The 42,371-nt window shown below is 40.3% G+C and carries 42 protein-coding genes; 11 read left to right on the top strand and 31 right to left on the bottom strand.

Annotated features, from left to right (window positions below):
• Nucleotides 1-153: 153 nt before the first annotated feature.
• Together DTW91_RS10735 and DTW91_RS10730 are read left to right on the top strand one after the other, a co-directional pair.
• Nucleotides 154-441 (top strand): hypothetical protein, encoded by a 288-nt coding sequence (locus DTW91_RS10735; protein ID WP_125203379.1) that lies wholly within the window; start codon nt 154-156, stop codon nt 439-441.
• A gap of 1 nt (nt 442) precedes the next feature.
• The gene (locus DTW91_RS10730) at nt 443-889 is read left to right on the top strand and encodes a phosphohydrolase (protein ID WP_125203378.1); all 447 of its coding nucleotides are present in this window, start codon (nt 443-445) and stop codon (nt 887-889) included.
• 22 nt (nt 890-911) lie between these two features.
• Here the strand turns inward: DTW91_RS10730 and DTW91_RS10725 are convergent, their stop codons facing one another.
• The 3 genes from DTW91_RS10725 to pdhA form a co-directional block, all read right to left on the bottom strand.
• A complete protein-coding gene (locus DTW91_RS10725) occupies nt 912-1,619 on the bottom strand; it encodes a DUF2490 domain-containing protein (RefSeq protein ID WP_228412709.1) in 708 nt (235 codons plus the stop codon).
• Nucleotides 1,620-1,900: 281 nt separating this feature from the next.
• On the bottom strand, nt 1,901-3,565 hold the full coding sequence (locus tag DTW91_RS10720; protein WP_125203377.1) for a pyruvate dehydrogenase complex dihydrolipoamide acetyltransferase: 1,665 nt from the start codon (nt 3,563-3,565) through the stop codon (nt 1,901-1,903).
• Between the two features lie 15 nt (nt 3,566-3,580).
• Nucleotides 3,581-4,585, bottom strand: coding sequence for a pyruvate dehydrogenase (acetyl-transferring) E1 component subunit alpha (pdhA, locus tag DTW91_RS10715; protein WP_125203376.1), 1,005 nt, complete (start codon nt 4,583-4,585; stop codon nt 3,581-3,583).
• A 359-nt stretch (nt 4,586-4,944) separates the two neighbouring features.
• Here pdhA and DTW91_RS10710 point away from each other — a divergent pair, with 359 nt between their 5' ends.
• Both DTW91_RS10710 and DTW91_RS10705 read left to right on the top strand, forming a co-directional pair.
• On the top strand, nt 4,945-5,388 hold the full coding sequence (locus tag DTW91_RS10710) for a phosphatase PAP2 family protein (RefSeq protein WP_228412708.1): 444 nt from the start codon (nt 4,945-4,947) through the stop codon (nt 5,386-5,388).
• A gap of 11 nt (nt 5,389-5,399) precedes the next feature.
• Nucleotides 5,400-5,867 carry a BlaI/MecI/CopY family transcriptional regulator gene (locus tag DTW91_RS10705; RefSeq protein WP_125203375.1) on the top strand — a complete coding sequence of 156 codons (468 nt, stop codon included), beginning with the start codon at nt 5,400-5,402 and terminating at the stop codon, nt 5,865-5,867.
• 61 nt (nt 5,868-5,928) lie between these two features.
• Here DTW91_RS10705 and DTW91_RS10700 read toward each other — a convergent pair whose 3' ends face one another.
• A complete protein-coding gene (locus DTW91_RS10700; RefSeq protein ID WP_125203374.1) occupies nt 5,929-6,285 on the bottom strand; it encodes an RNA recognition motif domain-containing protein in 357 nt (118 codons plus the stop codon).
• 153 nt (nt 6,286-6,438) lie between these two features.
• Nucleotides 6,439-7,299 (bottom strand): aldo/keto reductase family oxidoreductase, encoded by an 861-nt coding sequence (locus DTW91_RS10695; RefSeq protein WP_125203373.1) that lies wholly within the window; start codon nt 7,297-7,299, stop codon nt 6,439-6,441.
• An 81-nt stretch (nt 7,300-7,380) separates the two neighbouring features.
• Between DTW91_RS10695 and DTW91_RS10690 the strand changes: the two genes are divergently transcribed.
• Nucleotides 7,381-8,841: a T9SS type A sorting domain-containing protein gene (locus tag DTW91_RS10690; protein ID WP_185144774.1), complete on the top strand. Its 1,461-nt coding sequence runs from the start codon at nt 7,381-7,383 to the stop codon at nt 8,839-8,841.
• A gap of 52 nt (nt 8,842-8,893) precedes the next feature.
• Here DTW91_RS10690 and DTW91_RS10685 read toward each other — a convergent pair whose 3' ends face one another.
• From DTW91_RS10685 to rsmG, 3 genes are all read right to left on the bottom strand, one after another.
• Nucleotides 8,894-11,587 (bottom strand): PD-(D/E)XK nuclease family protein, encoded by a 2,694-nt coding sequence (locus tag DTW91_RS10685; RefSeq protein ID WP_125203371.1) that lies wholly within the window; start codon nt 11,585-11,587, stop codon nt 8,894-8,896.
• A 348-nt stretch (nt 11,588-11,935) separates the two neighbouring features.
• Nucleotides 11,936-12,355, bottom strand: coding sequence for a hypothetical protein (locus tag DTW91_RS10680; RefSeq protein WP_125203370.1), 420 nt, complete (start codon nt 12,353-12,355; stop codon nt 11,936-11,938).
• Between the two features lie 33 nt (nt 12,356-12,388).
• Nucleotides 12,389-13,024, bottom strand: a complete 636-nt coding sequence (gene rsmG / locus DTW91_RS10675; RefSeq protein WP_125203369.1) for a 16S rRNA (guanine(527)-N(7))-methyltransferase RsmG — start codon at nt 13,022-13,024, stop codon at nt 12,389-12,391.
• A gap of 145 nt (nt 13,025-13,169) precedes the next feature.
• On the opposite strand from rsmG, the gene DTW91_RS10670 reads away from it, so the two are divergent.
• The 5 genes from DTW91_RS10670 (at nt 13,170) to DTW91_RS10650 (ending at nt 16,666) form a co-directional block, all read left to right on the top strand.
• Entirely contained in the window at nt 13,170-14,360 is a 1,191-nt protein-coding gene (locus DTW91_RS10670) for a pyridoxal phosphate-dependent aminotransferase (protein WP_125203368.1), read from the top strand.
• A gap of 235 nt (nt 14,361-14,595) precedes the next feature.
• On the top strand, nt 14,596-15,228 hold the full coding sequence (locus DTW91_RS10665) for a peroxiredoxin (protein ID WP_125203367.1): 633 nt from the start codon (nt 14,596-14,598) through the stop codon (nt 15,226-15,228).
• A gap of 86 nt (nt 15,229-15,314) precedes the next feature.
• The gene (locus DTW91_RS10660; RefSeq protein WP_125203366.1) at nt 15,315-15,623 is read left to right on the top strand and encodes a thioredoxin family protein; all 309 of its coding nucleotides are present in this window, start codon (nt 15,315-15,317) and stop codon (nt 15,621-15,623) included.
• A gap of 11 nt (nt 15,624-15,634) precedes the next feature.
• On the top strand, nt 15,635-15,883 hold the full coding sequence (locus DTW91_RS10655) for a DUF6952 family protein (protein WP_125203365.1): 249 nt from the start codon (nt 15,635-15,637) through the stop codon (nt 15,881-15,883).
• A 177-nt stretch (nt 15,884-16,060) separates the two neighbouring features.
• Complete coding sequence (locus tag DTW91_RS10650) at nt 16,061-16,666, top strand: HAD family hydrolase (RefSeq protein WP_125203364.1); 606 nt, start codon at nt 16,061-16,063, stop codon at nt 16,664-16,666.
• Here DTW91_RS10650 and DTW91_RS10645 read toward each other — a convergent pair.
• From DTW91_RS10645 to DTW91_RS10625, 5 genes are read right to left on the bottom strand one after another with little or no spacing between them, the layout of a single operon-like run.
• Complete coding sequence (locus DTW91_RS10645) at nt 16,656-17,102, bottom strand: GNAT family N-acetyltransferase (RefSeq protein ID WP_125203363.1); 447 nt, start codon at nt 17,100-17,102, stop codon at nt 16,656-16,658. The two genes, DTW91_RS10650 and DTW91_RS10645, sit on opposite strands and share 11 nt — an antisense overlap.
• A complete protein-coding gene (locus DTW91_RS10640) occupies nt 17,102-17,695 on the bottom strand; it encodes a Crp/Fnr family transcriptional regulator (RefSeq protein ID WP_125203362.1) in 594 nt (197 codons plus the stop codon). Before DTW91_RS10640 ends, DTW91_RS10645 begins: the two co-directional genes overlap by 1 nt.
• Before the next feature lie 34 nt (nt 17,696-17,729).
• On the bottom strand, nt 17,730-18,104 hold the full coding sequence (gene ytxJ / locus DTW91_RS10635; RefSeq protein WP_125203361.1) for a bacillithiol system redox-active protein YtxJ: 375 nt from the start codon (nt 18,102-18,104) through the stop codon (nt 17,730-17,732).
• Between the two features lie 55 nt (nt 18,105-18,159).
• Complete coding sequence (locus DTW91_RS10630) at nt 18,160-18,852, bottom strand: ZIP family metal transporter (RefSeq protein WP_125203360.1); 693 nt, start codon at nt 18,850-18,852, stop codon at nt 18,160-18,162.
• Nucleotides 18,853-18,868: 16 nt separating this feature from the next.
• Complete coding sequence (locus DTW91_RS10625; protein ID WP_125203359.1) at nt 18,869-19,594, bottom strand: SAM-dependent methyltransferase; 726 nt, start codon at nt 19,592-19,594, stop codon at nt 18,869-18,871.
• A 122-nt stretch (nt 19,595-19,716) separates the two neighbouring features.
• Here DTW91_RS10625 and DTW91_RS10620 point away from each other — a divergent pair, with 122 nt between their 5' ends.
• The gene (locus DTW91_RS10620) at nt 19,717-20,886 is read left to right on the top strand and encodes a class I SAM-dependent RNA methyltransferase (protein WP_125203358.1); all 1,170 of its coding nucleotides are present in this window, start codon (nt 19,717-19,719) and stop codon (nt 20,884-20,886) included.
• Nucleotides 20,887-20,951: 65 nt separating this feature from the next.
• On the opposite strand, the gene DTW91_RS10615 is transcribed toward DTW91_RS10620, so the two are convergent.
• From DTW91_RS10615 to DTW91_RS10530, 18 genes are all read right to left on the bottom strand, one after another.
• The gene (locus DTW91_RS10615) at nt 20,952-22,127 is read right to left on the bottom strand and encodes a hypothetical protein (RefSeq protein ID WP_125203357.1); all 1,176 of its coding nucleotides are present in this window, start codon (nt 22,125-22,127) and stop codon (nt 20,952-20,954) included.
• Nucleotides 22,128-22,132: 5 nt separating this feature from the next.
• Entirely contained in the window at nt 22,133-22,678 is a 546-nt protein-coding gene (gene rfbC / locus DTW91_RS10610) for a dTDP-4-dehydrorhamnose 3,5-epimerase (RefSeq protein WP_125203356.1), read from the bottom strand.
• A gap of 132 nt (nt 22,679-22,810) precedes the next feature.
• Nucleotides 22,811-23,650 (bottom strand): sugar transferase, encoded by an 840-nt coding sequence (locus DTW91_RS10605; protein WP_228412707.1) that lies wholly within the window; start codon nt 23,648-23,650, stop codon nt 22,811-22,813.
• A 260-nt stretch (nt 23,651-23,910) separates the two neighbouring features.
• Entirely contained in the window at nt 23,911-24,939 is a 1,029-nt protein-coding gene (locus tag DTW91_RS10600) for a glycosyltransferase (protein ID WP_125203354.1), read from the bottom strand.
• 13 nt (nt 24,940-24,952) lie between these two features.
• Complete coding sequence (locus tag DTW91_RS10595) at nt 24,953-25,717, bottom strand: glycosyltransferase family 2 protein (RefSeq protein ID WP_125203353.1); 765 nt, start codon at nt 25,715-25,717, stop codon at nt 24,953-24,955.
• Complete coding sequence (locus tag DTW91_RS10590; protein ID WP_125203352.1) at nt 25,714-26,541, bottom strand: glycosyltransferase family 2 protein; 828 nt, start codon at nt 26,539-26,541, stop codon at nt 25,714-25,716. Before DTW91_RS10590 ends, DTW91_RS10595 begins: the two co-directional genes overlap by 4 nt.
• The gene (locus tag DTW91_RS13075) at nt 26,538-27,581 is read right to left on the bottom strand and encodes an EpsG family protein (protein WP_125203351.1); all 1,044 of its coding nucleotides are present in this window, start codon (nt 27,579-27,581) and stop codon (nt 26,538-26,540) included. The genes DTW91_RS10590 and DTW91_RS13075 overlap by 4 nt, the downstream gene beginning before the upstream one ends.
• A gap of 94 nt (nt 27,582-27,675) precedes the next feature.
• Complete coding sequence (locus tag DTW91_RS10580; protein ID WP_125203350.1) at nt 27,676-28,635, bottom strand: glycosyltransferase family 2 protein; 960 nt, start codon at nt 28,633-28,635, stop codon at nt 27,676-27,678.
• Nucleotides 28,636-28,640: 5 nt separating this feature from the next.
• Nucleotides 28,641-30,068 (bottom strand): lipopolysaccharide biosynthesis protein, encoded by a 1,428-nt coding sequence (locus DTW91_RS10575; protein ID WP_125203349.1) that lies wholly within the window; start codon nt 30,066-30,068, stop codon nt 28,641-28,643.
• Nucleotides 30,010-32,370 carry a GumC family protein gene (locus DTW91_RS10570; RefSeq protein WP_125203348.1) on the bottom strand — a complete coding sequence of 787 codons (2,361 nt, stop codon included), beginning with the start codon at nt 32,368-32,370 and terminating at the stop codon, nt 30,010-30,012. The genes DTW91_RS10575 and DTW91_RS10570 overlap by 59 nt, the downstream gene beginning before the upstream one ends.
• A 113-nt stretch (nt 32,371-32,483) precedes the next feature.
• On the bottom strand, nt 32,484-33,266 hold the full coding sequence (locus DTW91_RS10565; RefSeq protein ID WP_125203347.1) for a polysaccharide biosynthesis/export family protein: 783 nt from the start codon (nt 33,264-33,266) through the stop codon (nt 32,484-32,486).
• 48 nt (nt 33,267-33,314) lie between these two features.
• Nucleotides 33,315-35,246 (bottom strand): polysaccharide biosynthesis protein, encoded by a 1,932-nt coding sequence (locus tag DTW91_RS10560; RefSeq protein WP_125203346.1) that lies wholly within the window; start codon nt 35,244-35,246, stop codon nt 33,315-33,317.
• 14 nt (nt 35,247-35,260) lie between these two features.
• Nucleotides 35,261-36,394, bottom strand: coding sequence for a DegT/DnrJ/EryC1/StrS family aminotransferase (locus tag DTW91_RS10555; protein ID WP_125203345.1), 1,134 nt, complete (start codon nt 36,392-36,394; stop codon nt 35,261-35,263).
• Nucleotides 36,395-36,455: 61 nt separating this feature from the next.
• Nucleotides 36,456-37,094 (bottom strand): HAD family hydrolase, encoded by a 639-nt coding sequence (locus DTW91_RS10550; RefSeq protein ID WP_125203344.1) that lies wholly within the window; start codon nt 37,092-37,094, stop codon nt 36,456-36,458.
• A complete protein-coding gene (locus DTW91_RS10545; protein ID WP_125203343.1) occupies nt 37,087-38,055 on the bottom strand; it encodes an ATP-grasp domain-containing protein in 969 nt (322 codons plus the stop codon). The genes DTW91_RS10550 and DTW91_RS10545 overlap by 8 nt, the downstream gene beginning before the upstream one ends.
• Before the next feature lie 3 nt (nt 38,056-38,058).
• Nucleotides 38,059-38,661 carry a sugar transferase gene (locus DTW91_RS10540; RefSeq protein WP_125203342.1) on the bottom strand — a complete coding sequence of 201 codons (603 nt, stop codon included), beginning with the start codon at nt 38,659-38,661 and terminating at the stop codon, nt 38,059-38,061.
• A gap of 46 nt (nt 38,662-38,707) precedes the next feature.
• Nucleotides 38,708-39,043: a hypothetical protein gene (locus tag DTW91_RS10535; protein WP_125203341.1), complete on the bottom strand. Its 336-nt coding sequence runs from the start codon at nt 39,041-39,043 to the stop codon at nt 38,708-38,710.
• 105 nt (nt 39,044-39,148) lie between these two features.
• On the bottom strand, nt 39,149-42,220 hold the full coding sequence (locus DTW91_RS10530; RefSeq protein ID WP_125203340.1) for a T9SS type A sorting domain-containing protein: 3,072 nt from the start codon (nt 42,218-42,220) through the stop codon (nt 39,149-39,151).
• Nucleotides 42,221-42,371 lie beyond the last annotated feature (151 nt).

Here is a 42,371-nt window from a genome sequence, read left to right as displayed (position 1 = left end):
TTTGAGTAAGATTGTTCATTTATTTAATTATTTGATAATCAATTAAATATACGGATTTTTATCCAATTGAACAATCTTTTTTTTATTTAATTCCTAAATGCACAACAGGTAAGTAGATAAGTTTTTTTATAATTTCATTTAAAAATTAAACCGATGAAAAAAGTGATTTTAATAATCGCAACCTTATCATTTGGGTTAGCGTTTTCTCAACAAAAAGAATCTGAAAAACAAAATACGATTCCTACAAATCCTTATCACAGATTAGATTCAACAAATTCTAGTGAGATTAAGACAGAAAACGACAATGCTGCTTTCTACAAAAATATAGACTCGGCAAAAGCTTCAAAATATAAAATGCTGAACAAAAAGCCCAACCAACAATATTCGGAATTGCCTCAAAATAAAGATTCAGCTGAATCCAATCCTAAAGTAAACAAATAAAATGTCAACCCACGAACTCCTCAACCAAGCCATAAAAATAGCTACCAAAGCACACAGAAAACAGATCGACAAATACGGCGCACCATACTTGGGTCACGTTTTCCGAGTGATGAATGCCGGAAAAACCATCGATGAAAAAATCGTCGGCGTTCTGCACGATGTCGTAGAAGATTATCCCGATTTTCCTCTCGAATATCTCCGCGAAAAAGGCTTTCCCAGCCATATTTTGGAAGCCGTGGATTGCCTCACCAAGCGCCAAGAAGAGGAGCAAAATTACGACGCTTTCATCGCAAGAATCGAAAAAAATCCGCTGGCCATTGCCGTCAAACTCAACGATCTCCGAGACAATATGGACCTCACAAGATGTACAACTTTATTGGAAGAAAAAGACTTGAAGCGCCTCAACAAATATCTCAAAGCTTATCTGTATTTGACACAGAAATATTAGTATAATTTTTTCGAAATTTTGGCTAATCCACCATCGGGATGGCGATATCCTTCTCGTCATCCGTGGCATCAAGCGTAAAATTAAGAGCAAAGTACAGAAAATGAAAATTCTCGTTCCCCTTCGTTGCGAAATCGCGCTGGAACATATAGCCCGACGTCACTGATATGCTGTTGTTCAGCTGATAGCCCACACCTCCGAAGGTCCGGTTGCGCTTGAAAGTCGGCGCTTTTGGACCGACAAAAAGTTCCTGAAAAGCATTCACGAAAACTGTGTTTTGCTGCACTTTGTCTTTATTAATGGGCAATGTAGCGCTCAGGCGGTATCGGAAACGGTTAGCCTGCGTATGTTCACCGGTTTGGTTCGCATAGAAATAGCGCTGCTCGGCTCTCGCCCGGTGATCCAACTTCAGTTTACCCAGTCGTTGCGATAGGGTATATTGCAACCACATTCTGAACTCTTCCTGCGCGATTCTCATTTTTTCATAAGTGCCATATCGTCCCAGCCCAATGAAAATTTGATTGTTTTTATTGAGATTGTAGCCCACCCCTCCTTTCGTTTCATAATAGTCTATCACCGTATAATCCCGCCGCGCTCTGGTTTGAACCTCCAAATATGCCATCCATTTCGGAGTCATTCTGTAGGTGAAAGACACCATATTAAACCCCGACAGATGATCTTGACCCGGCACAAAACCGCCTAAGAATAAAAACAAAAAACCCAATTTTTTCACGGCGCAAATATAATTAAATCCCCTGTTCAAAATATTAATTATTTGGGCGTACCCCTTTGTTTTTGCTCAGACGTTTTGGGTTACCAATAGAAGATTTCCCTTCAGCAAAAACAAGCGGGTCGGGCTGTCCGCTACTATCTTTTTGTCAAGTCCGTTTCTCCATCAAATCAAGAGAAGTCAAAGACAAAAAGGATATCCGCTACCATCCCTTACGCGGGCGTGGTCAACAAAAAAAGCCCTTCAACAGAATTGAAAGGCTCATTATAATCAATTTAAAAAATTTATCCTAATAAAAGCGTTAACGGACTTTCCAGATAAGTTCTCAAAGTTTGCAAGAACTGGGCGCCCGTTGCACCGTCCACAACTCTGTGGTCGCAAGCCAGTGATAATTTCATGGTGTTTCCAACTACGATTTGTCCATCTTTCACAATCGGTTTCTCAATAATGGCACCTACCGATAAGATGGCAGCATTCGGTTGATTGATGATCGAAGTAAATGTCTCGATTCCGAACATTCCCAGATTCGACACCGAGAAAGTAGAGCCTTCCATTTCGTTCGCTTTCAGTGCTTTGGTTTTCGCTCTGGCTGCCATATCTTTAACGGCTGCCGAGATGTCGCCGTAGCTCATGAAATCTGCATTCTTCAACACCGGCACCACTAATCCGTCTGGCACCGCCACTGCCACGCCCACATTGATGTTTCCGTGGTGGATGATCTTGTCGCCTGCCCACGAAGAATTGACCTGCGGATGTTTTCTAAGTGCTACTGCAACGGCTTTGATCACCATATCGTTGAACGACACTTTGGTGTCTGGCAAGGCGTTCATTTCTTTTCTCGCTTCGATAGCTTTGTCCATATTGATCTCTACCGTGAGATAATAATGGGGCGCTGTGAATTTGCTCTCCGCCAATCTTTTCGCGATGATATTCCGCATTTGCGAGTTCACCGTTTCGGAATCTTGCCCCGGCGTGAAAGCTACGCTTGGCTGGGCAGAAACCGCTTTAGGAGCAGAACTTGCAGCTTCGGGCTGAGCCGCCGGCTGATAATTTTCAACATCCTTCTTCACGATTCGTCCATTTTCGCCGGAACCTTTGATGGCAGAGACATCCACACCTTTTTCTTCCGCAATTTTCTTAGCGAGTGGAGAAATTGCAATTCTGTCGCCTGAAGAAGTTGCAGCAGGTGCTTCTTCTTTTAGATCTTCCGTTTTGGCTTCTGATTTTGCTTCGGCTTTAGGTTCGGACTTTTCATTGGTTTTGGCTTCAGCTTTTGGAGCATCGGCTTTTTTTCCACCGCCGGAAACGAGACCAGATACGTCTGTTCCTTCAGGGCCTATGATGGCTAAGATCTTGTCCACTTCTGCTGCACTGCCTTCTGCCACGCCTTGGTACAACAAGGTTCCGTTCACTTCCGATTCGAAATCCTGAACGGCTTTGTCGGTTTCTATTTCTGCAAGTATGTCGCCCTCTTTTACCGCATCTCCCACGTTCTTATGCCATTTGGCGACTTTGCCTTCGGTCATCGTATCGGAAAGACGTGGCATCGTAATCACCTCTACGCCTTCAGGAATATCAGCAGAAGATGAACCTTCGTAAGCATTTTCTACTGGTGTAGATTCGCCTTGCGTTTTGGATTCTTCTTCGGACTTGCTTTCAGTCGCAGCATCTGCTTTTGCGCCGCCGCCGGTCAAAGATGAAATATCTTCGCCTTCTTCGCCGATGATGGCCAAGACAGAGTCTACCGGCGCAGCAGCTCCTTCTTCTACTCCTATGAATAGGAGCGTTCCGTTGATTTCGGATTCGAAATCTTGGACTGCTTTATCGGTTTCGATTTCTGCAAGAATATCACCTTCTTTCACAGGGTCACCAACTTTTTTGTGCCATTTGGAAACTTTGCCTTCCGTCATCGTATCCGATAAACGGGGCATCGTAATTACTTCTGCCATAATTTTTTTTCTGGATTAATTATTTTCTAATTTGTTGATGAACGGATAGTCCGGAGTGGAATAGACAAAATCATAAACCTGAGAAAGCTCGGGAAATGGCGAGTTTTCCATAAACTCTACACACTCTTCCACGAAAGCTCGAGATTTTTCATCGATAGCTTCCAAATCTTGCTCGCTTGCCCAATTGTTTTCAAGAATACGGTGTTTCACGATTTCAATCGGATCTTCCAGTTTGTGTTGCGCCACTTCTTCCTTAGTTCTGTACGGCTCTGCGTCGGACATTGAGTGGCCTCTGTATCTGTAAGTTCTGGCTTCGATAAACGTTGGCCCTTCTCCTCTTCTCGCTCTCTCGATGGCTTCGTAGGCGGCTTCGGCCACTTTTTCAGGATCCATTGCGTCTATTGGAAGACAAGGCATTTCGTAACCTAAGCCGAGTTTATAAATATCCTCGTGATTGGCAGTCCTCTTAACAGATGTTCCCATCGCGTATCCGTTGTTTTCGCAAACGAATACGACCGGGAGTTTCCAGTTCATCGCCATATTGAAGGTTTCGTGAAAGGAACCTTGGCGCACAGCGCCATCGCCCATAAAGCAAATATTGACTGCTTTTCTGTCAAAATATTTGTCGGCGAAGGCAATGCCTGCGCCCAATGGAATCTGCCCACCTACAATCCCGTGACCGCCGTAAAATCTGTGTTCTTTGCTGAAAATATGCATCGAGCCGCCCATTCCTTTGGACGTTCCCGTGGCTTTGCCGCAAAGTTCTGCCAAAATTCTTTTAGGATCTACGCCCATCGCCATCGGAAGGATATGGCATCGGTACGCCGTGATCATACTGTCCTTGGACATATCCATCGCGTGGGTAAAACCTGCGGGAATCGCCTCCTGACCGTTATAAAGATGTAAAAAACCTCGGATTTTTTGTTTAAGATAGAGGGAGCGGCATTTGTCTTCAAACCTTCTCCACATCGTCATTTCTTCATACCATTTTAGGTAAACTTCTTTAGAAAATTCTTTCATTGTAATTTCGAAATATGTAGCAAAAATAAGAAAAAAATCTTTCCTTATTGTAAGCATACAATCATATTTTTGGAATTAAAAAAGCATAACAGCAATTCATTTAAAAATAGACCCAGACAATCGCTCTTGCTTTATTTTGAATAGCATCTCAAAAACTTTCTAAAAATGATAAATTTTGTATCTTGAACTCCGAAACTATTGTGAGGGAACTCAAAAACCCTTTAATTTTAAAGATCTCGAAAGTAATTTCAAATTTCTTCAACCCGCTGGTTTCTTTGGTGATTTATTTTTTCTATTATAGTTACAAGAATTATACTTGGCAGCAAGCTTCCTCAAAATTTTTGCCCATTCTTCTTCTTTTGATTCTTCCTATTATACTTTGGATTTACCGAAATGTCAGACTGGGAAATTACACCAATATGGATGTTTCGAACCGCAAGCAACGGCATTCGCTTTACATTTTCATCATCATTGCGACCGTCGTATTTCTGTGCGTAGATTTTTATCTTCATCGGGTAATCGATTGGGCGATTTTTTTGCTTTGTCTATTGTTGATTTTGATGCAGCTCAGCAATTTCTTTGTCAAAAGTTCGATGCACACTGGTCTGAATGTCTATGTTGCCGCATTGTTTTGGGCCATCGAACCGGTAATGGGCATTTTCTGGTTTATTTTATCAATCCTCATAGGAATTACAAGAATCGTTCTGAAAAGACATACGCCTTTGGAAGTCCTCGCAGGCGCATTAATTGCTATTTTTGTATCTTTACTCTATCTGGTAACGGCCAAATCTACTATTTTCTAAGCTTATAATTTATGATTTTACAACCGCTAACGCATTCCGAGGAAGAAATAATGCAACTCATCTGGAGCAAGGGAAATATCTATTTTCGAGACTTGATGGCTGCATTTCCTGATCCCAAACCGCATCAAAACACCGTTTCGACATTCCTGAAAATCCTGGTGAACAAGAATTATTTGACGACAGAAAAGCAAGGCCGAATCTATCTTTACTCGCCATCCATCGGTCTTGAGGATTATAAAAAATTTGTTCTGAAACGATTTTTGGAAAATTATTTTGAAAATTCGGGGACGGAATTGCTAAAAATTCTGATCGAGGAGAAGCTGATCGATTCAAAAGTTATGGAGCAATTTTCGGATGGAAAGATTACTATCGCGATTAAAGAAAATACGGAAGCAAATCACATCAAGGATTTCGTAAAGGAAATTACCGCCGACAAAAAACCGAAAAAGAAAGATAAACGCAAAAAGAAAAAGAAATAGCCCAAATTTTGCACAAAAAAAACGATCTGAAATAGATCGTTTTGTAGTTCTGTAAAAGATTTTACCAACGGTCGCTTCCACCACCTCGGTTTTCTCCGCCGCCGTAGCCACCGCCGCGGTTGCTTCCGCCGCCGTAGCCACCGCCACGGTTGTTGTCAAAAGACCTTCTCGGTTTGTCCTCTCTCGGTCTGGCCTCGGTTACGTTTAGTATTTTGCCGTTGAATTCTTTTTGATTTAAAGCTTCTAATGCTTGTTTTCCTTCTTCGTCTCCCATTTCTACGAAACCAAATCCTTTTGATCTCCCAGTGTCACGGTCGGTAATGATTTTTGCAGAAGTGACTTCTCCAAATTCTTCGAATAATTCTTGCAACTGATAATCTTTGGTTGCGTAATTGATGTTTGAAACAAAAATGTTCATTTTAAAAAAAATTAAGTTAACTGTTGTTTAATATTATATCAGGAAAAACAACAAAAAAACTTATTGATTTCAAATATAATTTGGTGCAATTTACAATTATTTTTCAAAAATCAGAAACTTTGAGATTATTTTTAAAAAAAAATCAGATTTCCCTTAATCTACTTCTTTTCCGCGGCTTGCCTCCAAAATCCGGAACCAGTCGATTTCTTCCAAATCGATTTTTAATGCGGCTTTTAATTGCCTGATAGTTTCTCCTTTTGAAGAACCGATGACGGGGATTATTTTCGCAGGATGTTTCAGAATAAAAGCCACTAAGATTTGATTTTCTTCTGCATTGTATTTTTGACAAAGCAGATGAATTACTTTTTGGAGTCGCCGGTTTTGTTCGGAGTTTTCCGAGAAGTAATTGCCCATTACTGACCACGCCATCGGTCGACGTTTTTCTCGGAACAATTGATCCAAAGTCCCATCATAAAAGGAATCTAAATGATTCGCAGAGACTTCGATTTGATTGGTAATTAATGGAAAATATTGATCGAGCAATGCAAACTGAGAAACCGAAAAATTGCTGACCCCAAATTCTCTAACTTTTCCCTGATATTTCAAATGTTGAAAAACCTGCGCAATTTCTTCCGGATTCATCAGCGGAGAAGGCCGGTGCAAGAGCAAAAGATCCAAATAATCGGTTTTCAGATTCATCAGACTTTCATCAACGCATTGGAGGATATAATCTGCATTATAATTGTAATACTTGATTGGCGAAGGCTTCTTGGCAGAGTTCATCACAATGCCACATTTGGAAATAAGTTGTATTTTTTCCCTATCGATATTCATTTCTTGCCACGCATTCCCGAAAAGAGCTTCGGTAGTATGACCGCCATAAATATCGGCATGATCGAAGGTTGTAATACCTTCTTCCAAGCAAACTTGTATCAATTCCTGAACTTTTCTTTCCGAAAGATTGGCGCCCCAAACGCCCCAACGCATCGTTCCCGCAACGATATCTGAAAACATATTTGGATATTTTCTACAAAGATATTATGTTAATAAGGAATTCTATTAATAAATTTGACAACTTAAAAAAAATTGATGTTTATGAAGAAAATCACTTTTCTATTTATGATGAGCTGCACATTTTTGCAAGCACAGTTCACCACGCCCAACAACGGAACCACCTACACTTTAACGAGTCTCTCTGCAGCAGCGCCAACAGTTTTGGTAAAAAATTCTACCGATTATACACTCACAGCAGATCTTACGATCTCAGCAACCGACAAACTCTTAATCGATGAAAACACAACTTTAAAAGTTGATTCCGGGGTCGGTATTTTTGTCTATGGCGAATACAAAACGACTGCTTCCAACTTCACGATTACCGCAAGTACCGTCGGAAGTCCGTACAGAGGCATCCGTTTCGAAGATGGCTCGGTCGCAGAAATGAAAAATACCCGCATCGAATACGGTGGCGGCGTACGCGTGCTCACAGGAAATGGTTTTCTGATGGACAATTGTATCCTTTACAAAAACAACAATTCCGGAACTACCAATCTTGCCAGCAGCGCAGCATTGGCGATGTATAAAGGAACCGGACACGTGGTAAAAAATTCTCAGTTTTTAGAAAATTCAAGAGCCGCAATTAATTCCGGAGCCACAGGAACGGTTTCCATCGACATTCTGAACAATTATTTTTATGGCAACGATACCGACAACGGCAACTATCCGCAGATCAATATGGGACCGGGCGGCGTAGATTCTACAAGGGTAATCGGCAACACCATTACAGGAAACCGGGCGATTTTAAGAGCCGGCGGCGTTTCGGTTTCGGGATTGTTGGGAGGAACAAACAGATTCCGGATAGAAGGCAACACCATCCGCGACAATCGGTACGGCATCACCAACCAAGGTGGCGGGACAACGGGAATCATCAGAAATAACATCATCGAAAACAACAATACCGAGAACAATCCCAGCCTTGGCGGAAGCGGCATTTCCCTCACCGGAACTCAAAATGTAATCGTAAGAAACAATCAGATCCGTGGCAATCTTTGGGGAATTACCATCTTGAGCAATGCATTGATCGATCTGGGTACAGATAGTGATCACGGCAATAATATTTTCAAAAACAATGGCAATGGCGGCACGACCACGGCGTTCTACAACAACACCCCAAATCCTGTGAATGCCGTCGGGAATTGCTGGCGAGAAGGTGAACTTTCTAACGACGCTATGGTAGAAGAGGTTATCGGGCATAAGGTGGACGATCCCACCTTGGGATTGGTCAATTTCAAACCTTATAATTGTGCAGAAATTTTGGCTGTGCCTGAGACCGCAAAAATGGCGAGCAAAATCTATCCGAATCCGAGCAAAAATCATTTCTTCTTCGAGACCGAAAATGCGGGAAACATAGTCATACAAGACCTTAGCGGAAAAGTGGTACATTCTTCTATCGTGATCAAGGGAAAAAATGAAATCAGCACCCATTTGCAACCGGGCGTTTACATCGTTACCCAACAATCGGATGGCAAAAAATCGAACACAAAACTGATTATCAACTAAATAACGAAAGTTTATTTTTCCAAAAGCATCGCCAAGTGGTGGTGCTTTTTTTCTACAAAAACACTGTTTCTTTTTCCTCAAAAGGAACTTCAGGATTCAGGATTTCTGCAATCAGATTTCGGATAGAATCCTCCACTTCAGAATCATTAATGTCCACAAAATTAAGATATTGCGGACCATTCTTGACTTCTGCAAAAGACCAAATGGCGGTCTGCACATTTTCCGGATCGATGTCCAAAGAATGGGTGATGCAGTATTTATAAATCGATAGCTGCAAGGCTTGTTTGTAATCATCCCGAAAAAACAAGTCCGGTAATTTTTCTTCTTTATTGTTCTTAAGATCAATCGTCAGTTTTTTCGGTTTTGCCGTTTTGTAATCGATGACGCGCGTGATGCCGTCCAGCTGGTCAATCCGGTCGATAAAGCCGTAGAAACTTATTTTATCCGTTTGATTTTCGTCCAGATAGAAATCGCAATTGATTTCTCTTTCGAGATCGACGATTTCCAAAGCAGCGCCCGATTTTACAAGCTCCAAATCATATTCCACGATATTTTTTACGACTCGTTTGGCAATTTCTTTATGGACGAAATTCATTCCTCTGTCGTAGAATTCCGGTTGATGTTTTAGTTTTTCAATCGCAAAATCGATGGCCAAATCCGTTTGTTGGAGCAAATTTTCTAAGTCACTCACCCTTAATATTTTATGTTTGATAGGCTCGTGCAAAAACTGCAAAGCGTAATGCACCAGATTGCCATAATTCCGTTGCGAAAGTTCTTCTTCTATCTCGCCGGTTTCCCGCACTTTGAGAATATGACTGAGATAAAAATCAATCGGATTGTAAAGATAAGTTACCAAATGTGAAGCAGATACGCGGTTTTTCCATTCCACCAAAAGCCGCATCACTTCTTCGTTCTTCTCGATTTTCATCAGCTCCTGAACGATGGGTTCCGAGGTATTTTCGATGATGATATTTTCGAGTTGGTGCGGACTTTCCAGATCCAATTGGGTGATGAAGCGGCTTTTTTCGCCCGTGTTGAGGCCGGAACTCAAAGCGTTGAACAGCAAATGAATATTCTCGGAACTCTGAATCAAGCGGTAAAAATGATAAGCATAAATGCTGTCGTTTTCCAAAAAAGTGTTGAGCCCAAAATTTTTCCGGACATCAAACGGAATGTAGGTATTTTGCGTATTTCCGAGCGGCAGTTTGCCTTCGTTCACGGAAAGCATAATGACGTTTTTGAAGTTGAGAAGACGCGTTTCCAGCAATCCCATCACCTGAAATCCCGAAAGCGGCTCGCCCACAAAATCAATGGTTTCCGTGTTGACCAATTGGTTAATAAGAATTTCCAAAGTCTCGATTTTGATCTCGATTTTATAAAGTTGCAATTGGTTTTTGATGATTTTGAAAACTTTCTCGAAATGCGACACATTCTCGTACTGAATGTCGTCCAATTCTTTAAACTTCAATTCATAACAAAATTTAATTAATAAATCGAGAAAATCCGGAACGGATTCCGGTTTCTGCAAAAGCTGGAAATAGCTGAGCTTGCCCAACAATTCTTGCAACAGATTTTTGGAAATATAAACCATATTGCGTTCTTCGATTTTTGAGACAAATTCTCGCACGATAGCACCGTCAATTTCGTCATTCGGCAACTCTTCCAAAATCTGTAAAACATCGGCGTAATAATAGCTGGAAGGTTTTTTTTCCTGTTGTTTTTGAAGATAAAATAGTTTTTTTATGGCATTGCTAAACGAGAGATTCCTGAGCGGAAAACCCATCGTGATGTTCACGCTTTCAACGGAAGTCAAACTGTCCAAAACGGCCGGCAAAAGATTCTCATCGAGCAAAACCAAGGCGGTTTCTGATAATTCTGCCGTCGGAATCTGCGCCAAAATCTCCGGCAAAACCTTGGCCTGAACAATGTTTCCGGAAACTTCGTAGGTTTTTATTTGTTTTGGTTGCGAAAATTGATCATCGATCCATTTGAATTGTCGGTTGTCATCAAATTCTTTCCATTTGATGGTTTCTCTCAGGAATTTGCCCGCTTCTTGTCTCTCATCCTCGATGTAATATCGGTCGGCTTGGAAATAAGTTTCGGCTTTGTTCCATTGCAGAAGCTGCCGGACAAGCTGTTCCTCGACTCTCGACAAGGCATTGAAACCACAAAAGACAAAATACCTGGCGGTGAGTTGTGCGAAATTTTCCAACTGGGAAAACGCTTCCTGATAGATCATTCCGGCGGTGGCGAGGTTTTCTTTTCTCAAATCAGATTTCAGAATTGGAAGAAATTCGTTCATTTTTCGCCAGAAATTGAGGTTTCTTTTTCTGGGATTGTCGTCTTCGCCCAGATCTTCGCCCCAGTTTTTGATGCGTTCTTCGTCCAGCATCCACTCGAGGATTTTTTGGTCATCATCCGAAAATTTCATCATATCGTCCCAATCTTTTTGGAGCGTGGGAAACCATTTGAGAAAGCCTGAAAAATCTTCTGCAGGATCAACTTTTTGATAGGTTCGGAAAGCGAAAAGCCAAAGCGCGATGCCCTTGATTTCTATACTATCTGATAGTTCTGCGATGAGTTCGTCTATCGTGACGAAGTTGGGTAAAAGTCCTTCGTACTGCTTTTCCTGCAAGATTCTTTTGATGAAAACCATCGGTCTTTTTCCGGGTAAAACGATATCCAAGCCGGAAAGATCGCTGTGATTTTCCAGTAATTCTGAAATGATTCTTTGGAGAAACTGCATAAAAAAAGCCTTTAGAAGTAAAGGCTCAAGTTAATTATTTTCGTTGACTTTTAGAATAAATTTGAAGCAAAAATCGCAAAAATTTTTGGAGGAAATTGTGAAAAACTTATTAAAATCGAATCATCGAACTGACTGTGTTTTGGGCAAAAATTCTCAGCTCAGTTTTGGGAAACAACATTTATATTTTCTTTTGGATTTGGCAAATCTCACTAATTTCCAACACACTTTATTTGGGATGACCAAACCCATAGCCCCGATTGCAGTGGAAATCCTTTTTCTTTTTTTTGGAAAAAAAAGAAAAAGATTGCAACGGAAAGCGGGATTAAGCTCCTAAAAATTTCGGAACTTCTACTCCACAACCACTTTCTTCTCCAGAAACGTATTGGCGCCGGCGCCATCTTTTCCTGCAAAGAATTTGAAGGTGTAGGTTCCTGTAGTTAAGGGTTTGAAATGGATGCGGCTGCCGTCCACGTAGGTTCCGTCGGCGCAGGGAGCGTTGGTCTTGAAGGCATAATTGATGACCGTGCGCACGGAATCGTTGGTGTACTGATAGTCGTAGCTGTAGATGCCTTCGCAGGATTTTGCAAAGGTGGAATAGACTTTCATTTCCTGCGTCATGCCAAGAAACATCGTGTCGGTAGGAATCTGCACACTGTCGATTTTGGTGGCATAGACAGCGGTAATTTCTTCGTAATCGTCATCGTCATCACAGGATATAATGGTGGAGAAAATCAGTACAATCATCGGTAAAATAAATACTTTCTTCATGATCTTTTCTTTTATTTTAGTTATTAAAATGTTTCAGTTATTAAAATTACCTTTTGAAAGATAGACGACTTTTTTGGTGTCGAAAAATTCTTCGTCGAAATAATTTTTGAGCTGGAAGATTTCGCATCTCAATCCTGCTAGTTCCACGCCCAGATCGCCGCCTTTGAGGTAGAGAACGCCGTTGTGCTTTGGGTTGAACTGTTCTTTTTCGAACTTTCCCCGCAGCCAAGTCAGGAAAACAGGCATCTGAGTGACGGCTCTGCTGACGACGAAATGAAATTTCTCTTTCAGCTGTTCGGCTCTGATGTGCTGCGCCGTCACATTTCGGAGTTCCAGACTTTCTGCAACGCCTTTTACAACGTTGATTTTTTTTCCGATGCTGTCCACCAGAGTGAACTGAACATTTGGAAAAAGAATCGCTAAGGGAATTCCCGGAAAACCGCCTCCGGTACCAACGTCCAAAACCTTGGTATGATCTGCAAATTCCATCACTTTGGCGATGCCCAAAGAATGGAGAACGTGCTTTTCATAAAGACTGCCGGTATCTTTTCTGGAAATCACGTTGATTTTCTCATTCCAATCTTTGTAAAGATTTTCTAATTCGACCAACTGATTTTTCTGTACAACCGTGATATCAGGAAAATATTTTAAGATTAAATCTACAGACATAGAGCGAATTTAGGAATTTTAAAGGATTTCTACAAAAAAACCTTCAAAAGCCAATCGCGGGTCGTCACATTTTCGGCAGACTCTTTTTAAATTACGGATTTAAAAAATTATATTTGTCGGAAATGATTTAACACGATATAGTTTTATGAATAAAATTTCCGACAGACTGAACAGACTGAGTTATTCGCAAACCTTTGTGATGAGCAATAAAGCCCGCGATATGAAAGCCGCCGGCATCGATGTCATCAGTCTTACATTGGGCGAACCGGACTTCGATGTTCCCCAAAAAATAAAGCAAGCGGCTTTTGACGCCATTAATGAAAATTACAGCCACTACTCGCCTGTTCCCGGTTTTTTGGAATTGAGGCAAGCGATTGCCGCAAAACTGAAGCGGGACAACCATCTGGATTACAAACCCACGCAAATCTGTGTTTCCAACGGCGCCAAACAGTCTATTATTAATGTTTTGCAAGCCATAATTAATGATGGCGACGAGGTGATATTGCCGGCGCCATATTGGGTGAGCTATGACGAAATGGTAAAACTGGTCGGCGGAACGTCCGTTTTCATAGAAACTTCCATTGATACCGACTTCAAATTCACCGCTGAACAATTAGAAAAAGCCATTACGCCCAGAACCAAAGCTTTGCTGTACAGTTCGCCTTGCAATCCGTCGGGAAGCTATTACACCCGAGGAGAATTGGAGGCTATTGCTAATGTTGTTGCCAAATATCCGCAGGTCACGATCATCTCCGACGAGATTTACGAATTTATCAATTATGAAGGCGAGCACGTTTCCATTGCCAGTTTTCCGCAGGTTTATGAGCAGACGGCCGTCATCAACGGGATGAGCAAAGCGTTTGCAATGACGGGTTGGAGAATCGGATATTCTGCCTGTCCCGATTGGCTCGCAAGCGCGTGCGACAAAGTGCAGGGTCAAATGACGAGCGGCGCCAATACTGTTGCGCAACGAGCATCCATTACGGCGATGCAGATGGATCCTTCGGAATTGCAATATATGATAATGGAATTCCACAAAAGACGTGATCTTGTTTTTGAATTGATCAAAGAAATCAAGGGTTTCAAATGCAATCTGCCGAAAAGTGCGTTCTATTTCTTCCCGGATATTTCCTATTTTGTTGGAAAAAATCTGGACGGATTTGAAATTAAAGATTCGGATGACTTTGCGATGTTTCTGCTCGAGAAAGCGCACGTTGGCAGTGTTGGCGGCGTAAGTTTCGGAAGCCCCGAATGTATCCGTTTGTCCTATGCCGCTTCGGAAGAAGATTTGAGAGAAGCTATGAAGAGAATTAAGGATTGCGTAGAGCCATTTTAATGTTTTAAATGGTGTTTAAATTATATGGAAATTCCCGTTTCCTGATTTAGTTCATTTGCTTTTGTTTGCGAATAGTCTGAAATTTGATGCAAATCAAGGGCAAGTGTTAGGATGCGGATTTTCGTTTTCAATCATTCACTGTAATAGATTTTATAAATTAAAAATTAATATTCAATTCATAAAACCATTGTACTTTTGATTTATCAAAAAAATAACAATTTAAAACTTTAAAATTATGTCATTAGTAGGAAAATTATTCCCAAATGTTGCGATCGACGCGATGAGCGAGATGGGAGACAATCTTAAAATCAACGTTTTTGAAGAAGCCGTAAACAACCAGCAAAAAGTTCTTTTGTTCTGGTATCCAAAGGATTTCACTTTTGTTTGCCCCACCGAATTGCATGCATTTCAGGAAGCTTTGCCGGAGTTTGAGAAGAGAAATACCATTGTCGTAGGTGCATCTTGCGACACGCCCGAAGTTCATTTTGCTTGGCTGAGCACCCCAAAAGACAACGGCGGCATCGAAGGGGTAACCTATCCAATCCTTGCCGACACGCACAGACAATTGGCCAACATCCTTGGAATCGTGGATCAGGACTTAGATTATGACGAGCAAGGAAACGAAGTTTACACAGGTTCCAACGTGGCTTACCGAGCCACTTACCTCATCGATGAAAGCGGAAAGATCTTCCACGAATCGGTAAATGATATGCCGCTGGGCAGAAATGTGAAAGAATATCTTCGCCTGATCGATGCCTATTCTCACGTGCAAAAATATGGCGAGGTTTGCCCCGCCAACTGGGAAGAAGGCCAAGAAGCGATGAGCGCCAGCAGAACGGGAGTAGCAGAATACCTCAGCAAGCATTAATATTTTTAATCAAACCATTGAACAGTTTAACAGTTAACTAAATAATTGTTACACTGTTAAACTGTTACATTGATAATTTATAAATTATGTACAAAGAACTCACGGAAGACAACTTACAAAAGATCGTAAGCGAGAACGATAAGGTGATGGTTCAGTATGGCGCCACGTGGTGCGGAAACTGCAGAATCATGAAACCCAAATTCAAAAAACTGGCGGCGGAGAACGATCAAATCCCTTTCTACTATGTGGATGCGGAAAAATTCCCTGAAAGCAGAAAACTCGCGAAGGTGGACAACTTACCGACTTTTGCGGTTTTTGAAGGTGGCATATTGAAAAATCAGATTCAGACCAATCAAGCAGAAGTTTTGAACACACTTTTTAGCGAAATCAAATAATCCGAATTGATATGAAATTACCCATCATAAGACAGTTTTATCAAACCCAAACGCCCGAAAATCTGGAAGCGGCTTTGGAAGTTTTGGAAAGTTTTTCCGAATTCCGAAATGTCTCTGAGGAAGATCTGAACGTGGCCGGAGAAATGATAACCAACATTTGCGGTGCCTTGGAGGTTCATGCCAATGTCAAAAACAGAATGAGCGAAAAAGACGCGCTCAACGCCTTTGCCAAAAAGGTCATGGGATCCATCGATAAATAAATTGAAAAATGGGCTAATGCCCGTTGATATTTGGGCATTATTTCATTATCGAACCAGGGTTAAGAAATATCAATTTTTTTTTATCCATTTGCAAGTTGAAGAAAGTTTCGAACCGGCAAAGATTTTCGAGAAAGTTCTTATGACTATTTTCGCAACCGACTATTCAAAATTTTTAAAATGATCCGAAACATCATCTTCGACTTCGGAGGCGTTCTGATGGACTGGGATCCGCGGTATTTTTTCAAAAATTACTTCCACGACGACGAAAAAATGGAATGGTTTCTGAAAAACATCGCCACCGATGAATGGAATGCAGAACAAGACCTCGGACGCAGCCTCCGGGAAGGCACCGAAATCCTTATAAAACAGCATCCCGATTGGGAAAAAGAAATCCGCGCTTATTATGACAATTGGCCGATAATGCTGCGAAGCGATATTCCCAAAAATGTAGAAATCCTTAGAAGACTGAAAGGCAAATTCCAACTTTTTGGACTCACCAATTGGTCTGAAGAAACGTTTCCAATTGCTTTGGAAAACTATGATTTCTTTGAACTTTTTGAGGGCAAAATCGTGGTTTCGGGAAAAGAAAAGCTCATCAAACCGGATAAAGCAATTTTCGAAGTATTAATCCACCGTTACGATCTGAAACCGGAAGAATCGCTTTTTATCGATGATAATATAAAGAATGTAGAAACCGCCAAATCTCTGGGATTTCAAGTGGTTCACATTCAGCCTGAGACGGATTTGGAGGACGAGTTGAGAAAGTTAAACCTCAATTTTTAAGAATCATCACGCTTCTTTTATGGTGTTGGAAGCCATATTGTTCATAGAGTTTTCTTGCTCTTTCATTATGATTTTCGATTTCCAGAAGCACCGCTTTGAATTGATTTTCAACCGAATAGCGCTTCACAAATTCCAATACCTTTTTCCCCAATGATTTTCCCTGAAACTCGGGCTTGATATACAATTCGTCCAGAAAAAGAATTTCGCCGCCAAATTCGAAGCTGAATGTTCGCAGCAGAATCGTATAACCGGCGATGGAGCCTTCCGAAATAATTTTGAAACAGGCGCCATATTTCTCCTCACTCATAAATTTCCGAAAATTAGACGCCGTCAATTTCGCATCAAAAGGGTAAAGATCTATGGCATAGAAATCCTGCATCATTTGAGACAACTGTGGAATATCGGAAAAGGTTGCTCTTAAAATGTCGTGGTTCATCAGATGATGAATTTTTTATTGGCCAATTCTTTCCTTACCCGACTCAGGCTTTCCGGCGTGATGCCGAGGTAAGAGGCCACCATCCATTGCGGGACTCTCAGCATCAGATTGGGATATTTTTTCAGGAAATCCAAATAGCGTTCTTCTGCCGTGGTGCTGATCAGGGCATTCACTCGGTTTTGCAGATTTTTGATATGATTGAACATCAATCTTTGATTTTTCTCGGCTACGTGCGGATAGACCTTGGCCAGATTATCGAAGAAGCCGTCTTTGGTCACGATGATGGTGCTATCCTCGATGGCTTCTATGTAAAACCGCGATTTCTCATTGAGCAACTGACTGGTGGTATCGGAAATAATCCAGTTTTCGGGCGCAAATTGAATGACGTGTTCTTTCCCGGCTTTGTCTATGGAATACATTCTCAGTAAGCCTTTTTCGACGAAAAAAGTGGAGTCGGAAACCTCGCCCTCTCTCAGGAGGATCTCATTTTTCTTCACTTCTTCCACTTCGTAGAAGGAGGAACAGACCTCCAGGCCGTCGACGGGTACTCCCAGTGTTTTTGAAAGATGATTTCGGAAATTTTGATATTGCATCGATGCGCCTTAGATTGGAAAAAAAACGGATTAATTAAATTTTGTCGAGATCAATACTTTGGTGGGATGCATTATAAACTGCTTTTCCTTGCTCCAGCACGATCAGTTGCGGACTTTGATGCGTGACGCCAAAGCGGTCTTCTATTTGGTTGGAAATATCGCGGTGCGCCAGCAAATCCAAAAAATAATAGGCCAGATCCTTGTCGGAATTTTGCATTTGTTTTTCAAAAGACTTCAAAACCGTTTTGCTGATAAAGCAACGGGTTGAATGTTTGAAAATCAAGACTTTTTGCTGAAAAGAATGTTCTACGGCTGCGTCGAGATCGCTCTCGGTTTCGATTTTTTTCCAAAGGCTTTGGCTCTGTTTCTGCTCTTCCTTTTTTCCGAATAGTTGATCTAGAAGTCCCATTGAATTTAATTTGAGTAAAAATAACACTTTCCGGCCAGAAAAGAAAATGTTTTTATTAGTGATGATGAAAAAGATGTCCGATGAGTGCAAGAGCAATTCCCACGATTACGAGTACGATCTTCTGCCAATCCATCTTGTGATTCTTGTTGCTTTCGAAAATAATGACACTTGAGATATGAAGAAAAATCCCGCCTACAACAGCTAAGAAATAAACTTTCAAATTTTCATTAAAATATTTTCCGAGCAGCATTCCCAAAGGCGACGCCAAGGCAAAAACCAAAACTATGATCCAAAATTTGGTAGAAAAACTTTTGCTGTGCGAGAGAAAGCTTCCCAAAACAAAAGAAATCGGAATATTGTGAAACAAAATCCCCAACAGATAAGGGGAAAGCGAATCTTTCTCGTGCGACAGGGGAATCCCCTCGATAAAAGCATGAATAAACAATCCGGCAATCAAGGCCACAGGCAAAATCGAATGGTCATCGGAATGCTGGTGAAGATGGCCGTGTTCAAAGCCTTTGGTGAGATTTTCAAGAAACATCTGGATCAAAACGCCCAGGATTACAAAAATCCCGATCCAAGATCCGCCGGTTTCGTAAACTTCGGGAAACACCTCATTAAGACAGATCGTGATAAAAAAACCTGCACTCAGTATCAAAAGATTCTTGGCAAACTGCTGCTTGCTCCCGAAATATTTCCCGAGAAAAACACCGATGAGAACGCTTAGTATGAGCAGAGTGATGATCATTTAGCCAGCTTGTTTCTTATTTCTTTTTGAACCAATTGATGCATCTCGGAGAAGACTTTTCATCGAAATCGTTCAGTTCATAGTCGCCCCATCTTTGGACGAGTTCAAAACCGAATTCGTCTGCATACTGCACTATTTTTTCCGGCCTTGTCAGTTTTACTTTTTCGAAAAAATGATAATTCTTTCCCTGATCCTGAAAGTCGATTTCCTTCAAAATGTATTCATCTTCGACATGCTTTTTGATATGGAAGACGATATTTTGTTTTTCCGTAACAGTCGTCTCGATGAGGTTCTTTTTTACATATTCAGCATTCAAAAAATCGAGGACGAAGCAACCCTTGTCCTTCAGAACATTTGCCACCGAGCGGAACACGCTTTTGTCTTCGGCTTCGGTTTCAAAATAACCAAAACTCGTAAATAGGTTGAAAACTGCATCTGCAGGATCGCTTTCGATGGGTTGCCGCATATCGTGAACCCGGAATTTCAACGATTCGTTCTCAAATTGCTTATCAAAACTGATGTTGTGTGCGGAAAGATCCAGACCCAAGACCTCAAAACCAAGTTTGTTGAGGTAGATTGCGTGCCGGCCTCGTCCGCAAGCGAGATCGATAATCTTGGCGTTTTCGGAAAGTTGCAAATTATCGGTCAAAAGATTGAGAAAATCTTCCGCTTCTTTATAATCTCTGTCGCTGTACAAAATATGATAATATGGCGTATCAAACCATTCTTCGAACCATTGCATCGTGCAAAAATAGTGTTTTTTGGTGGATTGTTGATGGTTGATCGGTGATGGTTTTTATAACTTGTTATCATTTTCATTGCCCATAAACCGACAAGCCAAACTAAATTCCATATTTTTGCGGAATGGACACAGAAAATTTGCAGATACAGATCAAAACTTTTTTCGGGCTGGAGGAGATTTTGGCGGAGGAAGTCAGAAAATTAGGCGGCCGGAATGTGGAAGTCAAGAACCGCGCGATCAATTGTGAGGGCGATCTTGGTTTTCTCTACAAGATCAACTATTCCTGCAGAACGGCGCTGAAAATCATCGTTCCCGTGATGACTTTCAAAGCTTGGGACGAGAATAAGTTTTATGACAAGATTTTTGCTTTTCCTTGGGACGAGTATATGACTGTGGATCAAAGTTTTGCGATTGACACGACGATCAATTCCGAAAGATTCACGCATTCCCAATTTATGATGCTGAAGATGAAAGATGCTATTGCCGACTACTTTGTGCTGAAATACAGAAAGCGCCCCAACGTGGACAGCAAAAATCCACAGATCAAATTCCACCTTCATATCGACAGAGAATTGGTAACGATTTCGCTGGACAGCTCCGGCGATGCGCTTTTCAAACGGGGTTACAGGAGAGAGCAAACGGTGGCGCCCATCAACGAAGTGCTCGCCAGCGGAATGTTGCAATTGGCAGGCTGGGACGGGAAAGGGAATTTTCTGGATCCAATGTGCGGCTCGGGAACCCTGCTGATAGAAGCGGCAATGATTGCGATAGATCTTCCCGCACAGACTTTCAGGAAAGGGTTTGCATTCCAAAACTGGAAGAATTACGATGCCGAATTATTTTCGACAATCAAAGAAGTGCGGCTAAACCGCGTACGAGAATTCAGCGGAAAAATCGTTGGTTATGATGTGGACGAGCAAGCGTTGGAAGCAGCAAGAGCCAATATTGCCGCGGCCGAAATGGAGGATATCATCACGGTACAGCATAAAAATTTCTTCGAATCGGAGAAAGATTTGTTTCCGCTTCTGATGGTTTTCAATCCGCCTTACGACGAGAGAATTTCCATTAACGAGGATGATTTTTATAAGAAAATCGGTGATACCTTCAAGCAACATTATCCCAACACATTGGCTTGGCTGATCTCTGCCGACCTCGATGCGCCTAAGAAAATCGGCCTCCGACCGTCCAGAAAAATCAAACTGTACAACGGAAAATTGGAGACGAGATTCCTACAATATGAGATGTACGACGGTTCGAAAAAAGGGAAACACAGGAATACAGCCGGAGAATAAAACTGCGGTTTTGCGGCGGAGCGCAGGCTACTGATAAAGGAAGAATGGGATTAGAAGGATGATTATCAGTAGGTAAAAATCAGGATATCGCCGGGTGGAATGTTGTAAATGGCTTCTCTTGTGGATATGGTTTTAATTTTTCCCGTAGCGTTATCGATCATCGAGACGCCAGCTTCCACCTGATAATTGAAAGGCATTGGTCTGAAGATATCTTTGTTCTGGACGATCACAAATTTGCGGTTTCCGGCGGACATAAAAGAAACCAGCGCCTTTCTCTCATAAGTTTTGAATATTCTGAATTTCTTGGGCAAAAAATTCATTCTTTTGGTACCGAGGGGGATGCTGTCTCCGACATGAAAAACGGAGTCTACTTTGGATTTGGTAAAAATCCAAGAAAGCTTCTTTATTTGTTCATTAACCACTTTAACAATATTGTATGTAGGAGTTGGTTTCCCAGCAGAATCAACGATAGCGTAGCTGTAGTTATTTAATTTCCAATACTCGTCATTGACGCCCCAATATGTATAATATTGCAACCCTTTGGCACCATACAACAAGTTACTGAATTGTTGCAATTTTAAACCCCCAACAGTCGGTTTACGGTAGTTAAAGTGGATTACAGAGCACGCAAAGGCCCAAAAAGGTAAATTGTTTTGCAAAGAAACTTGTTTTATAATTTCCAAATTTTGGTAGAAATTAAATCTGATTTTGTTATCCACCAATGCGTAATGATCGAACGAAATAACGTTTGCATTTACTTTAGCAGCATACATTTTTACATATTCGTTGTAATTAGGAGCTTTTAATTGATCTGGAGTAGCATAATTGGGAAGCAAATTAATGTACGTCACATGATTTTTATCCAAAAGCCGAATTTTTTTTACAATACTGTTCAATGCCGAGAATCTGTCAGTATTGGGCTCATCTTCAATGTAATAACCAAGAAGAGAAGGATGATCTTTCACTTGATTTACAAATTTTTCAGGTGATTCTTTCAAACCCGAGACTGAGAATATAAGTTTGACACCATATTTTTGGCAAAGAATCAAAGCATTCTTTACTTCGGCCATGTTTGAATACATTTGAAGATTCACATTGAAACCGGCATTTTTTAGATTTGCATAATGACTACCGGAATTGTAGTCCCCTGGAATTCCCTGAAATGCGATGATAGGAAGGTTCTTCTGAGAATATACAAATTGTGAAGCTAAAAATATTAAAGCACTAAAAAATCTTATCATTTTCGTCAGTAATTTCCTTGAGCAAAAGTCGGCGATAATTGATCTTTTTCGGAAAGAATCACATCGGCGGGGGGCAATTTCCAATCAATATGGAGATCGGGATCGTTCCAAAGCACGCTACCTTCCGACGCTTTGTTGTAGTAGTTATCGCATTTATACGAAAATACGGCCGTCTCGCTCAAGACGGAGAATCCGTGTCCGAAACCTCTGGGAACGTACAATTGCAGTTTGTTCTCTTCCGTGAGTTCTACGCCAAACCACCGACCAAAAGAAGGTGAATCTTTTCGCAAATCTACAGCGACATCGAAAACCTTGCCTTGCAAGCAGGACACCAGCTTGGCCTGCGCGTGCTCTCCCTTCTGCAGATGGATGCCACGCAAGACGCCATAGCAGGATTTCGAAATATTATCTTGGACGAAATGACCGTTGGCGCCGGTCAATTCCTCAAATTTTTCCTCGTTGAATTTTTCGTAGAAATATCCTCTTTCGTCTTCGAAAATTGTAGGTTCGATGATATAGCAGTCTTTGAGCGGTGTTTCTTTGATTTTCATCGTGATAGGTTCCTATGGATTTAAAACTATGAATTTGATAAGACTCAGGAAAATTGAACTAAAAAAGTACACCTGCGGCTAATGGCTCTTTCTTTCAATTTGAACAACGGTTTATTGCTTTTTTGGAAGGTGCTAATTGCTATTCATAGTAAGAACCACCTGTATCGTCCGCAATATAATTTCCAGATCCAATTGGGGTGAGTAGTTTTTAATATAGTAGAGATCGTATTCCAATTTTTTGAGGTTGTCTTCCGGGGTTGCTTTCGGGAGATTGACTTGGGCCCAGCCGGTTACGCCAGGTTTTACTACGTGCCTCAGGTCATAATATGCATTTTCTGCATTACAGATTTCTACGAACTCGGGTCTTTCCGGACGCGGACCTATAAGGCTCATGTCTCCTTTAAGGATATTATAGAGTTGCGGGAGTTCATCGATTTTGGACATCCGGAGGAATTTTCCAAAAGGGGTGATTCGGTCGTCATTGCAGGTGGTATAGCCGCCGCTATGGTCGGATTTCATAGTTCGGATTTTGTAGATCTTGAATCTTTTGGAGTTCATACCCACCCGTTCCTGCACGAAGAAAACTCTTCCCGAGGAAGAAATAAAAGTGAGGAAACAGCCCAATGCGATCAAAGGCAAAGCCACGGGCAAAATAGCCAATGCCAATAAGACATCAACTACCCTTTTTGTGGACAATCCTGAGCGGTGTTTCAATCCGATGGAAAAAATATCATCTGCAAGATATTCGTTCGAATTGAGCTTTACCAGAGGTATTCTTCTGTTGACTATTTCATAAAACTCGTGCGCATCATAAACGCTAACGCCATTAAGTCTCGCATCGATAATATCGTTGGTTAAGTTTTCAGGCAAGTGATTTAGATTTGAGGTTTCAATTACAATAGTTTTGATATTCAAACGGTTTACATATTCCAAAATACTTTTATCGTTTTTTTCGGAATTATATCTAATCACTTTAAAAGATCTTTTGAGTCTATGCCCTCGAAAAAGCTTGAGCGATATATCGCTTACATTGATAAACAGGCATCGCTGGCGTGGATTAGATGGTTTCAAATAAGTTTTTACTTTCATAAAACTTTTATTACGGCTTCTCTAATCCTTTTATTTTAACCTTTTTCATCAGTTTAGTTTTTGCAAATATATTAAATATAAACATTGATACAAACCGGCCTTTTTTAAACATCTTAAAAATTTTGTTAATTTTAAATGATGTTTTATAAAGTATATACTTCGTAGTATGCCTCTATCATCTTTTCGGTAGTAAGATCTTTATAAAAGATTTCTAGAGATTTTTTAGAAAAACTTTTATAGATCTCATTGTTATTTAATATATATTTTATCCTATCTGCAAAAATATTATCGTCATTATGAAGTACAAATCCATTATAACCATTACGTACAATTTCCGAAATACCTCCGACATCTGATGATACCACGGGTTTTCCATAACTTAGGGCATCAATAATAACAATTGGTACACCTTCATAATTAGTAGGAAGTACAAAAATATCTGCGATTTGTATATATTTTTTTGCATTTGGCACGCTTCCTATGCAAAAAAGATTAGTTGGTAAATTATCATATTTTTCGTCTACTCCAATCCACACAAAAGCATATTCAGGTAGTTTTCTGGCAATCTCAACGTAACTTTCAAAACGTTTTTGTGGCGAAAGCCTTGCGATACACATTACTGTTTTTTTGTAATTTTCTAATCCCGCGATATGTAAGTTATTTTCTAGTTCAGGAATTTCTACGCCGTTATGGATAACATAGAGATTATTTGCAATTCCTTCTTTAATCATATTTTGCCGATCATAACTGCTTGCAACAACAATAGCCTTACATCTATTTTTCATTAATCTTTCGACGGGAAGAAATTTCTTATATGATAATCGTATAGAATCAAAGCCGTGGACAGAATAGACTGTTTTATGTTTAGGAAAAACTAGTCTGCCTAAAACGCCAGCTTTAGATGAATGAAGATGTATAACGTCGGGATTAAGCGTTTTATATAGTTTTCTGAGTTTGAATGCGGCTTTGATATCTTTTAAAAGTGAAATTGGGCGTACTATTTCTGGTATTTTTACTTTCCGCACATTGCGATCCAGAGCATCCCACATAGGTCCGTCTTCTCCTGCCGCAACCGTGACTTGATGATCTTTAGACATAGCGTTTGCTAAAGTTATTACGACTGACTGTGCACCACCCAGATCGGAACGTGTTATTACATGTAAAATTTTCATTTGTGTTTTTTTATCAGTTAAATTTTATAATTTGTTTATACCTTGAAAATAGATATTCTTTTAATATAAAAAAACGGTACAGTAATTTGAAATATAATGTATTGTTATTTTTAGGAAGATCACTTTGTTTTTCCACAAAAAGGGGACTCGTAGCAGATACATTATTATCATGTCTTCTGTAAAGCACTGTTGGTATATTTAGCAACTCAACCTTACCCTTATTATTAGAGATAAGACCGATCCACAAATCATGAGGAACATTTTCAGGAATTGGTAAAATATCTTTCAAAAGATCCCTGCGAAACGCCATACAACAGCCTAAATATCCTGGTTTATAGATGTTTCTCCAAAAGCCGGTTTTTATTTTTTCTAATTTAAATTTTGAAGGAATAATAGTGTTAAGCGATTCATCAACAATTGTACAGTCCGAGAGCACCAAATCTGCTTTTTGAAGGGCTGCTGTTTGTTGCTGTACTTTATTTGGTAACCATACATCATCCTGATCGGCAAGAAAAATAATATCGCCCTTTGATTTATTTAATGCATTTTCAAAATTTTTCGCAGTATATCCAAAATTAAATTTTTGATGCTTTTTTTTGTGGTGGTATAATATGATTCGAGAGTCGCTGTAGCTGTTTATAATATTTACAGTGTCGTCTGTAGATCCATCATCTGATATAATGACTTCATCATCTGGTGACAGTTGATTTAAAATAGAATCAAGTTGTTCCTTGATATGTTTTTCACCATTATAGGTGGTCATGCAGACAGAAATCATATATTTCTAATTATTGTATATTTTAACTTATACCAATAAAATGTCAGTAAATTACCATAGCCAAGTTCTTTTAAGAATGTGTGTTGCTTCAATTGATTTTTTATGGTGGTGGAAAAATGTTTTATCTTCTGTATAAAATAGTTGTAATTGGTATTTTGTGCTCCTACTTCATTTTTAGCATGTTGGCGGTATAAGATAGTTGGCTTTGCAATGAATGAAATCTTTCCTTGCTGGGCAACTCTCAGAGCCACCCAGTAGTCGTGCATTGGAGCGTCAAAAGGTGTTGGGATGGCTATTTTCTTTGCTTTGTTGTTTATCATCATTGCACAGCCTGTAACACCATTACAAACCCCCAACCACTTGAATTTGGTCAAATAATTTTGCTTTAGTCTGGCATATTTCCAAAATGAAGCACTAATTTCTTGCAAGTTACTGTCGGTAACAATTAAATCCGTATGAACTAAAAGTGGCAATTCGGGATAATACGATTCTAAGTCTTTCATGGCATTTAATGTAATTTCTATTTTGCCCGGTAGCCAAAAATCATCCTGATCGCAAAACATATAATAATTGGCTTCGACTTCTTCTAAAATCCACATAAAGCTCTGAGAAGCACCCTTATTTTTGCTTTGATCCTTAAGGAAGTGAATATTTGTATAATTAGATGTATAATAATCAATGATAGCTGGAGTTCCGTCCGTTGAGCCATCGTCTCTTATATATAAATCCCAGTTTTTGTATGATTGAGCCAATAAGGAATCAATTTGAACTTTTAAAAATCTTGCGCCGTTGTACGTTGAAAGTAATATGGCGACGTTTATCATGAGGTCAATATATATTTGTTATAATAAATATCCAAAAGTAATAAAACTAGTGCTAAGAACCACACTGTCGTTTTGCCAACCCATCTAAATCTAGTGGGAAATATAAATATTAACGACGGGAAAAGCATTATTTCAACAACTCCAAAAAGTTCTTGGATTCTGAAAGCAAACACAGGAACATCCGAAAGAAACAAGAAGGTAAATAGTGATACGGAATATACCTTCATCAAATAATAGAAAGCAGAAAACTGTTTGCTTATTTCCTTCCGGAATAAGATCAAGGTATAAAAAACAAGTATTCTTAAAAGAAATAACGCATTAAACACATTAATCTCGGAATCTTTTAAAAATCCAGATTCGGTTGCTTCCTTATAAGTTTCTATTTTATCCTGAAAAAACGGTAGTGGTACGGCTATATTGAGATACGAATTTGAAAAATAAATAACATATCCTAGAGGTATTAACAGAATAAAGGATAACATATTTCTTTTCGAATTACTAAAGAATATAATTAACAGTGCGATAGTACTGGTCTGGTGAAAGAAGATTGCAATTCCCATAAACAAGAGAAACAAATAATAGTTCTTTTTTATGAGATAATTGATTGCTATTAAAATAAAGCCCGTAGCAACGCCAATTCTAATTTGTGTCATCTCATGCAGCACAAAGTAGTGGCTGAAATAGATTAATAGCGAACCATAAAAGAGGGGGCTTAATTTTTTTATTCCTATAACCTTCGTACTAACTCCCAGCGTTGCATACGTCAGTAATAAATAAGTAAAATCAAGATTGAGGTAGGATTTGATTATTTTTTTTATCAAGATGAAAGAATACTCCAAATCATCTCTCATATTTATAGTGCGCCAATTGTCATAATAAACATAATAATCACTATCGACATTTTTGCCTCGCAAGCCCGCAACCAAGATTAATATTATTACAAGGAAGACGGTAACTACATTATTGATGGTTTTATTTTTAGGCGGAACGATATAAAATATCGATATCAGTGCAAATATGAAAAAAAGTAAAATTACCATTGATTGTTAAATTATGCTAATCAAAAACACAGTGGTGTAAATTAATCAGCGATGGATAGACTGAAATTCATCTTGCAGCTTCTTACAGTGAATTTTAAGTGCTTATTTTAGTATCGTTAAGATTTTTAGGTTTTATTTTTCTAAAAAGAATGTACAATTTTTTTAATATTTTTTGGGATGTTATGGAAAGCAAAAATAAAAAAAAGATATTACAGTCTGTCTGCGTGTAAAATCGATTGAAGTATTTTCTCCAAACGCGATAATTATAAGCCCCGGCCATCCTAAAATGGATCATATTCGAATAACTGAAAAGCTGTGATTGCACATTATGTTTTTTTACTATTTTAGAAATATCCTTTGTATTATATTTTTGAGGGAGATTGGTGAGGGTATTTTCCAAATCCTTAAAAAACACTTCAAAAACATTGGCAGACCAATAGCTTTTTTTATTTACATTACCACAGATCAAACTTTCGTTGAGCCAAAAAAATTTGCTTTGATTGTCATCAAAGCTGACAAAAATCAGAGCCAACTGGGGAAAATTTTTGAATTTATTCAAATTAAAATTCTCAAATTTTATTTTGTTTTTCTTGTAAATCGTCGTACCGGACATTGTCAGATGCCAAGCAAGATCATTAAAAATAGTATCGGCTTTAGATATAAGGCCTGATGGTATATCTATACGTCGATTCTGCTCTTTAAATGATATAAAATCAGGAGAATGTCTATGAATAATAGATAATATTTTTTTTATACTTCCTTTTTTAATAATCATAGAATCGCCAAGATACCATACATACTCTGCGTTTGGCATCTTGAGAGTGGCAATGCAGTTTTTGTCGTGGCCTAGACGAGGTTCATTTTTGCTATAAAAAATTCTTGAATATCTTTTCCGAATATTCTCGACCATCACTTTTGTTTCATCATTGGGACTATCATCCGATATATAGATCGGTATATCAAATTCAATTATTTCATCCAGAATATAATTAAGATTATACTGTAGAATCTCTCTCCTATTATATGTTGGAATAACTATAGATAAAATATCCATAATAATTAATACGTTGGATGATTATAATGCCACTCTCTTCGTTTCTTCAAAAATATGAAAATTGCCCAAGGTAGACTCAAGCCTACGATCACAAAACTATACCACAAAATAATACCCCAGATTCCGAAAAACCGACCAAACAAAAAAATTCCTACACCAATCAAAATGGCAATTACAATAGAAAAATAGAGAAAAGGTTCTTTTTTGTGGCACCTTAAATAAATTGCCAGTCCTGCCACAAATTGATTGACTATAATTGAAAAACCTAATAACGATAATAATGTGAATGATAAAAATCTCTTTGAAAAATCAAAATTATATAAACTCGAAATATAAAGGAAAAACAGAAAAACTAAAACTCCAAGAAATGAAACCACAGTTGATTGCAACACTGTATTTCTAAAAATCCTATCCAATTTACTGTATTCTTCATTGGCTATTAGTACAGAAAACGAAGGTATTTTGGTATTTAACCAACTCAGAGAAATACTTTGAATTCCGTTAAATATTGCTAAGGAAAGTCCCATTTGACCCGCCACGATAGCGCCTTCTGTTGCAAAAACTACTGGATTGAAAAGCTGATAAATAAAATATCCACTGATCCAACTTAATGATATCTTCCACTGAAAAGGGAGAATTTCCTTTTTGTAATTCACTCTTTCGGATCCTATGTTTTTCCAAATATTTATGAGTACATTTTTCCTGTAGCTGAAAAATATAAATATTGGAATTACTAATAGAGATAAAAAATTGGCAATTGGACTTGAAAAAAGATGAAAATTCAGTGACAGAAGAGAAAGAACGAGGCATGCTTGTAATGTATACTGCACCAGTCTGATCAATGCTATTTCCTTGACTTTTCCTAATCCTTCTAAAAATGATAAAATAGGAGTTAGCAAAAGATTTACACTACTTGTAAAAACCAAGATAATCCAAGGATAAAACCAATTAATTGGATCTTTACCATAATGACTAAAAAAAATATAACCAAATAGACTTAGCACAACAAATAGGCAAAGGCTCAGAACAGAAAACCATTTCACAGATAAATGAAGCAAAGAAGAAATTCTTGATAAGCTTACTGGGTCTCCTTCTAGCCTTTCCTGACTTTTGAAATTTAACTTAGCAAATTCATGCGCTGTAAACTGTGTAATGATCGAAGTCAATCCTAATTCGAAAAAGACTTGTAAAGCTAAAATACTTCCGAAAGTGTAAAAATAACCTTGCTCTATTTTATTCAAAAATCTAACAACAAAAAATATACTTAGAAAGCCGCCCGCCCCCTGAACCAGTCGGCTCGCAACAGTAAATATTACCGCAGTATTTAATCCTGATTTATTAACAAGAGCATTAACAAATTTACTATGCATTACATTACATATTGAATATTTTCTGCCACCATTTCTTCTCGTCTGCCTGATATCCGTATCCATATTTGTTTCCGTATCCAAAATTGCTTTTGTGGACGTCGTTCAAAACAAATGCTACATTAGTGAGTTTGTTCGCACTGATATTTTCATTGGCAAAGCCGATAAATGATTTCTCCGTCACTTCCGAGCGGGTGACATACACTGTAACATCTGCAACATCAGCAAAAAGGAAGGAGTCTGTCACCAGCATCAGCGGCGCAGTGTCCAAGATAATGTATTGATAATCTTCTTTCAACGACTCGATTAATGCGTGATATCTGCCGTTCTGCAGCAGATCCGCAGGATTGGGCGGGATGCTGCCGGAATAGATGAAATCACAATTCGGGTGAAAACCGCTTGGGTGGATGATGGCGCGCGCATCTGCAACATCAGAAATCAAATATTCCGTCAGTCCTTTGACGCCTTTCTTCTCCGGATTATATCTCTGCAATTGCGGATTCCGGATATCACTGCCGATGACGAGCACCTTATTTTTGGTGGAAGCCAATGCTATGGCGAGATTCACCGATACGAAGGTCTTGCCTTCGCCCTTTACCGTGGAAGTGACAAAAATATTTTTTGCGACATTATTTCTCGGGAGCATAAATTTGATATTGGTAACCAAAATCCGGAACGATTCTGCCAAGGGCGACAGATCATTGGTGGTAATCGTGTCTTTTTCCTTTCTGTTCAGGCGCGGAATTTCTGATAATACCGGAGTGGTGGTGAGTTTCTCCAGATCGTGCTTGCTGACCACCTTATTATTAAGCAACTCTTTGATATAAATATATGCAAATGGAATGAGAAATCCCAAAACCCAAGCGACCAAAATCCCAATCAACTTTTTTGGAGCCACCGGTTTTTTCAGTATATAGGCGTGATCTACCACTCGGGCTTTATCGTCGGTCATAGCCATAGAGATGGCCGCTTCCTCGCGCTTCTGCAATAGCAGCAGAAAAAGATTTTCCTTTATTTGTTGCTGGCGTTCGATGTTTCTGAATAACCGCTCCTGTCTTGGTATTTTCTCTATTTCTTTTTTCGTAAAGCTGTTTTCTCCGTCAATTTGGTTTTTGGTCGTATTGAGATTGGCAATATACCGCTGAATGCTTTCGCGCATAGCATTTTTAAGACCCGCCAATTCTTTGGTCACCTCCTTGACCAAAGGGTTCTCGGGAGTTGCATTTTCCAACAGCCGGTTTCTGTCCATCACCAGTTTGTTGTAGGCGGCGATATTGGAGGTAGCCGTCGGGTTATCCAGACCAATATTCGTAGGGAGCACCTGAAAGGATCCGGCTTGGCTGTCTATGAATCCCAACAGCATTCTGCCAATTTCGATCTGGGTTTCTACCTCCAGCGCTTTCTGTCTGGTTTCGACAGAGGTCTGCAGATTTATTTTGGCTTCTGTACCGATATCGACAATATCATTATCGATCTTGAATCTCTCTTTATCGGTTTCTACCGTTCCTAATTCTTTTGAGATGACATTAATTCTTTCGTCGATGAAATCTTTGGTCTTTTTGGATTCCGAATTTTTGTCCTTTATCGCATAGCTGTTATAAATCAAAACCAGACGGTTTAGTATATCTCTTATTTTGTCTTTGTTTTCTCCCGCTATTCCCAAGTTTATGACCGTTGCATCCTTGTCTGCCAGATCTACTTCTAAGGATTCTTGGTAATCATTGACTGTGCTAAATAAATCCGAATAGGTAAAATAGAAATCGTCAAGATCTAATTTTTTGACTTTTTTCCTGTTGAATTTGGGATTTTTTACGATAATGAAATTGGCATAAGGCAAACTGATCGTTTTGTTGAAGGTGGTGCTAATGTCTTTTTTAAACTCTTCGGAAGAGAGCGTGATCTTATCGCCTTTAATTTTGATGTCAATCGGCTTTTCGGGCAACTCGGCATACTGTTTTTCGTTGATCACAATAATGTTGAAAGGCGTCGTATCCTTGTACAGTTCTACATCATAAAATGCCTCACGGGAATAGATGGCAACCTGCAGTTTCAGTTCTTTGGTCGCATCTTCGATAATCTTTTTGGACTTGAAGATTTCCAATTCGTTCTCGATGCTGTTGGTTCCCATCCCCGCAAAGCCGCCTAAACCGGCCAGCACGCCAAAATCTCCGGATGCGCTGGACATTTTCTTGGCATCTTTGATCAAAACAGATGATTGCGTTTTGTAAACGGGCGCCGTAAATTTGATGTATATAATCGCTAATAATGTCGTAAGAATAAGCGAGAACAGAAACCACCGCCATCTTTTGACGTAAGGCTTGATAATCTCTCTTAAATTGAATTCTTCTTCTTTATTGGTAACGTCCATTTAAGTCTTTATTTATGATTATAGCAAACAGTAATACAATTGCAGTATTCCTTTTTATTTAAAGGCGTTGAAAGGTTGGGGGTAGTTTTATCAGCATTCTTGAACAACATTTACTATCTGACCAAAATGGCTAAAACTCCTAAAATCACAGAGGCCACCGATATCCAAATACCAATCTGAGGGCCATAAGACGAAGCACTTTTTCTGACATTGTTCGGCGAAACGTAGATGACATCATTTTGTTTCACGTAGTAATAAGGCGAATTGAATAACTCGGCGTCGGTGAGGTCAATATAATGTTTGGTCGTCTCTCCGTCCACATTTCTTACCAGCAAGATATTCTTTCTTTGCCCATAGATCGTGAGATCGCCTGCTAAGCCTATGACATTAAGGATGGTGGTGGGCTGGCCGTCGGGGATGGGGATCACGCCGCTTCTGTTGACTTCTCCTAATACCGTCACTTTGAAATTGGCCATTTTGATATTCACGCCGGGGTCTTTGATATATCTGCGAAGTTTTTCTTTAAGTTCATCTTTAAACTGATCCAAAGTCTTTCCGGTCGTGTTCAAAGTGCCGAGAATGGGAAAATCGATGTTACCATTGCTATCCACGATGTAGGTGGGCTCCACCGTTGCACTGCGCGATGGCACGGAAGAAAACTGAGACATATCCGAGGAATAATAGTTCTGGTTGAAGGGCTTGGCCACCTCATTGTCTTTTGCAAGAACCGTTATTACCAGTTGGTCGGAAGGTTGTATGGTAGAATTATATTGCCGTTGAGACGTTTTGATAGCCACCTCTTCGATGTTTTGCATATAATCTATATCCTGCTTCGGCTTACAAGATACTATAATGACAAAAACAGGCAGACAAACAGCGAATAAATATTTGTTCATGAGTCTTAGGAAGATAATTTCATTACAAGTTTGCAAATATAGACAAACTTATTTATCTAACGATTCATAGATCGAATTATTGCTTTTGAATTCCTTTACGATGCATTTTAATACTTTTACGATCTCCTGCTTCTCTTCTTTCTTTGCATAATGTATGACTTGCTCCGTCAAGTCGTCAATCTCTTCAAAACACATCGACGGATCTTTGGAAATCATGATTTTCTCGTGCGAAGTCGGTAGGGTGCGGGCATTGTCGCTCAGCAGCTCTTCGTAGAGTTTCTCGCCAGGGCGCAGGCCGGTATAGATAATTTTTATATCGATATCGGGCTCGAAACCCGAGAGTTTTATCATTCTTTTCGCGAGATCCAGAATTTTCACCGGCTCGCCCATATCGAAGACGTAGATTTCACCACCCTGCCCCATCGTCCCGGCATTCAAAACCAATTCGCAAGCCTCGGCAATCGTCATAAAGTATCGCACGATGTCGGGATGCGTGATCGTAACCGGACCGCCTTTTTCGATTTGCTTTCTGAAAAGCGGAATCACCGAACCGTTGGATCCCAAAACATTCCCGAAACGCGTGGTGATGAATTTGGTGGTGTTGCCTTCGAAATTCTGAAGCGACTGCACCAGCAGCTCTGCCACCCTCTTGGATGCGCCCATCACGTTGGTAGGATTCACGGCCTTGTCTGTCGATACCATCACAAAGCGGTTGACTTTGTATTTGCAAGACAGCAAAGCCACATTTTTGGTTCCCAGGATATTGACGAGTACCGCCTCGTGCGGATTGTCTTCCACAATCGGCACGTGCTTGTACGCCGCAGCGTGGTAAACCATGGAGAAATTGTACTTTTTGAAGATTGGCTCCAGCCGCTCATAATTCGATATATCGGCCAGAATGAATTTAAAATTGATCTGAGGATACTTCTCTTTCATTTCCAGCTCCGTATCATAGAGCGGCGTCTCCGACTGATCCAAAATAACAATCTGCAAAGGCTCCAGAAGCGCCACCTGCCGCACAATTTCTCGTCCAATGGAGCCTGCTCCGCCGGTCACCAGCACGGTCTTTTGAAAATGTCTTTTCTTGACTTCCATGTTATCCAGCTTGATGGGCCGCCGATTCAGCAGATCTTCAATCTGTATCGTATTAATCTGTTGGATGATCTCGTTACCTCGCAGTTTCTGCATATTGGGCGCCTTGTAGATTTTCAGATTGTGCTCTAAAAATACCGTTACCCAGAAATCCAGCTCCTCTCTCTGCAAAGCTTCTTTGATAACCAATACCCCGCTCACTTCTTTGATTCCGTTCTTAAGATTGCTGATAAAGTCAGTTTTGGTCACAATCGGCCTGTCGAGCAATTTGATCCTGACTTTCTTGTCGTGATAGGATATAAAACCCTGGATGTCAAAGGGTAAATTGGGATTGGAAAGAACCAACTGGGCGATGGCAACAGAGGTATCGTCGTCTCCCAGAATATAGATTTTTTTTCGGGTAGCACTTCTTTTGTTTTCTTTGATGATGTTGAAAAAGCCTTTGACACAAAGTCTGAAAACAAATAGAAACATAGAGGACACCGCAAAATATAATCCCAAAAAGGGAATGAGAACCACCTTCTCGTGCGCTGCCAAATAATAAATATAATTGATGGCGGCCACCGTCGAAACGGCGCACAGATTCGACAGGAAAATCTTAAATAAATCCACGAAAGTAGAATGCCTGATGACGCCCAAGTAGGTTTTGAATACATACATATACAAAACAGTAACCGCCATTATAAAAATAAAAACAGACCACAGAGGAATTGTGGTGTAATGAGATACCTCTAAGCTCGAAATCAAAAAATGCGATACAATAAGTGATAAGAATACGATCAGCACATCGATCAACAAAATGACCCATCTTGGCAGAAATTTGAGATCTGCCAGATCCATCACATTATCATTAAGTGAAAATCTCTTCGGATTTTTATCCTTCTTCATTTTTTCTCGCTATATTAAAAATTAAATCGACTTACGACTGCCCGAATCCTCGTTTTGTCGTCGTCGTTCAGATTAGAGCCGGAAGGCAGGCAAAGCCCTCGATTAAACAATTCCTCTGCCACATTCTCCCCGTAATACCGGCATTCCCGGAAAACCGGCTGCAGGTGCATCGGCTTCCACAAAGGGCGTGTTTCTATATTTCTTTCGGCAAATGCAGCCGTCAATTCTTCTTTGGTTCTGGTCGTCAGGTTGGGGTTCAGCGTAATGCTCGTCAGCCAATGATTGGAATAGAAATCCGAATTGGCTTCCGTAAAAACATCCACGGCTTCTACATCGGCAAACAATTCTTTGTAGAAATCGTGATTGGCTCTTCGTTGCAATATTCTTTTTTCCAAAACTTCCATCTGGCCTCTCCCGATGCCTGCGCAGATATTACTAAGTCTGTAATTATATCCCACTTCCGAATGCTGATAATGTGGTGCGGGATCTCTCGCCTGGGTGGACAAAAATATCGTCTTGTTTTTCTGCTCTTTTGTGCCGGTCATCAAAGCGCCGCCTCCCGACGTGGTGATAATCTTATTTCCATTAAACGAAAGCACGGCAAATTCTCCAAAAGTGCCACATTTCCGACCCTTGTATTTGGAGCCCAAAGATTCTGCACTGTCTTCTACCAACGGAATCTCGTATCGGTTGCAGATCTCCAAAATCTCGTCCATCTTAGCAGGCATCCCATAGAGATGCACCACGATGACGGCTTTCGGCTTTTTGTGATTTTTGATCCTGTCCGCAATGGCCATTTCCAGATATTCCGGAGAGATATTCCAATTGGTTTTGTCCGAATCTACAAAAACGGGCGTTGCCCCCAGATATTTTATCGGATTGGCCGAGGCGGAAAAGGTGAAAGACTGGCAGAGGACCTCGTCGCCGCTACCGACGCCAAGCTGTATCAAAGCCAAATGCAATGCGGCTGTGCCGGAGCTGAGCGCCGCTGCATATTTGTTTTCTCCTAAAAAATCCTGAATGGCGATTTCAAATTCATCCACATTTTTCCCCAATGGCGCCACCCAATTGTGGTCAAACGCCTCCTGAATATATTTCATTTCCCCACCTCCCATGTGCGGTGAAGAAAGCCAAATTTTAGACTCCATTCCCGTCTTATTAGTTTTAAATTTCAATTTTTAAGGGTTTTAAAATTGACTCTTGACAAAGTTACTTAATTAAATTATAAAAATATTTCCAGCGGACCACTTGTTGCGCTTCAAATAATGGATCTAAATTGTCGGGAATTCTATGAATCCTTTTTTCCTCATCATCCTCTATCATAACGGTTTTCCAACCCAATATATTGGGCGTGACGAAATCTTTTTGGGGATTATCGGCTACGTAAATATAGTCATATTCATCTTCGACAAAAATTCTGAAATTTCGCTCATCTGGCTTTTCGGAACCCAATTCATCGGAGATGACGATCTTCTCAAAATAAGGCTCTATCTGCAAAGCATTTATTTTATTTCTCTGCGTGAGAGATCTTCCGTCGGTCACCAGCCCCATTTTTACCTGATCTTTTTTGAGCTGATCCAGAATTTCTCGCACACCTTTTCTAAGACTAATGTCGGGAAAATGTTCTCTGTACATTTTTAGAAGTTCTTCTTTTGTGCAGGAGTATTCTACGGATAGAAATCCGAAAACGTCTTCTTGATTTTTATATTTGGACAACATCTCGATCAATAAGTTTTGAGGATCTGCAGGGGAAAGCGCTTGAGCAATTTCTCTATAGGCGGACTTCAGAAAATCCAATTCGTAGTAAAGGGTGTCGTCCAGATCGAAAACGATATATTTTTTATTCATAATTTCTTACCAGAACTTCGGCATCGTATCTCAGCATAAGTAATCTGTCTTCCCAATCATCGGTGTAATGGATGGCTTTGTCTTCAAAATATTCTTCGATCAGCATTTTCGGATAGTTGGCGCCTGCTTCGTACGAAAGCGGATAACCGCCTCCAAAGCGTGGATTGATCTCGATAGCGATAATGTCTTGGTTGTCTTTGTTATAAAACAATTGGAATGTGATGCAGCCAATGGCACCCGGAATGGTACTGATTTTAGTTTTCAGATAATCCATAATGCTGTTTTTATCGGTGACGCCTTTATGGATTTCTCCACTTCTTACCGCAATTCTTTGTCTCGGTACGGCGCACGAAAGCTGATTTTTTCTGTTGTAGTAGCAGTCCACCGTATATTCTTTGTAATGATCGGGATCTATGTATTCCATAAACATAAATTTGGGTTGGCCGATATGGAAATCGGTCAGTTCAGACGCTTCTCTTATTATAAAAATATCCTTGCTCAGACTGCCGTCGAACGGCTTAATAAATAAGGGAAAAGAGGGCTGATGCTTATCGACAGGACGGGGAAATCGGATGTTATATTCTGAAAAAAAATGATTCAGTTCTCTTTTATCGCGGCATTGCTTTATGAATTTTTCATCCGAAATTATCAGGTGGATCTTCTCTGCTTGGAAAATTGGCTTGCTTTCCGATAAAATGCGCAGCTCGGTATCAATGGTCGGGATTATCATTCCGACGTTTTCTTTTTTACATATTTGCAACAATTCGGAGACATAATGGTCATCTGTCACACTGCAGATTTTATAAAACCCATCCGCCACTTGGCATGCGGCCGATAGCTCGGGACAACGATCTAAAGCTATCACTTTGGAGTGCGGATATTTCTTTTGAAGTTCCTTCTGAAAAGCTTTGACCAATGAGACTCTTTGTCCCGCCGATGTTATGATTATATTTGTCTTCATCGATTAATTTCCCTTGAAATCGTCTGCAGTTGCCTGCCCATCTGTATTGATACCTTCTCTTTTGAGCACTTTCTTGATGGTCATCCAAAATATTTTAAGGTCCAAAGCCAAGCTGAGATGATCTACGTAATATACATCGTAGATAAATTTCTGTTTCCACGTGATGGTATTTCGGCCATTTACCTGAGCCCAGCCCGTGATGCCGGGTTTGATGAGATGCCGTTTTTTTTGTTCTTCATTATAGAGCGGCAGGTAGCTCACCAAAAGCGGCCTTGGTCCTACGAAACTCATATCGCCTTTCAGAACATTCAGCAATTGCGGAAGCTCGTCGAGTGAGGTTTTCCGGACGAACTTACCCATTTTTGTCAGCCTTAATTCATCGGGGAGCAGATTCCCCTCTTTATCCTTTTCATCGGTCATCGTTTTGAATTTGACAATCCGGAAAACTTTCTCGTTCTTGCCGGGTCTGTCCTGTAAAAAGAAGACCTTCCCCCGATTGAAAATATACAACAGCAAAATTAATAAAATAAAAACAGGAGCAAGAAGGACGATCAAAACTAACGCGAAGGAAAAATCAAAAAGAGGCTTGAAGAAGTTTTTGTACATCACATCAAAATAAATCCGAAATTAAACAATTCCGGATTTATATATTTTAAATATTAATCTTTCTATTTTTTTTCTGGTAATAAAAGATCAAAGCAACCGCGCTTAGCAGCAACAACGGTAGGTAACCGTTGACGGGCACAGTCTCTCCGGGATTACTTGGTCCTCTTTCGAGCTCTCCCGAATCAGGCAAATCTGTAGAAGGTTCCGTAAAAACCTCGTCGTCGGGAACCATCGATGGAACTGCCTCTGCCTGAGCGGGCTCTGCGAGACGGGGAGCAACTTTTTCAGGCTCCGCACGGTCTTGGTCAAAGACGTTGTTTGAGAACTGCGCAAAAGACATCAGGCTGAATGATATATATAATAAGGTAAAATACTTTCTCATTGGTCGTTTAAAACTAAACATAATTTTCAAGCTGTAAAGATATAAAAATTTAATAAAATCTTAGATTCTCTATATTAAATATAATTAACGCTAATCTTCACAAGCTTATTTTATAATCTTCCTCGTCCGCATCTTGCCGGAGTTTTCTGCTTTGATGATATAAAAGCCATTCGCCAAGGCCGAAGCATCTATCCTAGCCGTTTTATCTTTCGAAGAAGTCGTGAGCACCATTCTGCCCGATGCGTCGTAGAGTTCTATTTTGCCTAAGGTGTAAGCCGATTTGATGACAAAATAATCCCCATCTCTGTACACCTCAAAATCCGATTTTGTGGCAGCATCTGTTCCCAAAACAACATTGTCCTTGTAAACAATCTCGAAACGCGTCTCATCGGTTCCTTTGCTTGTTGTAAAGCTGTAATCCTCTGTCGTCAGGTCGGTATATGTGTTGAGTAGTTTATCTCTCAGATAGATTTTTTGCGTGCTGGCAAAGATGCCCTCCTTGTTTTCCAAACTTATTTTGTACACACCAGCCTCATAATAATTCGCACCCAAAGGTACCACATCTTCCGTCGTGAAACCGGGTGATCTACCCTGAATCAGAAGACGCCTGCTTCCTAATACTGAATAGAATATATCCGAACTCATAGACAAAAGCTCTGCATCATAATCCGGGTCGAAGCCGTTGCTTGCGCCATTGATGTAGCCAATAAGCTGGGTGTTGGCAAGCAGGGACGGTGAAGTCAGACGGATCCAAAAACGAGGCGTCTCAGATCCATTTTTCTCGAAGAAGGTGCCGGGCGATGTCACCCGCAGATCCTGACCAGTACCATAGCTATTCTTAAAATTCAATAATCCTGATCCTACACTCTTTTTCTGAACGATGAAGCCTTGACCTACTTTTACGATCCCGTTAGGAACGGCCGTCAGTCCCGAGCCACCTGCTGCCTGTGTCGCAGCATTGCCGCCCGTGCCATTGTAAACCGCATAATTATTCCCCGTATAGTTCGAGCCCATCTGCGTTTTGGTGTACCCATTATTGGTCCAGAAATAGGCCGTGTTGTAGATCAAGTCGGAGTTTCCCGCATACAATTTTTCAAAATCGATGTTCGAAGGATAAGGATTGCCTATCAGGTTGTAGCCGATGCCCCCACTGCCCGACTCATTGCTTCGCTGGAGACTGATACTATAGTCGCCATTATTCGGAACGCCGGTGAAAGTGTAGGTTTTGTTGTATCCTGTCGGATTCTCGGGGTATGCAGCACTCACTTCCGCACGGACCGCATAACCCTTGCCGACTTTGAATGTCGTATCTAAAGTGCCATAGAACGTATCGTTGGATTCTCTATATTCAAAGAATCTGCTGGCAGGAGTACCCGGCGAGAATCCTGCGCTGCCCGTGGTAGCCTGGCCGCTCACCGGCGAACTCCAATACACATAGTCCATCTGAGTGGCTAATACATTGTCCATATCCGTTACGTCCCGCTTCGCCAACATTTTACCCGTATTGCCATTGACGGATACATTCGTCACCTGTATCAAGTTGGCATCGCTCTCCAGAATTATACCCGGGGCGGCGGTGTTGTAATTGGTTATGGCATCTTGCACTTTTACATAATTTCCTGAGGGTATGGTGAGTGAGACGCCATCATTAATAGTAAGAGTTTTTGCTGTGAAACTCTCGGTGGGTGATGTCAAATGGGTTGCGATGATTGCCGGACTGGTGATTACCGGACCTGTACCATTGTTCCATTCTCCAGCTGTTGCTCCCACATTTGCATTCCACGTAATTGTTTTGTTGATATTGAGCTTAAGACTTTTGTAGGTTGTGCCGTTCCATATTCCTCCACTTAATGGATCGCTTGTGTCCTCGGTACCACCATAAACAAAGGCCGTTTCTCCTTGTTTCCGAAACCGCGAAGCAATGTAGTAGGTTCCTAAGGGTAAATTTTGGCCAAATTTAGAAATCCAATATTCATCATTATTGTCAGTAAGGTAAGCTTGAGAAGTATTAAAATTAGCAGTTTGCCATTGACTTTCCGGCCATGTATTAGGATTCGAGTTGGTTGGGCTGTAACCTATCCAAGCTTGTGTTGGTGGATTAGCCTCCCCTGGTCCAGGAGTAGATCCGCTGATATATACCTGTGCAAAAACGTCTATTCCGATTCCTTCAAAAGTATCCAGCTCCTTTTTCGGATATTGTATATTGGCCCAATCGGCGGTATTAGAACTATTGACCGTCACCATCGAAACATTACTCACTGCTTTGTCGCACGATCCTGCTCCGGTAGAAACGAGTAAGTAGTAATATAAACTGCCGGCAGTGTAACTGTCTGGTACATAGGTGCTATCCGTTGCTCCAGGTATGGCAATGCCTCCGGCATTAGAATTGGTGGCATTCCTATACCATTGGTAGGATGTGATTCCTGCGATCCCTGTTGTGATGGTAAGCGGCGTCGTTGCTGCATAAAGATCTACGGTTTGGGATGAGGGTGATGTTGTAATGGTTTCCAATTTCACCGGACTTTGCACGACCCCCCCGGAGTAATAGGAATGGTTCTCAGAATAGAACTTATAGTAGTACGTTTGTCCGGGTACAATGGTATCGGTAAATGAAGTTTGATTGCCTCTATATATGACCTCAGATCCACCAATTGTGTTTCCTGCGTCATAAGCTGTACCCTGCGTAGGATTGGTGAAAGTTCCTGTCGTATTTCTCAGAATAATAACATCTTTTGAATTCCATTTAGACCAGTTTAAAGTTATTTGGTTCGTTGCGCTTGTGCAATTGTAAGCATTCGTGACGGGATTCTCTAATTGTTTTACATCAAAGTATGAGCAATTTCCGGCGGTCGTGCTTGCCGTCAGAGTTGTATTATTGTTCCAAGTATCATCAGAATAGGTCCAAGCATCTCCAGCATTTGCTCTTGCTCTTCCCACCACAAACCATGCACCGGTATTTGTAAATCTAAAATTACCGATATCCCGTCGTACTCGTTTGTTGGAGCCGGAGCCATCTTCGTACCAGAAGGCAGCTGCCCAGTCCCAACCCGTCGTTCCGTCTGCATTTTGACCAATCCCCGCCTCGGAGGAATTCCAAGAACTTTGCCCTATCTCATAATTGTAATACCAAGTTCCACCGGAGTTTATCCGATCTCCAAGATAATAAGTCCCGCCCAAAGGACGGCCTAATGTTAGATTATTGACATAGATCTGTGTGTAATCTTCCCCAAAAATAGGAATATTTAAAAATATAGTTTTTAATTTGGAAGACTATGAAAAACAGTAAATTTTCAGAAGTTCAGATTATTAAGATATTATCTGAACAAAA

This window comes from Chryseobacterium sp. SC28 (genome assembly GCF_003932955.1).
In the GTDB taxonomy this organism is placed as follows: domain Bacteria; phylum Bacteroidota; class Bacteroidia; order Flavobacteriales; family Weeksellaceae; genus Epilithonimonas.
The sequence above is the reverse complement of the archived record's forward strand: the minus strand, read 5'-3'. Positions and strand labels throughout refer to the sequence as shown.

Excerpts from the sequence above, each read along its gene's own strand:
- DTW91_RS10660 (WP_125203366.1), top strand. The coding sequence starts at position 15,315 with ATGTACAAAGAACTCACGGAAGACAACTTACAAAAGATCGTAAGCGAG.
- DTW91_RS10685 (WP_125203371.1), bottom strand. The coding sequence starts at position 11,587 with ATGCAGTTTCTCCAAAGAATCATTTCAGAATTACTGGAAAATCACAGC.
- DTW91_RS10570 (WP_125203348.1), bottom strand. The coding sequence starts at position 32,370 with ATGGACGTTACCAATAAAGAAGAAGAATTCAATTTAAGAGAGATTATC.
- DTW91_RS10590 (WP_125203352.1), bottom strand. The coding sequence starts at position 26,541 with ATGATAAACGTCGCCATATTACTTTCAACGTACAACGGCGCAAGATTT.
- DTW91_RS10665 (WP_125203367.1), top strand. The coding sequence starts at position 14,596 with ATGTCATTAGTAGGAAAATTATTCCCAAATGTTGCGATCGACGCGATG.
- DTW91_RS10650 (WP_125203364.1), top strand. The coding sequence starts at position 16,061 with ATGATCCGAAACATCATCTTCGACTTCGGAGGCGTTCTGATGGACTGG.
- DTW91_RS10695 (WP_125203373.1), bottom strand. The coding sequence starts at position 7,299 with ATGTTTTCAGATATCGTTGCGGGAACGATGCGTTGGGGCGTTTGGGGC.
- DTW91_RS10735 (WP_125203379.1), top strand. The coding sequence starts at position 154 with ATGAAAAAAGTGATTTTAATAATCGCAACCTTATCATTTGGGTTAGCG.
- DTW91_RS10640 (WP_125203362.1), bottom strand. The coding sequence starts at position 17,695 with ATGCAATATCAAAATTTCCGAAATCATCTTTCAAAAACACTGGGAGTA.
- DTW91_RS10535 (WP_125203341.1), bottom strand. The coding sequence starts at position 39,043 with ATGAGAAAGTATTTTACCTTATTATATATATCATTCAGCCTGATGTCT.
- DTW91_RS10620 (WP_125203358.1), top strand. The coding sequence starts at position 19,717 with ATGGACACAGAAAATTTGCAGATACAGATCAAAACTTTTTTCGGGCTG.
- DTW91_RS10555 (WP_125203345.1), bottom strand. The coding sequence starts at position 36,394 with ATGGAGTCTAAAATTTGGCTTTCTTCACCGCACATGGGAGGTGGGGAA.
- DTW91_RS10700 (WP_125203374.1), bottom strand. The coding sequence starts at position 6,285 with ATGAACATTTTTGTTTCAAACATCAATTACGCAACCAAAGATTATCAG.
- DTW91_RS10720 (WP_125203377.1), bottom strand. The coding sequence starts at position 3,565 with ATGGCAGAAGTAATTACGATGCCCCGTTTATCGGATACGATGACGGAA.
- DTW91_RS10630 (WP_125203360.1), bottom strand. The coding sequence starts at position 18,852 with ATGATCATCACTCTGCTCATACTAAGCGTTCTCATCGGTGTTTTTCTC.
- DTW91_RS10655 (WP_125203365.1), top strand. The coding sequence starts at position 15,635 with ATGAAATTACCCATCATAAGACAGTTTTATCAAACCCAAACGCCCGAA.
- rsmG (WP_125203369.1), bottom strand. The coding sequence starts at position 13,024 with ATGTCTGTAGATTTAATCTTAAAATATTTTCCTGATATCACGGTTGTA.
- DTW91_RS10560 (WP_125203346.1), bottom strand. The coding sequence starts at position 35,246 with ATGAAGAAGGATAAAAATCCGAAGAGATTTTCACTTAATGATAATGTG.
- DTW91_RS10625 (WP_125203359.1), bottom strand. The coding sequence starts at position 19,594 with ATGCAATGGTTCGAAGAATGGTTTGATACGCCATATTATCATATTTTG.
- DTW91_RS10550 (WP_125203344.1), bottom strand. The coding sequence starts at position 37,094 with ATGAATAAAAAATATATCGTTTTCGATCTGGACGACACCCTTTACTAC.
- DTW91_RS10645 (WP_125203363.1), bottom strand. The coding sequence starts at position 17,102 with ATGAACCACGACATTTTAAGAGCAACCTTTTCCGATATTCCACAGTTG.
- DTW91_RS10615 (WP_125203357.1), bottom strand. The coding sequence starts at position 22,127 with ATGATAAGATTTTTTAGTGCTTTAATATTTTTAGCTTCACAATTTGTA.
- ytxJ (WP_125203361.1), bottom strand. The coding sequence starts at position 18,104 with ATGGGACTTCTAGATCAACTATTCGGAAAAAAGGAAGAGCAGAAACAG.
- rfbC (WP_125203356.1), bottom strand. The coding sequence starts at position 22,678 with ATGAAAATCAAAGAAACACCGCTCAAAGACTGCTATATCATCGAACCT.
- DTW91_RS10680 (WP_125203370.1), bottom strand. The coding sequence starts at position 12,355 with ATGAAGAAAGTATTTATTTTACCGATGATTGTACTGATTTTCTCCACC.
- DTW91_RS10545 (WP_125203343.1), bottom strand. The coding sequence starts at position 38,055 with ATGAAGACAAATATAATCATAACATCGGCGGGACAAAGAGTCTCATTG.
- DTW91_RS10670 (WP_125203368.1), top strand. The coding sequence starts at position 13,170 with ATGAATAAAATTTCCGACAGACTGAACAGACTGAGTTATTCGCAAACC.
- DTW91_RS10565 (WP_125203347.1), bottom strand. The coding sequence starts at position 33,266 with ATGAACAAATATTTATTCGCTGTTTGTCTGCCTGTTTTTGTCATTATA.
- DTW91_RS10705 (WP_125203375.1), top strand. The coding sequence starts at position 5,400 with ATGATTTTACAACCGCTAACGCATTCCGAGGAAGAAATAATGCAACTC.
- DTW91_RS10595 (WP_125203353.1), bottom strand. The coding sequence starts at position 25,717 with ATGATTTCTGTCTGCATGACCACCTATAATGGTGAAAAACATATCAAG.
- DTW91_RS13075 (WP_125203351.1), bottom strand. The coding sequence starts at position 27,581 with ATGGTAATTTTACTTTTTTTCATATTTGCACTGATATCGATATTTTAT.
- DTW91_RS10730 (WP_125203378.1), top strand. The coding sequence starts at position 443 with ATGTCAACCCACGAACTCCTCAACCAAGCCATAAAAATAGCTACCAAA.
- DTW91_RS10580 (WP_125203350.1), bottom strand. The coding sequence starts at position 28,635 with ATGGATATTTTATCTATAGTTATTCCAACATATAATAGGAGAGAGATT.
- DTW91_RS10575 (WP_125203349.1), bottom strand. The coding sequence starts at position 30,068 with ATGGATACGGATATCAGGCAGACGAGAAGAAATGGTGGCAGAAAATAT.
- pdhA (WP_125203376.1), bottom strand. The coding sequence starts at position 4,585 with ATGAAAGAATTTTCTAAAGAAGTTTACCTAAAATGGTATGAAGAAATG.
- DTW91_RS10600 (WP_125203354.1), bottom strand. The coding sequence starts at position 24,939 with ATGAAAATTTTACATGTAATAACACGTTCCGATCTGGGTGGTGCACAG.
- DTW91_RS10540 (WP_125203342.1), bottom strand. The coding sequence starts at position 38,661 with ATGTACAAAAACTTCTTCAAGCCTCTTTTTGATTTTTCCTTCGCGTTA.
- DTW91_RS10690 (WP_185144774.1), top strand. The coding sequence starts at position 7,381 with ATGAAGAAAATCACTTTTCTATTTATGATGAGCTGCACATTTTTGCAA.